Here is a 56,655-nt window from a genome sequence, read left to right on the forward strand (position 1 = left end):
GTGAGGTTACCACCTCCACTGCTTTAATCTGGTCGGCCGGAATTTGCTTGAGGGCTTCGGCCAGGTTGCCCGCCAGCATGGCTGAGGGCTTGTTGTTGATAAGCACCCGCAAATTAGACGAGCCGCGGAGCTGCACGTTGCCATCCACATCCACATTTAGCAGCGGCGTTTTGCGAAACACATCAGCGGCGTTGCCACCCGCATTGGTAGCATCCTGCTCGGCGTTGTACACAATCCGGTCGGGCTTGGTTTCCACCAGGGCCCGCTGGCCGGTTACCGTCACTTCGCCCAGCTTCTGCGCCGAGGGCGTGAGTTTGATAACGCCCAGCGACATTGGCTCGGTGCCCACCGTTAAGGGGCCAACTTTGTTGGCGTAGCCTACAAAGCTGATTTGCAGCCGGTACGTGCCAGCCGGTACGTCTTTCATCTCGAACTTGCCTTGCGCATCGCAGGTGGTGCCCGTTACGGGCGTAGTACCGGTAGCGGGCAGCAGCGTGACGGTAGCATACTCCACGGGCTTTTGAGTGGTACCATCAACCACGGTACCGAAAAAACGGCTGGTGCCTTTCCTGGAAGACTTAACCGGAACGGGAGGGGAGGTTTGCGCCTGGGCGACGGACACACCAAGCACGGCTGCAAGCAGCAGAATAGAAGTTTGCTTCATATAGGAATGGGAGGGATAAGCTGCTGAAATAGATGCTACTGTACCAAAGACTCCTCTCACTGGTAATTGGTGGCATAACGATTTAAAAGTAGTGGATAGTGTGAAAAATCTAACTGAAAATTCAATTAATCAAATGCTTTAATTCAACTCCTCGCCTCACTGGCATAACCAATCAATGAAAAAGGTCAGCCACCCTACGCAGGATGGCTGACCTTTTTCAATCCGAGTTGTGAGCTGCACTGGGAGGCGTGCAGCCGTTACAACGTCAAACTCACTGTTTCACCAACTCACTAGCTCGCTTATTGCTGGCCTTGGCCGCTGCTCTCGCCCTGCTTGGTGTCGTCGTTCTGGATACTGCGGCGGCGCTTCTGGGGCTGGGCCGACACTTTGCCGAAGCGGTAGCCGAAAGCCAACCGTACGCCCCGTTGGTAAATGTAGTTGTTGCTTTCCTGCCGGAACTGCTCGGTGTCGAGAATAGTGTTCAGGTTGCGGGTGGCACTCAGGAAGTTGTCGGCGTTGAGGGTCAGGTCGGCCTTGTCTTTGAGCAGGTTTTTGCGCAAGCCTATCGAGTAGAACGTCCAGGCTGCTTGCTTGCCCTGGAGCTGGATGCGGGGCGAGTTCAGGCCGCCGAAGCCCTGCAAGCTCAGGCCCTTCTCGAATTTGTAGCTGGTGTTCACATTCACATTGTACATCACGCCGCCGTTGGAGTAGGCCGCCGTGTTTACCGCGCCGTCGCCGAAGCTCAGGGCCGGGCTTTTCAATGATACGTAGTACACGTTCACGTTGCTGCTCAAATCCCACTTCGGCACCGGCTTCACCGAACCAAACAAGCTAATGCCGTAGGTGGCGTTGCGCCCGATATTGGCAAAAGTCTGGTTGTTGATGCCATCCTGGATGAAGCGCACGCTCTCAATGGCGTTGCCGGTGCGCCGCACGTACGCCGACATGTTCAGCACCGAGCCTTTGACGAAGGTGGTGTAGTTCAGCTCGTAGCTGTCGGTCAGTTCGCGCTCCAAATCGGGGTTGCCGTAGCTGACGTTGAGTGTGTCGGAGGTGTTGCGGAACGGGTTGAGGTAGAAAATCTGGGGCCGCTGAATCCGTTTCGAGTACGCCAGGCGCAACGTTTGGCCGGGCTTTTTGGGGTTGTTCGGCTGGAAGCTCATACTCAGGTTGGGCAGCACGTTGGTATAGTCCTGCTTCACGCCCGAGTTGTCGCTCTGCCGCGGCTCGAAGTTGCCCCGAACGCGCGTGTTTTCCACCCGCGCCCCCAGCTTAAAGCTCAGCTTCTTACTAGCCGAAAACCCGTAGGTGCCGTACGCCGATACTACATCCTGGTTGTAATCGAAGAGGTTGGAGCGGGCCGGGTTGAAGTTCAGCGGCAGCTGGTCGTACACATCATAGTCGCTGCTCACGCGGCGCAGAATGGCTTTGGCACCAGTTTCCAGCAAGGCGGTTTCCGAAAACGGGTGGGCGTAGTCGGTCTGGATGGTGGTTTCCAGGTTACGGGCCAAGTTGTTGCTCTGCTCCCGGTACTGCACCGCTCCCGATTCGTCGCGGCCGGCGTACTGGTTGAGGGCGTAATCCTGCACGTTGCGGTTGCGGGTGTGCTGGGCCAGCACGCTCCACTCACGCCGTTTCTGCTCGAACGTGCGGGTGTAGGAGCCACTCAAATCGTAGCTCTGGGTCCGGAATTTCCGGTCGGTGGCGCGCGTAAACTGGTTGGCGGCTACGGCCGGAAACAGCACGTCGTTGAACTGCTGGTAGTCGCCGGAGTTGCGGAACAAGCTGCCCTGGATGCCCAGCGTGAGGTTGTGGTATTGGGCCGGGTCGTAGTCGAGGCCCAGCCGCCCAAAGCCGCCGCCGCCCAGCGTGTTGCCGTCGCCATCCTGCTGTAGGGCCAGCGTTTCGGTGCCGTCGGGGTTCTTCAGGGAGCGGGTCAGGTCGTTGCGGTTGGGGCTATAGAATGCAAAGCCGCTCGCCGAACTGTTGATGCCCACCTTGCCCTTGCGGTAGTTGAGCGAGGCGTTGCCGTTGGAGCTGCGCGTGCCACCAGCCAGCCCCACGCTGCCGTTCACGCCTTCCAGGTTGTTCTTCTTCAGAATGATGTTGATGATGCCGCCCGTGCCTTCGGCGTCGTACTTGGCCGAGGGTGTGGTAATCACCTCCACGCTCTTAATCTGGTCGGCCGGAATCTGCTTCATGGCATCGGCCACCGAGCTGGCCACAATGCCCGAGGGCTTGTTGTTGATGAGCACCCGCACGTTGGAGGTACCGCGCAGCTCCACGTTGCCGTCGGGGTCCACGTTCACCAGCGGCACTTTGCGCAGCACATCGGCCGCCGTACCACCCGAGTTGGTGATGTCCTTCTCGGCGTTATAAACAATCCGGTCGGGCTTGGTTTCGATGACGTCCCGCTCCCCGGTTACGGTCACTTCGCCCAGCTTTTGCGCCGTGGAAGTGAGCGTGACGTTGCCCAGGTCGGTGGAGCCGTCGGTGATGGTGACGGTTTCGGTGCGGGTGCCGTAGCCCAGGAAGCTGATTTGCACCCGGTAGGAGCCGGCAGCCAGCCCTTTCAGCACGAATTTACCCCGCTCGTCGCAGGCGGTGCCATCAATAGGCGTGTCACTGGCGGCGGGCAGCAGCGCCACCGTGGCAAACTGCACCGGCTTTTTGGTGGCGGCATCCAGTACCGTGCCCGTTAGGCGGCCAGCCCCTTTGGGAGCAGCGGGCAGCGCCAGCCGCGGTGCCGCGGGAGCCGCACCGGGGGCAGCCGCTGGCCGAGTGCCGGCGGGTACGCTACCCGCTGGTGGTGCGGTTTGCGCAGTAGCCGTGGTAAGAGAGCCAGTCAGTAAGCCGGCAAGGCCTAGCGAGGTAAGTAATAATCTGCTCATCGAAAGAAAAGAAATAGAGAAGGCGGGAGAAGGAAAGGCGCTGTCAGCAGGCGAGTAATCGGCCAAGTGCCAAGCGCATTACAGACGCTGACTGGAAAAGTCAGGTGCAACTTGGTTGGGCGCTCCGTGCCGGCATTGGGTGGGGTAGCCGGGGCAGAGGCGGGGCGAACAGGGTGGAGCAGGTAAACTGTGCGCTACGGCGGTGAAAAGCCCGGTCGCACGACCGTATACCTATTAAATAGACATTACTAGATGTTTTGAAAACGACTAAGGACACGGCCGCCTCGCGCAATGTTGCAGCCTGAAGCTGGCCGGTTACTGCTTGAGTGCGGTAATCGTTACAAGCCAAGGGCGAAAACCTGTAAATTAGTTGGTGACGTTGCGCCGGTACAGCAGTAAGTAACCCACCACGAGCACACCCGCAAACCAACCCAGGCTGTACCACTCGTGCTTGGCCAGTGCGTGCGCCACTTCCAGGCTGCCTTTGCCCATCTTCATGGAAACCGCCGTGAAAAACGGGGCCGCGTACGGAATCTTGTTGGCGTGTTCCCATTGCATCAGCGCAATAACCGATACCACGGCCCCCATGCCCACGCCCACCGGCACCACAAAGGAGCGCCAATACAAGCTCACGATGTACTGCACCGCCAGCAGACCCAGCGTAGCCACGTAAGTCCGGAGCAGCATCCAGGCCACGGCTGGCAGCGGAATAGAATAGGTTTGGAATCCGAGCTTGGGCTTCAGCACGCCCAGTAGCACTCCGGCGCCCAGCACCAAGCCGGCAAAAAGCAGCAGCGCCACCGCATTCAGAACCAGGATAAGTAGCAGCTTCGAGCCAAATACAGCGCCGCGCCCGACCGGTTGGGCATACAGGTGTTTCCAGGCGGTAGCCTTGGTTTCGATGTGCACGACCAGGCTGGTCAGCAGCACCACAAAGAGCGGCAGCAACAAGGTGCCCGCCGTTTGCCAGGCCGTGCTGATAAAGCGCGGCCACGGCGTACCACCCGCTTTCAAAATAATGTAGCCTTTGAAAAAGAAGATGCAGAACGTGAGCAGGACCGGCAGCGCCCCACTAACCAGCGTGAGCCGTAAGGCGGCGGTGCGGCGCAGCTTCAGCACGTCGGCGGCCAGGGTGCGCCGGAGCTGAGTGAACGGGGCCGGAGCAGCCGGCAGCGTCAGGAAAGTGTCAGAAGTCAGCGTGGATTCCATAATTCAGGATAGAAAGGGTAAGGGGGATTATTTCACCAGCTCGGGCTTGGCCTCGGTGAGGTGCAGGAAGGTATCCTCCAGGCTGGGCTGCTCCAGGCGCAGGCCGTAGAGCGGCTGGCCCGCGGCTACCAGGGCGGCGGCTACTTCGGCGGTGTGCTGGTTGGATACCCACTGCAGCCAGAGCGTGCCGGGCGCGGTTGCCACGGCATCGGTAAGCAGGCGCGGCAGCAGGTTGCGGCAGGTGTCGGCGCTGGCGGTTTCCAGCACCAGCCGCGCCCGGCCGGTTTGCAGCTGCTGCAACTCCCGCAAGCTGCCCTGAAACACCAAACTGCCCAACTGAATCACGCCGACGTGGGTAGCCACCTTCTCGATTTCGCCGATGAGGTGGCTGCTGACCACAATGGTTTTGCCGTGCTGCTCACGCAACTCGCGCAGCAGTTCCCGCATTTCAATAATGCCGTTGGGGTCGAGGCCGTTGGTGGGTTCGTCGAGCAGCAGCAGGTCGGGGTCGGAGAGCAAAGCAATGGCCAGGCCCAGCCGCTGCCGCATGCCCAGCGAGTATTCGCGGGCTGGCCGGTGGGCGTTATCAGAGAGGCCGACCAGCGCCAGCACCTCGGCGGTGCGGCTGGCGGCTACGCCGCGCAGGCGGCGGGTGGCTTCCACGTTTTCGCGGCCCGTGAGGTGGTCGTAAAGCGAAGGGTTTTCGATGAGTGCGCCCACCCGGTTCAGCAAAGCCACCCGGTGCTGGGCTAAGTTGTGCCCGAACAAATGCACCGAACCCGCCGCCGGGCGCAACAGCCCCAGCAACAGCCGCATGGTAGTGCTTTTGCCGGCTCCGTTCGGCCCCAGGAAACCATAGATGCTGCCTGGCTCTACGAGCAAGTTCACATCGTGCAGGATGGGGCGCTTCCCGAAGCGGAAGGAGAGACTGCGGGTTTCGAGTAGAGGAGTGGTTGACATAACGATAGTGGGAGAAAGAAGACGGAAGCAAACGTAAGGGAGCCGGCTATATCGGCGGAGCGCTATTCAACCAACCTGCCCAACTGCGGTGGCAAAGCCCGGTTTTCACCGTTGAACCGCCCTGCTTATCGGTCCTAGCGGCCAGATGGCAACCGCAGGTCTGTTGGCGGCGCAAATGGGCGTGCTCGGTGGTGGAAAAGCCGGGTTGGTTGAAGTAATATCCTGCGGCAATCCACAACCTGGACTACTGTACCCACTCATAATGCGCGTTTCTGCCCCCGCTGATTGATTTCGTAGCCGCGCCCATTTTCCAGCCACAGGCCCGCAACGTAGCCCTGCCGAAACTGCTCGGCATGTGGCAAATCAATAGCCAGCACACGGCCTTGGTACAGCGGGGTAATCCGGTCAACCAAAGTGTGGCCCAGCACTAGGCGCGTTGCCTGAAACTGGCGCAGAATGCCGGTCAATTCGGGTGCCGTTATTTGTTGCTGCACCAGCCCCCGGTACCACATCGGCCCCTCTCGCCCAAACAACAGCTCCACCGTGCCGCCTTGTTGCAGGGTGGATAAGCGGTTTTCGCCTAAGTGGCGCCGGACGGTTTGGTTGATGGTTTCCAACGACAGCCCTGCCCGCGCCACGGCCGGGCTAATGCCGCCGTGCAGCAATAGGGTGGTGCCTAGCTGCTCTACCACGTTTTTGGTGCGCAGCCAGCGGCCCAGCTCGGTGTCGGGGCCGTAGAGCTGGGGTAGTGGGGTGCGTAGAGCCTGGGCCACGGCTTTGTATTTGTAGCGCACATCGTCTTGGTCGCCGCGCAGGTTCATGTCTTCGTGGTTGCCCAGGAGATAGTGCACCTGCCCGCCCGCCTGCGCTGCTTCTTGCTCCAGCTTGTAAATCAGCCACAGGCACTCTGTAACGTACAGCCCCCGGTCGAAAAAGTCGCCGACCAGCACTAAATGGCCGGTGCCAAACTGCCACTGCAAGGCCGTATCTACCACGCCCGCCCCGCGCAGCAGCGCCCGAAACGCCGGGAAATCACCTTCTATATCCGAAACGGCCAGTAGGCGCGTGGGCATGGCGTAGCGCGTAGGAGGCACAGTCAGGCGCGGTTGCAACTGGAAGGAAAACGTGTCGTGGGTGGCGGCTACGGTGCAGCGGAACCGCCGGCACAGCCGTTGCTGGGTCGGTACACTGTCGTTGCTAACTACCAACGAGGTATCCTGCTGCCGGATGTGCTGGTCTATCACGTAGCCATTGCGGTAACTCAGATAGGGGCCATCGGAAGTCAGGCGAGAGGTGTCGGCGCCGCGGTAGTTATGCTCTAGGGAGCCATAGGGTGTTTTCAGGCGCAATTCTCCGGCCCAGATGTTCCAGGCCAGGTAGGCGCCCGCCAGCAAAAGCAGACTGGTGGTAGCGAGTAAAACGCGTTTGAGGGTACGCAGAAGCATAGGCTGTAGTGCATAAAGTGGAAAGAAACGAGCAGCAAACTGTCGGCTTCCGCAAAATCCGCCTTGTGTCATTCAACCAACCCCTGAGTTGGCCCCCGCAACAGACCTTTCAGCCGGTTGAAAGCCGGTGGCGGAACCTTTGCACTATGCGCCACCCGTTAGCGGCCCGGTGCAGACCGTTGGCGGCGCACACAACCAGGTTCATTGAAAACTAGACCCCAACGGATAGCAAATGCTGTATTTTCAGGCATGGAAGTATCGTCTGTACTAGCCGTTGGGGGCACTAATAAGGAAGCAGCGGCTGATCCGGCAAGAGGTTGGAAGCACCGGCTGCAAACCGTACGGCGCCTCGACTGGTGGCCTCGCTCCGAAGAAGCCGCGGTGCCTATGTGGGTGCATGGGCTATTTTGGGGCCTGCTGCTGTTCTTTGATGGTCTGATTATCTTTTTCGATTACACTAACCCTAAAAACCAACAGCCCTTAGAGTACCTGCTGCTGCGCGCCGTCTTTACAGATGTGCTGTCGGCCATCCTGTTCTATACCAATTGGATGGTGCTGATTCCGCGCACTTTGAGCCGCGGCCGGCTATGGCCCTACGTGGCGGGGGTGTTGCTCTTGGTACTGGCCTATATCCCGTTGCGGTTTGGGGTGTCCTGGATGGTAAAAGGCGCGGCCGAAGACGTGCACGATAAGCAACGGGCCCTCAGCATGCTAGTGCCTTATGGCGTGATGGGCTTAATGGCTATTTTCCTTAGCTCGGCGCTACGCATCACCGGCGACTACCTGCGGGGGCAGCGCAACCGCCGCGAAATGGAGCGTCAGCAGCTGCTTATCGAGCTGGCCATGCTGAAAACCCAGATCAACCCACACTTTCTGTTCAACACGCTCAACAACATCTACTCCCTCACCAGCCGCAAATCCGACAAGGCTCCGGAAGCCGTGCTGCGCCTCTCGGAAATTATGCGCTACCTGCTCTACGAAAGCAGCACCGACACCGTGCCGCTCAGCCGCGAGCTAGCCCACCTGCGCAGCTTCCTGGACTTGCAGCGCCTCCGGTTGTCGGCCACGGCCCAGGAGGCCATTCAGCTAACCGTAACGGGCGCGCCCGCCGACTGTGCCTACCCCATTGCGCCGCTGCTGCTGCTGCCACTAGTGGAAAACGCCTTCAAGCACGGCGACTTGGCCGCCCGCCCCGTGGCCGTGCACATCACGCTGGATTTAGCGGCCGATGGCCAGCTACGGTTTTCGGTGCTCAACCACGTTGCTGCCGCCGATGCCGAGCGGGAACTGCCTAATCAGCCCGGTGGCGTCGGCCTCGTGAACTTGCGCCGCCGCCTGGCGCTGCTCTACCCCGGCCGCCATACCCTGGAAGTGCAAACTCCCCCCGGCCAGCACTTGGTTACGCTGATTTTAGGGTAGGAGGGTGAGGGGGTAGGAGTTAATGTGCTTGAAAGTCTATTACCTCCATGCCTTCATATCCTCCTACCTTCATGACCCTCCTACCCTTAAAATATATCTATGACGTGCGTTATTCTCGACGATGAGCCGCTGGCCCTGGATTTATTGGCCGACTATTGCGCGCAGGTGCCCGGTTTGAAGCTGCTGGGCCAGTTTGATGAGGCGCTGGTGGGCTTGGCTTTCCTGCAAGACAACCCCGTGGATGTAGTATTCCTCGATATTCACATGCCGCGCCTCACGGGCTTGCAGCTGGCGCAGCTACTACCGCAGCCCGGCCCGCGCATCATCTTCACCACCGCCTACGACCAGTACGCCGTGCGCAGCTACGAGCTAAACGCCACTGATTACCTGCTGAAGCCGGTAGCTTTCGAGCGGTTCGTGCAGGCCGTGCAGAAGGTCCGGCAACAGCTGGCGCCGGCTGCTACTCCTGCTGTTCCTGCTGCGCCCCCGGTTGCGGAGGTGTACCCAACCACACCCGACGCCATGTTCGTGAAGAACGAGCACCGCTTGCAGCGCGTCGCCTTCGACGACATTCTCTACATCGAGGGCATGAAAGAGTACCTCATGATTTACACCACTACCGGTAAGGTGCTCACGTTGCAGTCGTTCCGCAGGGTGGAAGAGGTGCTGCCGCCCGAGCGGTTTGCGCGCATCCACAAATCCTTTCTGGTATCTATGAGCCGCATCGAGCACGTGGAGCGGGGCAAAGTGCAGGTGGCCGGCCGCCTGCTGCCCATCGGCGACACCTACCGCGAGTCGTTTGCCGCCCTCATTCGGACTTGGCAGCAGCTCTAACAGTGCCAAAGCCTTGTGCTGCTGTGCTACCGGCGCCAGCAAACGAGTAGGGTAAAATAACACCAGCCACTCCTTTTGCAAGAAGTGGCTGGGTACAGGTTGCAATGGTGTGCGGGAACAGTGCTATTATTTGTAATCCAAGTGCTAAATTAAATGAAATTATTTAACTGCTAGCTTCTTGGCAATTTCGGAGGTATGGCGGCCCTGGTAACGGGCACCTTCCAATTCGTTGGCACTTGGCTGCCGCTCACCCTGGCCACCGGCCACGGTGCTGGCACCGTAGGGCGTGCCACCCGTTACTTCCTCGTGGCCCATCTGGCCCTGCCAAGCGTAGGGCAACCCTACAATCACGAAGCCGTGGTGCAGCAACTCGGTATGGAACGCGCGGAGCGTGGTTTCCTGGCCGCCGTGCTGGGTGGCGGTGCTCACGAAGGCGCTGCCTACTTTGCCTACCAAGGCGCCTTTGGCCCATAGTCCGCCGGTGCTGTCCATGAAAGCCTGCATCTGGCCGCACAGGTTGCCGTAGCGCGTAGGCGTGCCAAACACAATGTTGTCGTACTCCACCAGCTCGTCGGGGTTAGCCACCGGAATGTGCTCGAAGGCCTTCTGCGCACCGGTTGCGCCGGTTTTGTCGAGTACCTCCTGGGGCAGCGTTTCGGGCACGCGCTTAATCACCACTTCGTTGCCTTCCACTTCGCGGGCGCCTTCGGCAATGGCTTCTGCCAGCTTGTACACGTGGCCGTAGGTGGAGTAAAAAAGGATTAGGGTCTTCATGAAAGGGAGGGTTAGATGAGAGAAAGGAAATCAACTGCCTGTTGGAAACGCAGCCAAGCTAATCATATTGAGCGGTTATACGATGCAAACATATGTAGGTACATTTTATGGCAAATATATTTCGTAAAATAAATATTCTCTAGGCTGAAAAGCTTGTACCAACCACCCGCAATAAAAAAGTGGCGCCGTGCCACTACCGCATGCAACCGTAGCCGGCAGGTGCGGGCTCTAGTAGTTGTAGCCGGCTTTATAGGAGGCCGGCGCTGGTATTTTGTTTAGTTAGCTTGCGGCCTATGCAACTTATATACGTTCAACGCGCAGCACCCCAACCGGATATTCGGTTTGAGGGCGCACACGGTACCGGCTTCGGAAGCCGGGTGGCGCAATGAGTGCGCTTTCGTCTTTGGCACTGCGGCCCTCCAACGGGTTGCGGGGGCTGCTAGCCGGTGCGTCTGCATCGTCGTCATCGTCGACTGAGGCTTTCACTTCGCCTGTTCCTACCGTGCGCCAACTCACGCCGCCTTCCCAGCTAAGCGAGGCCGAACTAATTGATGGTTGCTTAGCCGGCAGCCGGCTGATGCAGAAGTATTTATACGAGCGGTTCTCGGGCCGGATGATGGCTGTGTGCCTGCGCTACGCCCAAACCACCTTCGAGGCCGAAGACGTGTTGCAGGAAGGCTTTATCACCGTGTTCCGTAACTTAGGCAGCTTCCGCCGCGAATGTCCGCTGGAGTTTTGGATCCGTCGTATTATGGTAAACGCCGCCTTGCGCCAGCACCGCCGCAATGCGCCGCTGGTAGCCGTAAGCGAGGGCGAATACCCGGAAGAGCTTGCCGGCGAGGAATTTACGCTGGCGAATTACGGTTTCGAGGATCTGCTGGCTATTGTGCAAGAGCTGGCCCCGCGCTACCGGATGGTGTTCAACCTGTTCGCCATCGAAGGCTACGGCCACAAAGAAATTGGGGAGATGCTGGGCATCTCCGAAGGCACCAGTAAATCACAGTACTCCCGGGCACGGGCAATTTTGAAGTCGAAAATCGAGCGTCTCGACGCACAATCCAAGCATGGCCACTTCCGCACCTAATCCTACTCCCGACCCACGGCCTACCGGCGACCTGGAGCATCTGTTTCGGCAGAAGTTTGCAGAAGCCGAAGTGACGCCGCGTGCCGGTCTCTGGGAGCAACTCGACCACGAGCTGCTTGTTGAGCAAAACAATACCTACCGGCGCAAGCTGGCCTGGCACCGCTGGGTGGCCGCGGCCTGCCTGTTGCTGTTCTTCAGCGCAAGCGGCTGGGCCATCCTGCACAAATGGCAGGATACCACCTCTGGCCTGGCCGGCCGCAGTGCCAGCACTACGGATGTCCGCACCGGTATAGCAGCCAACGGCCAATCCGGTGCCACCACAGCAGCTCCCAACGCCGATGCTCTTTCTGGCGCCGAAAGCCGCCTATCTGCTGGCAGCACTTCGGCAGACACCAACAGCGGACTGCTGGCCTCAGAGGGGGAATACGCCGCTACTGATGCCGCCCGCTCAGCCGCAACCACCACATACGGAGCCTATGCCGCCCAGGTAGCTGCTGCCAGCCAAGCTACGGCAGGCGCCAGCCGCCGCAACCAGTCGCGTGTGGTGCGCGCTTATCAAAACGAGGATGGAGCCGCCGAATCGGTATTCGCCGCCAGCCGCTACTCGAACTCGTCTGCCAGCCTGGCGGCTCAATTGGGCATTGGCTATGCCACCGAAAGCAATGCGGGCCTGCTGGGCTGGAACGGGCTGGCACCGCGCTTTGCCAACCTGCGTGGCGGCTGGCTGGGTGCCCGCCCCGATACGCTCAAGGCCTCGTTGCTGGCCGTGCCGCAGCCGGGTGCCCTGGCCGCCGTTAAAGATGAAACCCAACCGCCCGCCAAGCAGTGGCGCCGGTTGCGCCTAGGCGCTAGCTACGCCGCCGCGGCTTACAACCCCAACATCAATTTCTCGCACAGCGACGGCCGCGTGCAGGCTGATGCCGTAACCAACGCCCTGCGCAACTACTACCAGGACGACGCCGAAACCGAATACCGCCGCAACCTGAAGGCCAGCCTCAGCCAGCGCGTAGCCGTTACGGCCGCGTACGCCCTCAACAAGCACTGGACGCTGGTTTCCGGCGTGGAAGCCGCCGAGCAGCACGCTACTTCCGCCACCAGCTACGGCTTTATTGATGGCCGCCAAGTGAGCCGCCAGGTTGCCGATTTGTTTGTCAACCGTGGTAATAGCAACGGCTTCAGTCCGTTGCTGGCGGCAGTAGCCCCAGCACCTGCCCGCAAAACCTCGTACCGCTACCGGACTATGGCCGTGCCAGTGGAAATTCGCTATGGCTCCGCTAAGCCGGGTACTTCGCTCTACGCCAAAGTGGGGGCAGCCGTCGGGTTGCTGCTCGGCACTCGCTCGGAGTTGGAAGGCTCTCCCGAGGCTACCCGGCTGTACTCCCTCACCTCTTCCGATTCGCCGTATCGGCAGGTGCAAACCTCGGTGCGGGGTGGCGCCGGGGTGCGCTATCAGCCTGCGGCGGCTAGCTGGAGCTTGGCGTTGGGTACTACCACCGAAGTCGGCCTGACCACGCTCAATGCCAATCCCAGTCAGCGCGCCCTCAACCAGGCCCGCCCGTACAGCATTGGCATCGAGGCTAGCGTGGATTTTGGTAGCGCGAAACCCGCTGCCTCCATGCCATAATGAATGACAGTTTCTTGCCTTTTTCTAGTGTATGCTTCGAATTTTTACCTGCTTGATCGTTGGGCTCTCCTCACTGTTCGTTACGGCGTGTAGCTCCGTAGCCGACGATGACGTAAGCCCCGCCTGCATCAGCAATTTTACGGATACGCTCATTGCCCAACTCCTGGCTCAGCCCAAGCAGAACCCAGTTGCCGAAATCACGCAGTACACCTACCAAGGCCAAACGGTGTACCTCGTAACAGGGGGCAGCACAGCCGGCGCGGCGGGCACCACGCTCAACTACCTGTTCGATACCTGCGGCAACATACTCTGTGCGGCCACGGGTGGCCCCAACGGCCAGGGCGACGGCCGCTGCCCTGGCTTTCAGACCAACGCCACCAACCCGGTTTTGGTCTGGCGTGACCCACGCTAAAGAGCAGCTATAGTAGTTGCTAGTATCCGCCCTGATTTGTACGAACTATGAAAACGCTACTTTTTCTTTTGACCTGCTGGGTGATGCTCGGGTTGGTGCAGTGCAAGGAAGACGCCGACGTAGGTCCGGAGCGGTGTTCGGGCCTCATCCAGGCGAAAATCGAGGAACTGCAACGCAAGCCCAAGCAGAACCCCGCCGCCCGCATCTACGAGTACCAGTACGAAGGCCGCACCGTGTACACCATTTCCGCCGACTGCTGTGACCAGTTCAATTCGGTGTACGACGAATGCCTGAACCCCATTTGTGCGCCCAGCGGTGGTATCACGGGCCGCGGCGACGGCAAGTGCCCCGACTTCGCAGCCAAAGCCGCCAATGAGCGGCTCATCTGGCTCGACCCTCGGTAATACTTTATTGAAAACAGAATACACCTGTTTACCTTAATTCCTTTTTGATGATGAAAACGCTACTTTCTCTCGCAGCACTCTGGATGATAGTAGGGGTAGCTTCTTGCCAGAAGGCAGACGTTGAGCCAGAGCCAGAGCCGCAGATTTGTTGGCAGGACTGTTCCGACGGTACCTACGTGGCCGGGGACGTATTGGTGGGTATGCGCGAAGCCAGCACCTTGCCGCAGACGTTTCAACTGTTCAATAGCAACAGCCTCATCGTCAAATCGGTGATGGGGCCGCTGTATATTTCCAGCCTGCCCGCCGACAGCATTGATTATGTGGTGCGGGAGCTGAACCGCAAGCCCTACATCAACTCCGGGGCCTGGAAAGCCGTGAAAGATGGCAATGTGTACCTGCACTACCAGACGCACGCCCTCACCGTTATTCCGCGCCTGCTGGACATGACCGTGGCCAACCAGCAGGACTGGGCCGCCACCGTGCAACGCCTGCAATTGCAGGAGCAGCCCACCATGGTAAAGTCGTGCCACCTGAACGTGCCGCTGTGCAGCGAGAAGTATTGGGTGAGCCAGCTGCAACCGAATCCGCTGGTGAAGTGGGTGGAGCTGAACAAGATTGTCCGCATCCAGCCCGGTGGCTAAAGTAGTGTCATTCCGACACAGGAGGAATCTGAGTGAAGTCGCCTGCTGATTTCACTCAGATTCCTCCTATATCAGAATAACAGTTTCGCTGCCAGTGTCGTGTCGTTTCAAAAACCTCTCTTGCCGGAGAGGTTTTTTTGTTTGCCAGGAAACCTCCACTTTGCTAATGCAGTTATCAAAGGCTGACCTTTTTGTTTACCCGGTCAGGCAGCTACTCTACCGCACATGAACTATCAGCTTACCTCGGAATTTAAACCTACCGGCGACCAGCCCACCGCCATTAAGCAGCTGGTGGAAGGCGTGAACAATGGTGAGCCAGCCCAGGTGCTACTCGGGGCTACGGGTACCGGCAAAACCTTCACCATGGCCAACGTTATTGCCGAAACCGGCAAGCCGGCCTTGGTGCTCTGCCACAACAAAACCCTGGCCGCACAGCTCTACGGCGAGTTCAAGCAGTTCTTCCCCAACAACGCCGTCGAGTACTACATCAGCTACTACGACTACTACCAGCCCGAGGCCTACATTGCCAGCACCGACGTGTTCATCGAGAAAGACTTGGCCATCAACCAGGAAATCGAGAAGCTGCGGCTGCATACTACCTCCACGCTGCTCAGCGGCCGCCGCGACGTAATTGTTATTGCCTCGGTGTCGTGCATTTACGGTATCGGCAACCCCGAGGAGTTCAGCAAAAACGTGATTTACCTGGCCCCCGGCCTGCGGTATTCGCGCAATAATCTGCTCTACCAGTTCGTGCAGATTCTGTACTCGCGCACCGAAATGGAGTTCACCCGCGGCTCATTCCGGGTGAAGGGCGACACCGTGGACATCTTCCCGGCCTATGCCGACTATGCGTATCGTATTTTCTTCTTCGGCGACGAAATCGAGGCCATTCATAAGATTGACCCGGTGAGCGGCAAAAAGCTGGCCGACGAAAAATCGGTGACGCTGTATCCGGCTCAGCTGTTCGTGACCGGCAAGGACACCCTCAACCAGGCCATCAAGGAAATCCAGTTCGACATGGTGCAGCAGCACGCCTACTTCGAGAAGGAGGGGCGCGACGCCGAAGCCAAGCGCATCATGGAGCGCACCGAGTTCGACCTGGAAATGATTCGGGAGTTGGGCTACTGCTCGGGCATCGAGAACTACTCGCGCTATTTCGACGGCCGCAACCCCGGCACCCGCCCGTTCTGCCTGCTCGATTACTTCCCCGAAGACTACCTGCTGGTAGTGGACGAAAGCCACGCCACTATGCCCCAAATCCGGGCCATGTGGGGCGGCGACCGAAGCCGCAAAACGGCCCTGATTGAGTACGGCTTCCGGCTGCCCTCGGCCCTGGATAACCGCCCGCTCACGTTCAACGAGTTCGAAAGCATGTACCACCAAGCCGTGTTCGTATCGGCAACGCCCGCCGACTATGAGCTAACCCAAGCCAACGGCGTGGTAGTAGAGCAGATTATCCGGCCCACCGGCTTGCTGGACCCGGAAATTGACATTCGGCCTAGTGTGAATCAGATTGACGACTTGCTGGACGAAGTGGACAACCGCGTGAAGCAAGGCGACCGGGTACTGGTAACCACGCTTACCAAGCGTATGGCCGAAGAGCTTCAGAAGTACATGGAGCGCCTGGGCATCAAATCCAGCTACGTGCACTCCGACGTGAAAACCCTGGACCGGGTGGAGATTCTGCGGCAGCTGCGCCTCGGCGAAATCGATGTGCTGATTGGCGTGAACCTGCTGCGTGAGGGCCTGGATTTGCCGGAAGTGAGTTTGGTGGCCATTCTGGATGCCGACAAGGAAGGGTTCCTGCGCGACCAGCGCAGCTTGATTCAGACGATGGGCCGCGCCGCCCGTAACGACCGGGGCAAGGTGATTATGTACGCCGACCGGATGACGGGCTCCATGCAACGCGCCATCGACGAAACCAACCGCCGCCGCGCCACCCAGCTGGCCTACAACCAGGAGCACGGCATCACGCCGCGCACCGTGCGCAAGTCGCGCGAGGCCATTATGGAGCAAACCTCCCTGTCCGACTACCGCATTGCCGAGCCACAAGCCTACGTCGGCCCCGACACGGATATGGCCTTGGCCATTGCCGCCGAGCCGGTGGTAGCCATGATGAGCAAAGTGGATTTGGAAAAGCTCATCAAGCAAACCGAAAAGCAGATGGAAGCCGCCGCCAAGGACCTCGACTTCCTCACCGCTGCCAAGCTCCGTGACGAGCTGGCCGCTCTCAAGCAAGTGCTCAAAACCAAACGCGACTAAATGCGTCAGCTCAGCATGACGGCTGCTTTGGTTTACTATACACCCGGACCAAAATGCTCCTGAAAAAGCTGCTGGTATATATGCTGCCTGTTGTTCTGTTCAGCTGTTCGGCTAAGCCGAACAACAGTCCAGCTATTTTAGTAGCCGCTTTTGATTCAGGGCCTGGTGCGGCAGTGCTAACATTCCGGCAGGATAAAAGCTGCGAATGGCTTTCTGGCATAGCCTCTAATCCTCAGGAAGGAACATATCAGACTAAGGACAGCTTGGTTGAAATCGAAGGTATCAGCTTGGGTGGCGCTTTGAAATCGAAGCACTTCCTTATCACGAATAGAAATCCTAGTAATAAGGATTCACGCGACCTAATTCTGCTGCAAGTTGATAAACAACGGAATAGTGTGGATAAGCGCTTTATTTTTAGGGTGACTGTCGATAAAAGGTAATTTATGATGTGCACAAGTGGCTTTTCAAAAAGTTGGGCGAAAGCACTGATTCATATTCATAAGTACAAATCTACCATGCGGCGCCAGGCGGCTGGGTTGTGTGCTTCCTTTTCCCAGACGTACAGCTGATGCGTGATGTCCTTACTGCCCAGCTGCTCGCTCAGGAATAGGTTGTCTTGCAGAAAAGCATCTTCCATGCCAATGGCCAGCGTGATTTCCAGGCGCCGCAGCTGGGTGAGGTAAAAGTCGTCGGCGAGGTTAGGGATGAAGCGGTTGGGCGTGTTCAGGTACACGTTTTCGTCGATGTAGCCCTGAAATAAATCCTGGAAAGTGGCCATGCCCTGGGTGAGGTCGTAGCGGCCGCTCATGCCCACTACTTTGCCAAACAAATTGGGGTGCCGGAACGAGAGGTTGATGGCATGGTAGGCGCCCATGCTACAACCCGCCGCAATCAGAAACGGGTTGGGATTGGTGGCTGCACTCAGCGGCAATACCTCCTCCAGAATGTAGTGCTGGTACTGCAAGTGGCGGCAGATTCGCTCGGCCGGGAGCTTGTCGAAGGCATACAGGCTTTCGGCATCGACACTATCCACGCAGTACACTTGCAGCAGTCCGGCTTCAATTTTGGGTTGCAGGGCCTGCATCACGCCCCAGTTCTCGTAGTCGTAGAACCGGGCTTTGCGGGTGGGGAAGAACAGGACGCGGGCTCCGGTTTCCCCGAAAACCAGCAGCTCCATCCGTCTATTCAGGGCGGCACTATCCCAGGCGTAGTATTCGCGGCGCATCAGCAAATCTTTCAGTTGGCACTAAAAAAACAGGCGGCACTGTGCTACTGGTGGGGGTAGGAATGAGGGCGAAGAATGTGCTTCAGGTGGATGCTGATTTCCTGTTGCCATAAGGCATAGCCTTGGGCTGACAGGTGCAGGCCATCGGGCTCGAACAGTGCGGGCTGCGGGTTGCCTCGCTCATCGAGCATCGGGTAATACAGGTCGAGGAAGGAGAGGGGCGGGCCTTGGTGGGTTACCAGCCGGTTGATGCAGTCGTTGGCGTACTCGATGCTGCCGCGCAGGTGCAGCCGCGCTACGCTTAGCTTGATGGAAATGAAGCACACCGGAATGTTGCCCAGGCTGCTGCGGATAGCGGCTACCAGGTTTTCGTAGAAAAGCACCACCTCTTCGGGCGTGCGGCCGTCGCCCAGGTCGTTGTCGCCGGCATAGAGCACCACCATAGCGGGCCGATGCCGGGGCACTACCCGCTTGAAAAACCACGCGCAAGCCGCCAAAGTAGAGCCCCCGAAGCCCAGGTTGATGGCCTGAATTTGGGGGAAGCTGCGTTCTAGTTCTCGCCAAAGCGTGAAGCTGGAACTGCCATAAAACACCACCTTGGGTAGGGTGGTATCAGTCACTTCCCGAGCTTCCAGCTGCCTAATTTCCTCCTGATACCACTGCATTGCTTGCCAATAGAAAGCGCCGGGCGCGTGAGCGAATAGGATTCAGCCTCAAGGTAGTTGCCAGCGGCTTAGAATTCCCGCCACAACGGGCACGGCAAGCAAAGGTCGGTGGAAAGAGCGGCCCGGCGTTTACGGTAATGTTAGGAATTGCCGGGCTTTTGGCTAGGTCACGACGGCTGATAGTCGAGGGCCAGAATCCGGTCTTTGTACTCGGTAGGCAGCAGCCCTATTTTGGCCCACTTGTTCACGGCCAGGTGCTGGGTGCGGCGGTAGAACGGGAGTAGCAGTGGCAGCCAGGTGCGGTGCCCCAGCTTCAGCAGCTTCCGAACGGGGGCCGGTACCACCAAGCGCTGCGCCTGGAGCAGCAAGCTGTAGCGCAAGGCCCCCAAGTGCCGCCGATACTGGCGGTACAGGTCGGTGGTGTAGTGGCTATGGATTAGGTTTTGGTCGAGGTGCTGCTGGCGCACTACCAGCCAAGCGGCGTGCGAGGCAGGCAAATCGGGCACGCCCATTCGCTGACCTACCTGGCAAAACACCTGAAACACTTCCTCTTTCTCGGGGAGACTAAGCGGCCGCTCCAAGGCTTCAAACGCCCGGATGGAGTAGTCAATCAACAGAAACAGCACGTCGCGGTAGGCCCAGGCCGGAATGGCCATGCCGCGCTTGGCTTCCACGGCCCCATGAATGGCGGCAATGGTATCAATGGCCCGCTCGGCGGCAACGCGCTCAGCAAACACAATCTGGCGGGCGTAATCCACGGTGGAGAAAAGCCGCGCCAAGGGGTCGGCGGGGAGCTTGCCAGTGAAGTACAGCCAGTCAACGGCCTTGTTCAACGCAAACTCGGCGGCGGCGCCGGCAAAGATGAACAGTACCGTATCGGCCTTGCCCCAGATTTCCCGTACCACCGACCTTTGGGCCACAAAATATTCCATAGAGCTTGAAAACACTAGAACGAATACAAAAGTGCTAAAAGTACTTTGAATTACAAAGTATAAAATGTGTTGTTCTGTGCTTTCGTGCTGGTAGGGCGCCACTCCCCCGGCCCCTCTTCAAATAAGGCGAGGAAGTACCAGGCGGCAAAAAAGGAGCCCTAGGAGCTTAGAAGCTGTTTAAGTTAGCCGAAAAGGTCGCCACGGCGGTGTAGAGACGCATACTTGCGTCTCATCGTTGAACGACATGAGGTGTAGAGACGCATACGACAAGACGCAAGTATGCATCTCTACACGTTCCTACTTAACTTAAACAGCTTCTTAGCGAAATATCTCCCGCTTCGTTGAATTGATTACTTGCCCAGTGGAGATGCTTCGGCCAGCTCAGCCTGACGTTCCTTTTGCTTACTGTGTGCACTCCCTAGGATGATGAATTGATAAAGCACTTTACACGCTTCAGCACTTGACCTGAAACAAAAAGAGGCAGCCGATTGGCTGCCTCTTTTTGTGGTAATAGCTCTGTGGCGGTTGCTACTGCAAAGTGCCTCAGGGCTTCAAGCCAGCTTTAGTGGTTGATGAGCAGGCGCTTGGTTACCACTTTGCCATTGGTGATGAGCTGGCAGGTATACACGCCATTCGCCCACGAGCCAGCGTCCAGCGAAACTTGGTAGAGGCGGCTGGCCTCTACGGTGCCGTTGTAGAGCGTAGCTACCAGTACCCCCAGCTGGTTGTACACTTTCACCTGCGCCGTGCCGGCCTGGGTAGGCTGGAACGATACAGTGGTTTGCTCGGATACCGGGTTCGGGTAAGCATTCAGCTGCGGCTCCCCGAAGGCGCCTTTCGTCTTGCTGCTGGCGGTGCTGGCATTGGTGCAGGTACCATCGGCCAGCACGTTTACCGTCACGGTTTGGGTGGTTACGTTGCCCGATCCATCTACGCAGCGCAGGGTTACGGCATTGGCGCCCACGTTGGCGCACGTGAAGGTGCGGGGGCTAATCGTCATCGAAACAATACCGCAGTTGTCGGTGCTGCCGTAGTCGATGTCGGCGGCTTCGATGGTACGCGTGCCGTTGGCCAGCGTCACGGCAAAGCCCGCAGCCCGCACGGTGGGCGCCGTATTATCCACTATCAGTACCGTTACGGTTTCAGTGGCTACGTTGCCGGTGCTGTCGGTTACGGTGATGGTTACGTTGTTGGGCCCGATGTTGGCGCAAGTGAATTTGCTGGGGCTGATGCTCATGGAGGCAATGCCGCTGCCTACGTCGTAGCTACCATAATCCACGTCGGCGGCCTCAATAGTGCGGGTGCCGTCAGCTTCCAGTGCCGTTAGGAAACCGGCGGCCAGGATGGTAGGCGGCGCGGTGTCTAGTTTCATGCCGTCGCCGAGGTAGAAGCCGGTGTGAGGCGGCTGGTTGTACGACACGTTCTGCCAGGCAATGCTCATGCGGTAGTGCGAGTCGTGCATAAGCGTGTTCATGCGGTACTGCGTAGGAATGGTGGTCGTGAAGATCATCAGCTCTTCGTTGTTGGTATTGCGCCAGATAACTTCTTCGCGCCAGTCGCCAAACAGGTCGGCGCTGAGGTTAGGCGTGGCTTTGGTGCCGTTGTTGGATGCGCCATTCAGGCCTGCTACGCTCAGCATGGTGTTGAGGCGGCTGTTCTGCCAGTCCCACTTGCTGATGGTAACGTTATCCAACGATTCGCGCAGCAGGTCGCCATCCCACCACACCGCAAAATTGATGTGGCTGGGTCGGGCAGTGGAAATCTGGGTGCCATTGGCAGCGTACAAGCCACCGCGGCTGCTCCACGATTCCGAGCCCAACGTGCGCGGGTCGAGGTCCATGGTCATGCCGCGCCCAACGTCGCCTTGGTTGGGACCGGGCGCACCCCAGATCAGGGTGCCGGTGCGCGCGTCGCGGAAGTCGTTGGGAGCCGAGCCGTACTGGCTTTGGGTTTCGTGTACCGAGAAAACCTCCAGGCCGGGGCGGGCCGGGTCGAAGTCGGATACGTGCATGGCGTCGCCGTGGCCACGGCCCGTCGAGTACATGCCTTTGCCGTCGTCGTCGATGGCGCAGGAGCCGTACACAATTTCGTCTTTGCCATCATCGTCCACGTCGGCCACGCTCAGGTTGTGGTTGCCTTGGCCGCGGAAAGCCCGGTAAGCGGGCGTATTGGGGTCGTCGCTATCGAAAATCCAGCGCTGGGTGAGTTGCCCGTTCTTGAAGTCCCAGGCCACCAGCACCGTGCGGGTGTAGTAGCCGCGGCACATCACCAAGCTGGGGTGCACACCATCCAGATATGCCACCGCCGCCAAGAACCGGTCCACGCGGTTGCCGTAGTTGTCGCCCCAGATGGCGTTAAGCTGAGCCGGGGTCGGATTGTCGCCAATGGCGGGGTCGGGGTGGCGCTGCGGCAGGTAACGCACGCTCGGGTAAGCAGCACCGGTCATACCGTTGAACACCGTCAGGTACTCGGGGCCACGCAGGATGTAGCCGCCCGTGTTGCGGTGGTCGGCGTTGGCATCACCCAGCACCTGGCCGGTCCCATCCACCGTGGCATCGGCCGTTTTGCAGGCTACCTCGGCCTTACCGTCCCCGTCGAGGTCGAACACCATGAACTGCGTGTAGTGCGCGCCAGCCCGGATGTTGCGGCCCAAATCAATGCGCCACAGGCGGGTGCCGTCCAGCTTGTACGCATCCAGGTACACGTTGCCAGTGTAGCCCGACAGGGAGTTGTCTTGCTGGTTGGATGGGTCCCACTTTACAATGATTTCGTACTGACCGTCGCCATCTAAGTCGCCCACCGAACAGTCGCCGGGGCTGTAGGTGTACGCGCCGCCAACCGGGGTAACGCCGGCCGCGGGCCGCTGCAAAGGCAGGCGCATGTACTGCTGCGGCCATACCGTGGCTGCTTCCGGCGCGGCCCCTCCATTGGATACCGGTACGCCATTCTGCACGGGCGTTACATAGTAGCTGGTGCCGGGCGTAGCATCGGGGCTTTCATCCACGAAGTTGGTGCTGGCCGTAAGGGGCGTGGGGTTGAGCTTGGTAGCCGTGCCGCCCGCCGATTTGCGGTACAGGTCGAAACCCACGTTGGGGGCATCAGTAGCCAGCAGCCGCCAGCTCACGAACACCTTGCCGTTGCCCTGGTCCACGGCTACCACGCCACGGCCCAGCGTTTCCATTTGGCGTACCGATGGGGTAGTGTTTTGGGCCAGCGTGGCAGCCGGAGCGCCCAACGAGGCCGCCAGCAGGCCTGCCGCCGCCAGCTTGCTGGCCCCAGATCCGAAGCGGCGTCGGAGGTAGGCCTGGCAGCCCGACAAGGATTGGTAAAAAGTTTTCTTCATAACGGTGGGGTTATTGCCAGTGAAGGCGGTGGAAAAAGGCCCGCAGGCCCAGGAATTCTTGGCAGTGGAAACAGGAATAGAAGAAGTGAACCAAGCGTGCTACACGACTGGCCTTGCGCCGTAAAGTCACCGGGGTTGGTGCCAGCTTAAGCTGAGCGAGCAGTTTGCCTTGCATGGCGTCCAAATCGACCAGCAAGCCGGTAGGATCGGCTTCCTGCGCCAACAATTGCGCGTACTGCTGCATCCAGCTTATGGCTAAGCCAGCATGGGTCAGCTGAGTTAGCCAGGCGCGTACGGCATAAGCTTCGGTTGGCGAAGACTGCCTCCGTACGTAGCGCAGATAAGCCTCGAAAGTCACAAGGTTGGCCATGAGGAGCGAAGGCATGAACCCCTTCTATTCTAAACGACACTTGACGTTGCCATTACCCTTAGTGCAGGTCGAAACTTTTTCTTGTTAAGAAGTAGGTCTTTTCGATATTGTATTGATTGTTAGTTGGTTGTATGATAAGATATAAGTGATGCTACTTGATTCAGGGCACCTTAAGCATCAGGCCTGCACGCTAAAAACCAGTGCGAACATTAACTGATAAGGCCGCTGAAGCAAGGCTTAGGATTTTTCCTGAATCCTGAAAAGTAAGTAATTACTATCCGCTGATTTTAGAGGGCAACCAGCCATGAGAGTACAGGAATGTAAGGACAAGAAGGGGCCAGTACATTAGGTGCAAGATGATTTTCAACCACTTGAAAGTCTGCTAATTGTCGAGCTCCCCTCTACCTCTTGCATTACTGCCATGAAGCTTACTAGCAATGCTTTAGAGAAATCCGCTTCTGCTCGCCAGCCGGACAGTTGCCAGTTGTTCAAGCATTTGTTTCAGCTACACGCGCCAGGGATATACCGCTTGGCGTACACTCATTTGCATTCACGCGCTGAGGCCCAGGAAATTGTGCAGGAGTGCTTCCTGAAATTCTGGGAGAAGCGCCGCGAGGTAAGTTCTGATGCCGCCGCTATTAAGGGTTACCTCTATACCTCTGCTTACCACGCCATCCTGAATCAGGTGCGGCGCCAGCACAATTGGGTGTACCAGGATTATCCCCCGCACCTTACCGTGGAGCAGGAGCCGCCAACTGCTGAGTTGGAATACCAGGAGCTTACCCTGTGCTACACGCACGCAGTTGCCCAGCTACCCACCAAACGGCGGGAAATATTTTCAATGAGCCGGCAAGAAGGCTTGTCGAACGCCACGATTGCGCAGAAATTGAACATTTCTATTAAAACCGTAGAGGCCCAAATAACTCAGTCGCTCAAGTTCCTGCGCACCTGTTTTCAAGCACACGGCGCTACCGTGACGCTCCTGCTGCTGGTGTTACAGTAGCCAAGCCAAGTAAGCTTAGGCGGAATAGCCGCATTGCGGTGCAAAAACCGATAGTACGACTCTCACCGCTGCGCGGCTCAGAAAAAAGACAGGAATGATGGTATTTTGATAAGAGCCTTCACCTCGGCTTATCAAGCAGATGCATACTTTTTGTAGCACACCTGAGCAGCCCTACTGCGCCTTACTTAATCATCTGCAAGCATTATAGAAGTGCCACGGCGTCAACCCAAAACGTATTACATAACGCGGAATGCCGCGCTGATTTCGATAATGCCGCCTCCAAGCTAGCAGTCGAATTGAGTGCCTAAACTGCTTCAGCTATTGCGCTATACCGCACGTATTGGCTTGTAGGATTTCAAAATAAAAACGCCACTTAACATTGCTGCTAAATGGCGTCTTCATTCTGAGCGAGAAACGAGGCTCGAACTCGCGACCCTCAGCTTGGGAAGCTGATGCTCTACCAACTGAGCTACTCTCGCGGGGTTTGGTGAAACAAAAGTACGCGCTGAAAATCAAATTACAACCTATACTGGTTTTGAAGAGGCTGCGAGTACCCAACGGGAATTCAACAGGCCGTTTGTGGGTTTCAACCCAACGGGATTTGTACTCCGTATGCTTTATTCACCAATTCGGTTTCTATGGCTCCGCTTCCTCCTGTTACGCGCCGTTTGGTAGGGCGCTTGAACATGCTGGCTGGCTTTATGCTGCTAGTAGCACTGATACTGCGTATCTATGTTACGTATTATGCTTATCAACAGGCAGGTATTGCCGCGCTGCTCAATCGGGAGCTAGTCGTTAGCCTGTTGTTGCTGGTGGGTGGAGTGTTGTTATTGCGGCTAGGATGGAGCATGGCCCGGCGAAGCAGAGTGTAGCTGGCCGACCCGGAAGTGGTGGCCGCCGGATTTCCGGGCTTGCGTAACTTTGGCCTCTATGTCGTCACCACTTGTTATTTCTGTTGCCCGCCGCAACGCGGCCACGGCCGCGCAACTGGCTGCCCTGGGGCGCCAAACCTTTCAAGATACTTTTGCCGCCGATAACAGCCCGGAAGATATGGCGGCTTACTTGGCGGCTACTTTCTCTGAAGAAAAGCAGCTAGCCGAATTAGAAGATAAAGACACCGTGTTTCTGCTGGCTCGTATGCAGCAGGAGCTAGTGGGGTACGCCAAGCTGAATTTTAATTCAACATTGGGCGTGGAACCTGGCAAGAAACCTGATGTGCGAATGGAAATTGCGCGGCTGTACGTGCGCGAAGATTGGGTCGGGACGGGCTTAGGGGCGTCGCTGATGCGGCGCATTATCGAGGAAGCGCGGCAGCAAGCCTGCCGCTCGGTGGTGCTGGGAGTGTGGGAAAAGAACCAGCGGGCCATTGCTTTTTATCAGCGTTTTGGCTTTAAGGTAATCGGGCAGCACGAGTTTTCATTGGGCTCGGATAAGCAAAACGACCTGATCATGCGTAAGGGCCTATAAAAGTGAAGTTACGCTTCTGCTTTACCTTTATGCCTTACTCTGTTGTCTGCGTGAGAAATACCAACCCCGTCTGGATGTCGTTGTGGTGCCGTCGGGCGGCGTGGTGGCCGGCCTGCGCGTGGCTGCTGACCGCCTGTGCGCTCGATGCGGAAAAGAAGGTGCCGGCAGCATTGCCCACTGGGCATTATGAAGGCCAGGTTAGCTACCAGGGCACAGAACTGCGGACAATATTGGATTTGCGCGAAGCCCGCCCTGGCCAATTAGAAGCCGATGTGCACTTCCCAGACGTACCCGACCTGGACTTCTCCGCCGCCAACTTAATTTATACGGAACCCCAACTGCGTTTCGACGAAGGGCTGCCAACAGGTGGCATTGATATTACAGCCGTGCAGGAAGGCGACTTTCTGCGCGGCGTATTTACCCTGGACAGTGTGCGGGCCGACTTTGTGTGGGTGCGGCGCGGGCAACCCGAAGCCCGTGCCTACCAACAGAAGCAACTCGCCGCGCAGCCCCGGCTAGGCGCCCCGGCCCTTACTTTGCTAGTGCCAAACGACACGATCAGCCAGCATAGTGCCGTAGCATTGTTTACCGATGCCACTCACCAAGGAACTGCCACTGCCCGCGCAGTTCAATTAACTGACCAAGGCTTTGTAACCACAGTGGTTACGGTGGCGCCAACTGCTTTTCCTGATTCTGCCACGCTCCGGACGGCCGCTGCCGTGCTGCTGGCGCTACGCCGGGCCCCCACCACCGATACTACGCGCATTGGGCTATGGGTGAGCGGCAGTATTGCGGCGGCAGTAGCGCCCGCAGCCACGTTGCCGAAGCCCGCGGCGGCATTTGTGGTATTGGAAAACGTACCTATAGCCTCCAGCGAAGAGGCGAAGCCTTTTCAGGTGCTGGCCCGCCAGCGGATACCGGTGCTGGCGCTGTACGCCGCAGCCGACACGTCCTTCAGTATGGCAACTAGTACCACTCGGCTGCGCACGGCTCTGGGTGTCCGGCGTAGTACACTCCGCACTTTCCCGAAAGCTGATGCCAACTTCCGGGTGCCGGGCAGCCTGAATTCAGATGGTAAGTGGACCTGGCCTCAGCCGGCTTCGGGCTACGTGGAGGCCATCCGGCAGTGGCGGAAGTAACGGCTGGCTAATCGTAGCCGCCGCAGCCTACAGAACCAGCAGCCCCTTCTCGCGCAGCAGCAGCCACGCCGGCGACTCCAGGAACCGCTCGAATGACTGGTTAGCAGGGAAGGAGCGGGCTACGTCTTTTAGTAACAGCTTGGTATCGTAATCCTGGGTCAGGCCAGCCAGCAGCTGTTGCAGCCACGGCCCTAGTGCACTCGGCACGGTTACCTCGAAATCTTCGGCTTGCTCGTAAAAGGTCAGGACGGCGCGGGGGCCTTTTTTGCCGGGTTCCTGCCGCAGCTCGGGCGCGTTGCCCAGCCAGAACAGCCGCTGATTTTGCTTGGCGAAATCGGGTTTGCCGGGTTCCTGCAACGCCTGCTCGATGAGGTGGCGCGGAACCGTCGTTTTCGGCACCCGGAAATCAAACCAAAAGCTCAGCGGCTCCTGCAAGGCCACGCCGTGCAGGTAGTTGTAGAGCGCCTTGGCCAGCCCCGGCCCGAACTGCTCGTGGTCGGTGCCGGTGGGGTCGTCGTGCCACAGGTCGTTCCAGGCAAAAGGGCCGGGCTCGGGGCCCACGGCTACCACCTGGTACTTTGCGGGGTTCTTGCCCACGGGCGAGTGCGCCGTCATCGAGAAGCGGTGCCAGTAGCCGCTTTGCACGATGCCGGCCGCAAACAGCTGCCGCACCACTTCCAGGCTATCCACGGTTTCCTGGGCGGTTTCAGTCGGGAAGCCGTACATCAGGTAGGCGTGCACCATGATGCCGGCCTGCGTGAAACCGTCCGTCACGCGGGCCACCTGCCCAATCGTGACGCCCTTTTCCATCAAAGCCAGCAGCCGGTCCGACGCCACCTCCAGCCCCCCCGATACCGCAATGCAGCCCGAAGCCGCCAGCAGCCGGCACAGGTCGGGTGTGAAGGTTTTCTCGAAGCGGATGTTGCCCCACCACGTAATACTCACGCGCCGCTTGAGTAGTTCGATGGCCAGGTCGCGCAGGGCCAATGGCGGCGCGGCTTCGTCCACGAAGTGAAAGCCGGTCTGGCCGGTTTGAGCAATGATTTGCTCGATACGGTCTACCAGCAGCGTGGCCGGCGCTGTTTCGTAGCGCGCAATGTAGTCCAGCGTGACGTCGCAGAACGAGCAGCGCTTCCAGTAGCAGCCGTGCGCCACCGTGAGCTTGTTCCAGCGCCCGTCGCTCCAGAGGCGGTGCATGGGGTTCAGCACCTCAATCACCGACAGATACTCGCTCAACAGCAAATCCGAATAATCGGGCGTGCCTACCTCCGGGTGCGGAATATTAGGATGCGGGTGATTAATGTATTCCACTTCACCGGCCGCATTGCGCAGGAACGTACGCTGAAAAGTCTGAGTTGCCGGTTGTGAGTTGCCGGCTGTGAGTTGATGGTTATAAGATGTTGGCTGAAATAATAAGAAGGCAGGGTTGCCGGCTAACGATAATTCCGTAGTCAGCTGGTCACTGGCAACCGGCAACTGGCAACTGATATGCTCCAACAAACGCAGCCACGGACCTTCGCCATCATCCAGCGTCAGGTAGTCGATGTAATCGAAAAAGCGGGGCTCCCGAATCTGGCGCAGCTCGGTGTTGGGGTAGCCGCCGCCCATCAGCGTTTTGGCGTTCGGGCTGACTTCCTTGATGCGGCCGGCCAGCCGAAGCGCCCCGTACAGGTTGCCCGGAAACGGTACCGTAAACCCCACCACGTCGGGCTGCACCCGCGCCACTAGCTCATCGGCCAGCTCCAGTAGCATAGTGTCCAGCAGGTTAGGCGGCGCGAGCAGGGCCTCATGCATGGCGTCAAACGTGGTGGCCGACATGCCCAGCTTTTCGGCGTAGCGCGAAAAGCCGAACTGCGGCCCCACGGTTTCCTTGATTAAGTCGCCGAGGTCTTCCAGATACAATGTGGCGAGGTGGCGGGCCTGGTCGGTGAGGCCCATGCTACCGAAGGCCGTTTCCAGGTCGGCCACGTTGTCGAAGCGGCCGGCTTCGGGCAGAAACCGGCTGTGGCAGATGCGCGGCGCCAGCGTGTTGTCCTTGTTTTGCAGGAAGCGGATAACCGGCTCGATGGTGCTGAGGTAGCTGCGCTGGAGCCGCAGCATCCGGCGGGCGTTGTCGCTGAGCTTGAAGCTGCCCGCTTCAATGGCCGCAAACACCCGGCGCAGCCCCGCCTGCGAAAACAGTTTTAGTACCAGTTCCAGCCCCAAATCTACCTGCGTAACCCGAGTGTAGCCGCGCCCTCCCAGAAAGCCTTTCAGGTAGGCAGTGGCCGGATACGGCGTATTCAGCTGCGTAAGCGGCGGGGTAACAAGCAGGATGCGAAGGTCAGACACGGTAGCAACAACAAACGAGGCGGACCGCAAAGATACGGCTCGATGAAACGCCAAGCGGCCTACTGTCGTTCCGTTCTACTGCCCCATCTTCATCAACGAGGGGTTCAGTCGCAAATACACCTGCGCCGAAACGGGCGTAGAGCCATAGTAGGCCTTAATATCGGCATCGGGCCGGTATACGGTGGCCTGGGCGCCCAGCGTAAGGTCGGTGCGGGCTAGCTGGGCCACGCGGTAGTTGGCGCCCAGCGTAAGAGCGTGCACGTTGTAGTTGAGGTGGCCCGTATCGGGCGCGTTGCGCGGAATTTGCAGCTCCTCGTCGGATTTCTGCACAAACTCGTAGCGGCCGTACACGGCGGGCTTGCCAAGCTGCACATTGGTTTCGGCTAGTACCGAGTGCGAAGCCGGGTCGGTGTGGCCGTCGGCTACGTGCTGGTTCATGCCCCATATCAGCGCCGAGGTGATGTAGCGGTAGTCGCCCCACACGTTGCTTTGGATGATGGAAGCCGTGGTGCGCTTCACGTCTTCGTCGATGTGCAGCTCCTCAGGGCTCTTGATGAATGCGCGGCTGACCTGCAAGGCCAGACTAGGGGTGGGGTTCCAGTTCAGGCGGCCCGCCCACGAGTCGGCGCGGGGCTTGTCGAAGCCGTAGCGGTGCTCGTTGGGCTCCCGGCCCGTGAAGTTAGAGCCTTCCAGCTTGAACTGCTTATAGCGCAACCCCAGCGTGGCTACCCCAAACGTAATATGCGTAGCGTCCTGCCAATGGTGGCCCAGCGCGGCATCGGGGTTGGGCATGGCCGAAATCCGGTGCATGAAAGCCACTGGCCCAATGGCCGGCTCACCAGGGTAGCCGAGGTAAGCAGTCAGGTCAACATCTTCGTTGAAAGCGTGCGTGTAGGCCACGCTCAGCGCCGAAAACAGGTCGTGGGGGTGCTGGCGGTCTACCAGGGGCTGGCCTTTGTACGCTTCCCCGCTTTGGAACAGCAGCGGGTAGCCGTTGCCGCTTTCCGTGAGGGGGTCCAAGGAAAGCATGGCCGTCAGGTTCAGTAACCCTTTCTCGCCAATCGGGCGCTGGGCCATGGTCATAAACCAGTTGGGGGCGCCAAACGCCCCGCCGCCCCGCTGGCCGGCGTCGCGCCCCAGGTTCTGGCGGGAGTAGCGCACGTTCACAGCCCCGTGGTTCATCACCATCCACGGCCCGTGGTGGCTCATCCACATGTACATGGGCGTGTTGTCGGGGTTCCAGGCAGTGCCCGAGCCGTTGCGGTTCATGGGCAGGTTGCGCGAGTAGGCGTGGCTCATGTTCATGCCCATACCCTCATGGCCCATAGCACCGTGGTTCATGCCCGCGTGGTTCATGTGCGCGTGGCTGGTATCAGCAGGCGCCATACCGGGCATCTGGTGGCCTTGGTGCTGACTGTGGTTCATGGGGGCGGCGCGCCGCGTGGTGTCGGCTGCCGCTGGTTTGGTAGCCGGCATCTGGTGCCCTTCGTGCTGGCTGTAAGCAAGCGTGCTAGCCAATGGCAGCAGGCTGGCCAGGAAAAATGCGTGTTTGAGAGGTGCCATAAAAAAGCCGGGGTATTGAAAGAAGAATCTTCTCTCAATACCCCGGCGGGCACTATCAGGTTATACAGAATCCGGCTGGTGTACGTGCGAAACTCGGTGGTTCAGCTTCCGCGCTGCTTTACGCCAACTGGTCCAGCGACAGGCGCTTAGGCATCAGGTCGCGGCGAAACTCGCTAACCGAGCGGCCAGTAACCTGCCGGAATTGGTTGCTGAGGTGCTGGCCGCTGCTATAGCGCATTTGGTCGGCAATTTCGCTTAGCGTCATTTCATTGTAGCTCAGCATTTCCTTCACCTGCTCGATTTTCAACCGAATCAGGTATTTCTCGATGGTAAGGTTGGCCGTGCGCGAAAACACCTTGCTCAGGTGCGAGTACGTGGCCGCAAACCGGTCGGTGAGGAAAGCCGAGGTGGTAAGGGGCATACGGGCCGTACGCAGGTGCTCCAGGTATTCGGCCAGCGCGGCTTTAATCTGTTCGGTCATTTGCTCGGCCCGGCCCATGAGTACGTCAAAACCAGCTTCACGCAAGATGGGAGCCACGGCAGCCGGATCGGCAGGAGTATCCTTGTCGAGTTGGGCGTGGCCCAGCGTTACCTCGGTGGGGTGGTAACCAGCTTGTTCGAGTAGGGAGCGGACGGCTTCCACGCAACGTGGACAAACCATATTCTTGATATGAAGCAGCGTTGTTTTCACGGGTTACAAGGTTATTTATTCAAACCAGTTACAGTACGCGTAGGCTTCCGAACAGTTGCCGCCGCCGGGGCCGAACGGGGTTTCCGAGCAGGCTGAACAGTTTCTGCCGCCCAGCTCTTGCCAAACCAGTGAGCGGCCGCCCAGCTTACAAAGGGCACAACTCCCAGAAATGTTACTGCCAACAGCCAGAAAAATACGAAAAAACCGCCAACCAGCCGGCTGAAAAATTCATCCTCGAACCCAAACAGAAAGCTGATTAAAGCAAAAGCCAGCCCCAGGCTTACGGCTGCCAGAATCCCGGCCCGGCGCAGCAGCGGCTGGTAGTTGAAAGAAGCAACACGACGACTCATACAAAACGGGTATATGGCCGCAAATATACCGCTTCCGGCGTAGGCTCGCTGCGGTGGTGCTTGGTGGCGAGCCGTAACGATGCGCTTCCTTTACCGTATCAGGTAAGGCTATTTTGCCCTGTACTCTGCCAACCTCTCTTTCCCTGCCATGAAATATTCCACGCTGCCCCGCTTGCTGGTTGCTACTGCTTTGCTTGCAACTCCCGCGCTTACCTCCTGCAATACCGGTAATAAATCCGGTGACACCAACGTAGAACAAGACGCCGCCAAAGACAACGATGCCGACGCCATGCAGCCCACCGGCACCGGCGGCGACGAAGCTACCTCGGGCATGAACAATGATACCAGCACCGCCCCCAGCAACCGCGAAGTGTACGAAGGCGCCGCCGACCGGGTAGACCGCAACAACGACGGCATGACTGACAAGTAAACGACGGCGTAAGTTACCACCAACAGAAAGGGCCGGCCTCCGCACAGGAAGCCGGCCCTTTTTCGGTGCAATTCAATGCTCAGACTCTAATAAAACACGAAGCCGTTCGGGCCGATGTTAACGTTGAAAGAGTCGATGGCCGCGCCCGTGTTCCGGTAGCGGACCACTTTGCCGGCCGTACTGAACGAAGGGGCCAAGCCAGTGTAAATGGTGTTGTCCTGCGGGTCGATGCCGAGGCCGTAGATGTTGCGCCGCCGGAAGACGGGCGTAGCGGGCAGGTCGTTGTCGTTGATGCTCAGCCGGTACACGCCGCCTTGGAAGGTGTAGTACAGCTGGTCGCGGCTGCCGTTGATGCTTAGGCGGCCCGGCTGGCTCTGGTTGGTACTGAAAATACGAGTGCTGGCCGTGAGGCTACCCGGCGTAAAGCTTGAGAGGCTGCCCTTGCTGGTGAGAGTGTAATCAATGTTGTAGCTGGCATCGTACACCACCCGGCCGCTGCTCAGCACCCATACGCGGTTGTTGCGGTCTAGGACCAAGCTGTTCGGCGCGTCGCCCACGGTAATAGTGCCTTCTACAGCGTCGGTTTCGGTGTTGATGACCGTGACGGTGCTGCCCCCATTGTTGGTTACGTACAGTCGGTTGCCTACCACTAACAACCGTTCGGGCTGCTTTCCTACCGCAATGGTTTTGCTTACGGTATTGGTTTTGAGGTTGATAACCGATACCTGCCCCGCCGCTGCTGCGTACGATATGGTTTCGGTAACGTAGCCTTTCTCACTGGAAGCCGCGGCAAAGTAACGCGGCAGCTTGAGCCCGGTAATGGTAGCCAACGACCGGAACGTGCGCAGGTTCACCACTTCCAGCTTGTTGCTATTATTGACCACGATGTAGCCGGTGCTGTCCCGCACGGCCATGTTCTGGGCCACGTCGCCAAGCGGCCGGTTGTTGGCGGCATTAAACAACGAGCGGTTCACCAGGGCGTTGGTAGCCTTACTGAACGAGCTGATTTCGGCGTTGGTTTGCAGGAAACTGCCTTCGTTTACCACAAATACAGTTTTGGTTTCTACTATCGGCTCGGCGGGCTCTACATCTGGGTCAGGGTCGCAGGCCAGCAAGCTGAACGCAGCAGCGGCACCCAGTACCAGCCGGGCCGGCACACTCGAAAAGGCGGAAAATGATTTCATTGGAACTAGAAAAATGGAAAAGTGAAGACGAAGAAAAAGCTGGCTAGCGCCAGGCCAGGCGCACGCTCAGCGCCATCGAGCGGGGCGGCATGGCCCGGTTCAGGTAGCTTTGGTAATCGAGGTTGGTGAGGTTGAAGCCCTGCACCAGCCCCACCAGCTTCCAGGTGGGAGTAAGTACCAGTGTGCGGCCCACGGAAGCATTAACCAGAAAGTAAGAAGGCAGGAAGTTCAGCCCCGAGGCATCGGTGTAGCGGTAGCCCGTGAAGGTGCACGACGTGGTAGCTTGCCAGTCGTGCCACTGGTGGTCGGTGGTGAAAGCCGCGGTGTGCAGCGGTACATAGGGTAGCTGCCGGCCGACGGGGTCGGTGTCGTTGAGGGTGCCTTGTACCTTCTCAGATTGGGTGTAGGCATACGCCAGGCGCGAAGTCAGCTGGTAGGCACCCGGCTTCCAGGTAAGTTGGGTGCTCGCCTCCAGGCCTTGGGCCCGCACCTTGCGCAAGTTGCTCGGCGCCCAAACGCCGGTAGTGCCGGGCAGCCATTGCACCCAGTCATCAACCAACTGCCGATACGCCGTCAGCTCGGTTTGCAGCATAAGGTGGGCTGGCGTTTTCCGGACGGTGTGTACTAGCCCCGCTTCGTAGCCGAAGCCGCTTTCGGGGAGCAGGTTGGGGTTGCCGCCGGGGCGCCAGTATCGTTCGTTGAGGGTAGGGGCCCGGTAGCTGCGTGAGGCGTTGCCTTTCAGCTGCACCGTTTGGGTGGCGGTTTCCAGGAGCTGCCATTCCGCGCCAAGGGTAGGCGTAAGGGGCGGGCGTCGGCCCGGCAGCAGCGCCTGGCGCAGGTTCAGGGACAAGTGCAGCCGGGAAGTAGGGTCGAAGCGCAGCAGGCCGTAGCCGGCGTACCGGTTTTCGGTGAGTGCCAAAGGACCGTAGCCATCTACCCGCGCCGCAAAGTGCTGCGCTTCGGCCCCCAACCGCACCGAAAAGGTAGAGGCTACGTTCCAGGTGTGCTCGGCTTGCGCCTGCGTGGTGTGCACCTCTGATTCGCTGAGGCCGTTGGAGTCGTCGCGGTAGTTCAGCACGTCCTCGAACCACGCCGCCCGCACCGCCCACTCGTGCCGCACGCCTACCAGGCGGTAGCCGGCCGTGAGGCGGCGGCTCTGGTCCCGCTCCTGGGCATTGCTGCTGGCCGCTCCAATGGCAGGCTGAAGTTGGCGGTCGGTGTCGGTGAGCCAGAGGGCCGCCGTTAGCTCGCCGCGCTGCCCTACGCGCAGGGTGAAATCCTGGGCTACGCTGGCTTGCCACAACCTAGCGTATTCCTGCCGCCGCCGCACAGTGCCTCCTAATTCGGGTGAGCTATAGTGAAAGTTGTTGTCAGCCTGGCGGTAGGAAAGGCTTGTGCGCAACGCTAGCTTCTGGTTGCTGAAGCTGCCTTCCAAGCTACCCGCCCGCAGTCCAAAGCTGCCCCCGTCTATCTGTGCCGTTGCGCGCAGCCCCGCGCCCCACCGCACCGGCGACGACAGTAGCAGCGTGCCGCCCACCGCCCCCGAGCCGTAGAGGCTAGCCGCCGGACCCGGCTGCACATCAATCTGCGTGTTGCCGCTCACGGGCAGCAACGAAAAATCCGTTTGGCCCAGCGTGGGCAGCATGATGTTGAAGCCATTCCAGAGCACCGCCGTGTGCTGTGCCGACGTGCCCCGCATGGTGATGGTGCTGAGCTGCCCAGGACCGTAGTTCTTCAAATAAAGCGGCGTGCGGGCAGATAATACATCGGTGAGCGAGCCAGTCCGGTAAGGAGCCAGCGCCGCCGAATCCAGGGTAAGCACACGGCTGCCTACCGCGAAGCGGCTAAGCTTAACACCCTCTACCCGAACGTTGGGTAGCTGCTGCACCGAGTCGATGACCGAGGGCGACTGAGCCCAAGCGGAAGTACCGCTCAGCAGTAGTAGAAAAGAATACAAGCCGCGTAGCTGGCTGGCCTTCCGAAGAAAGACGAGTTGGCGCTGCGCGTAGAAAGGTATCATCGGAACCAAATTTTCGGTTTAGGAAAATTCAGTTCAAAACTTCCATCGTGGGTTTCCTCCGAAAAAGAACACCACGCCGAAGCCGAGGCCGAAAACAGGAAAACCAGCCGCCCGAAAGCAGCCACTGCATTCATTCTCCGCCCTTCCTCCGAAGGCGCTGAACATTAGGAAATGCAAAGGCAGGTCTCCTGGCTTGCTTCCGGCGCGCCGCCTTCCCGTCTCTCGGGCCGGTACCTGCCAGCTACGGCAGAGCTACCAACCTTCAGCGAAACAGTGGCAGCAGAGGCGCGCCAAACTCGTGAAGCGTACAGTTGCGGGGACAGCTCCGGAATTCAACCGGATTCCCTTTTCAGCCTCGCTCCGCAATTAGAGTCCGGCCACCTTTACGGCCGCAAAGATAGAAGGTAGATTCCGGTTTCGAGTTGTCGGTTTCCGGCGGAGCCCGTATGGACGAATAGGACGCGCCGTAGCTCATCGGTATAGCCGCTGCATTGCCTCCCAAACCGAACCTATTTTTATGAAACTCCCCGCCGCTTTCTACCAGCGCCCCGACCCCGTTCAAATTGCCCGTGACCTGCTAGGCAAGCACGTATTTTCCTGCCTCGATGGCCAGCTAACGGGCGGACGCATTGTGGAAACGGAAGCCTACGCTCACCTTGGCGACCAGTCGATGGACATGCACCTGAAGCGGCGCGGCACGCACGGGCACGCCCTGCGGGAAATAGGAGGCCGGGCGTATCTGTACCAAGTGTATCAGCGCCACACGCTCTTCAACATCAGCACCAACGCCGCCGACAAAACCGATACTGTGCTTATCCGCGCCATTGAACCTTTGGTAGGCCTAGAGGTGATGCTGGAGCGGCGCGGACTGACGGAAGCCTCGCCTAAACTCACGGCTGGCCCCGGTGTGCTTACCCAGGCACTTGGCCTCACGCCCGCCCTCACCGGCACCGATTTGCAGGGCGATACCCTCTGGATAGAAGACTACGGCGAAGAAGTGCCAGAAGAACAGGTCCGCCGCAGTGCCCGCGTGGGGTTGGCGTACGCCGGCGCCGAAGCTGCCAATCTGCCGTGGCGCTTCCGGATTATCAATAACAAGTGGACCAGCCCCGCGAAGTGAGTTGGTGAGATAGTGAAATAGTGAGTTCGATGTTCGATTCGCGCAGTTAGCACCGCCGAAATATCAAACTCACTATGAAGCTGTTTAGGAAGTCGACTGAACGTCATGCTGAGCTTGTCGAAGCATCTCTACCACTTCGTTGAACGGCTTGGATGAAGCGGTAGAGATGCTTCGACAAGCTCAGCATGACGTGCTTTTAGGAACTTGCACAACTTCCTAAACAGATTCTATCTCACTATCTCACCAACTCACAGCTTCTCGCACACCAATATCATCAGCTTGCCTTCCAGGTTGGTGGTGGCAAATAGGTAGATGCTGCCGCCTTCCCGGATGCCGGTGCGGTGCCGGAACTCGGCTACGGTGTCGGGAAAGTTGCGGGTCGTGACGTGGGCACGGGCTTCGGGGCCAAGGTGGGCTTTCAGGGCCGGCGCATCATAGCGCTCCACGGCCAGAATCCGGAAGATGCGGCCCGGAAAGCTGGGGCGCAGCACGTCGGAGGTGTAGAGGTGGCTGTGCTGGTGCAGCTTTAGCAGCTCGAAGGCAGTGCCAACGCTCCGGAACCCACCGGCTTTCAATACCGCCACGTTAGGCTCATACAGATAACCTTGCGGCTCGGCGTAGCGCGAAACCGCCCGCGCCTCCCGCGCCCGGTTCAGCCGGAACTCCTGTTGCTCACCGGTGCGCAGTAGGTTCACGGTGTGCCGCTCCGGGTCAACGGCTGGTTCGGGGCCCAGCTCGTACAGCACTTCCTTGCACTCGTTGTCGACGGCTACCACCCACACCTGCCGCACCTGCCGCAGCTCCTGCAACGCCTGCTCGATATCCAGCATGGGCGAGGTTTTGAGCAACACCCGGCGGCCTTTGTGCAACAACAGCGGCAACAAACGCAACACATCCGGCTCGCAGTCCTGAAGCCGGAAAATCTTGCGGGCAGCCGTGTCGCGCCGGGCCGGGTCCAGATAAATCCAGTCAAACGTATCGGGCGTGTTGCGCAGAAAGTTCACGGCGTCGGCCGTGTGGTAGTGCACGTTGCTAACGCCTAAGTGCGTCAGGTTGAAGCGCACAACATCGGCCAGGGCCGCATTGCGCTCCACGTAATGCACCTCCGGAATCTGCTCAGCAAAGTGCGCCACATCCACCCCAAAGCCGCCAGTTAGGTCCACGAGGCGCTGGCCGGTCACCAGAGAAGCCTTGAAAGCGGCCGTACGAGCGGACGAAGCTTGCTCCACCGACAAAGCGGGCGGGAAGATAAGGTCGGGATTATCGGCCCAGGCTGGTACCTTAAGGCGGGCCTTTTGGCGGGCCTGAATCTGGCGTACCAGCTCCGGAATAGGCAGGCTGGGGTAGCGGCGGGCTTGCAAGGCCAGTTGAGCGGGGTCGTCGTACAGATGCTTGGCAACGTACCGACGCGCCGCTTCGGGCAACGGAAATTCCATGAACTACTCCTACGAACAAAAAAAAGCGCGGTTCACCTAGGTGTGGTTGCCGCGGCTACAGAAATGCGCTGGCTAAGCCAGCATCATCGAGCAGCTACACTGCCAAGTAAACGATTCTACAGCAAGGAAGAGTGCCTTCTTCTATAATATTATGCGTTGCTGTCAGTTGAAATGCACGCAAACGGGCGAATATATGCCGTGTAAAGCACGTATTCGCCCGTTTATACTGAATGGCTAAGGTTAGCGGATCTGCCAGCGGAATGCCAGCTGAGGCTGCCCGGTTGGTGCAGCCACGCCGATGCCACTAGGAGCTAGCCGCTGCAAGATGCTGCCCGTCCGGTGGGCGGCTGGTTGGCCGGCATTATAGGCATTCACGGCCCGCTCGAAATGCTCGTTGGTATGGCGCGTGATAAATACATTGGACAGCAAGCTTACCCCGATTATACCCAGCGTCACCTTCTGCGGATTGCTGAAGTAGCGTTGGTTGCCGTCGCCGCTGAGTACCTGCGCCCCGTAGGTTGCTACGCCGCCCACAAATACCAGCCGCTCCCCCAGAAACAGCCACTTCTGCCGCCGGTACTGGTTCAGATTTTCCAGTGCTTCAGAGTTATCCTTCAAATAAGGACGCAGCCGCTGCCCGAAAAACCCGGCGTTCTGATAGTCGTCATCAGTGGGTTCGTCCTTGGTAGCAAAGTAAAAATTCTTCTGTACTCCATTCAGGCCCCGGTTCTGGTCTTCCGGGCTGAGCTTGATGGTCGTAACAGTTTGTTGGGCCAGTAACGAATGGCTGCTTAGTAGCGCAAGAGCACTAAAGCAAGCAAGGAAGGAGCGGTGTGCGAGGCGAGCAGGTAGAACGGAGTAGCGCATAATAGTACAAATGTAAGGAGCTGCAAAACAAGAAACTAGGCCTTTGTGTAGTAAAAAAATTCTAAAAATAGCCCAACAAAATATCCAGCTTATACGTTCTGGGCGCAGTACTAATATTTTCTCCTTCTCATTATAGGTGCCATGAAAATCTTCTCGACCCCGTCCCGTCGCACTTTCTTATTAGCCGCTATTCCAGCCGCTCTGGTTTTTGGAAGCTGCGGCAACAATGACGACGATGATAACTCGACGCCTGCGCCTGAGCTAGGCAAGGTGCAGTTGTCTCACGCTGCTGCTGCCGCTAATGTTCAGATTACAGCTTTCGTTAATGATGTGCAGGTCAGTCAACTAGCTTATGGTCAAGGAAGTGCGTATTTGAACGTGAGTGCTGGTGCACCCACATTGCGTATCAATAATGGCAGCCAGACAATCGTTTCGCAGAATCTGGCTATTACCAAGGACCAGAATTATTCTGTTTTCGTGTATTCGCCAACAAGCGCCATTGGTAGTACCCCAGCGTTGTTATCTGTTCCTGATGATCTGACTGCCCCCGCAGCAAACCAGGTGAAAGTACGGGTAGTGCATTTGGCCGTAAACGCGCCTACGCCAGTTCGGCTTAGTGTCCCATCTGTTATTCCGGGCGGTGCTCCTACCGACCTAACCTCTGACGTGGCGTTTGGTGCAGCGTCTAGCTTCGTAGCGCTTAATGCCGGGCCACTCAATCTAAGCATTACGGCCGCTGGTACACCGCGCACCCAGGTGCTGGCTGTAGGTGACGGCTCCGGCACCGGGACTGGTACTAAAACGTTCGAAGCGGGTAAGATTTATACCGTTCTGGTTCGAGGCATTAGTGGCGCTGGAGTACCAGCAGCCCAGCAAGCCCAGGCAGTCATTATTCAAAACAACTAACGGTCAGTTTTACAAACCAGCAAAGCCTACCCGACGACCGGGTAGGCTTTGCTGGTTTATATAGCCAGAATAACAAATTGGCTATCTTTGTAGTTGACTCGCAAAAAACTTCCTATATCATGGTTGAGACCAAGACTACGGCTTACGTTCCGTACAAAGTGAAAGATATGAGCCTCGCGGAGTGGGGCCGTAAGGAAATCCGTCTGGCCGAAGCTGAAATGCCCGGCCTAATGGCGTTGCGCGAGGAGTTTGGCACTTCCCAGCCGCTGAAAGGCGCACGCATTGCCGGCTGCCTGCACATGACCATTCAAACGGCCGTGCTCATCGAAACCCTGATTGCGCTGGGCGCCGAGGTTACGTGGTCGTCGTGCAACATTTTCTCTACGCAGGACCATGCCGCCGCCGCTATTGCCGCCGCTGGTATTCCGGTGTATGCTTGGAAAGGCATGAACGAAGAAGAGTTCAACTGGTGCATCGAGCAGACGCTGTTTTTCGGCGAGAAGCGTGAGCCCCTGAACATGATTCTCGACGATGGTGGCGACCTGACCAACATGGTGCTGAACCAGTTCCCTGAACTGGCTGCCGGTATCAAAGGTCTGTCGGAGGAAACCACCACGGGTGTGCTGCGCCTGCTGGACCGGGTGAAAAACGGCACCCTGCCGATGCCGGCCTTCAACGTAAACGACTCGGTTACCAAATCGAAGTTTGACAACAAGTACGGCTGCAAAGAGTCGGCCGTGGATGCAATCCGCCGCGCCACCGACGTAATGATGGCCGGTAAAGTAGCAGTGGTAGCCGGCTACGGCGACGTAGGAAAAGGCACGGCCGCTAGCTTGGCTGGTGCCGGTGCCCGCGTTATCGTAACCGAAATCGACCCTATCTGCGCTCTGCAAGCCGCCATGGATGGCTTCGAAGTGAAGAAAATGGAAAACGCCATTCCACGCGCCGACATTGTAATTACCACCACTGGTAACTGCGACATTATCCGCGAAGAGCATTTCCGCGCCCTGAAGGACAAAGCCATTGTCTGCAACATCGGTCACTTCGACGATGAAATTGACATGGCGTGGCTCAACAAAAACTACGGCCACACCAAAGACACGGTGAAGCCGCAGGTTGACCTCTACAACATCGACGGCAAAGAGGTTATCATTTTGGCTGAAGGCCGCCTTGTGAACCTGGGCTGCGCCACCGGCCACCCCTCGTTTGTAATGTCAAACTCGTTCACCAACCAGACTCTAGCGCAGCTGGAGCTGTGGCAGAACGCCGATAAATACGAAAACCAGGTGTACACGCTGCCCAAGCACCTCGACGAGAAAGTGGCGCGCCTGCACCTCGCCAAAATAGGGGTGGAGTTGGATGAACTGACGCCGAAGCAGGCCGACTACATCAAAGTGCCCGTAGCAGGACCGTTCAAATCGGATCTGTACCGCTACTAAACCACGGATTCGTTCTTACTACGATGTCAATAAAAAGGGCTGCCAGTTTTGGCAGCCCTTTTTATATTATGTTTTTCAAGTAGTTAACCTATTGAAGCCGTAACCCCCAACTGCTCACGCACTGCTGGGGCCACCACCTGCCCGAACAGCTCGGTGGACCGCAGTACAGCTTCGTGAGGCATGCCCTCCAGCATCAACTGGCCAATAAAGCGGGTGTTGCCAAACAGACCGTGCAGGTACACCAGCTTCGCAGTAATTTCCTGGGGAGTGCCCACAAACAGCGGCCCCTGCGGCCCCCGGAGGTAGTCGAACTGCTGCCGCGACATAGGCGGCCAGCCTCGCTCCCGGCCAATGCGGTTCATGACCAGGGAGTAGGCCGGGAAGAACTCGTCGGCAGCTTGCTTGGAATTCTCGGCTATATGGAAGTGGCAATTTATGCACAGCGGCAGCGCATCGGGATGGCCCGCCTGCTGAGCGGCCCGGCGGTGCAGGTCAGCAAACGACACGTATTGCGCTGGTGCTCCACCCAGAATGGCAATAGTGAGCCCCAAACCCAACGAGCCCGCCCGGGCCGCCGAAGCGGGCGTACCGCCCACGCCAATCCAGATGGGCAGCTTGGGCTGCACGGGGCGCGGGTATACGCCTTTGCTGGCAATAGCCGCCCGATGCTTGCCCTGCCAGGTTACAATTTCCTGCTCGTTTAGTTGCAGCAGCAAGGCCAGTTTCTCGGCAAACAGCGCATCGTAATCCTGCAAATCCTGCCCGAACAGCGGGAATGACTCGATAAAGGAGCCCCGACCGGCAATAATTTCGGCCCGGCCGTTGGAAATCAGGTCGAGGGTGGCGAAGTTCTGAAACGTGCGCACCGGGTCGGTGGAGCTGAGCACCGTAACGGCGCTGGTAAGCCGTACCCGGCTGCTCACGGCCGCCACGGCCGCCAGTACCATTTCCGGCGACGACACCACGTAATCGGCCCGGTGATGCTCGCCAATGGCTACTACGTCCAGGCTGGCTTCGTCGGCGCGGCGGCCTAGGGCTACCAGTTCTTGGGTGCGTTGGGCCGCGGCTGTGTCGCCACCGGCTACGTGGGCGGGGGCTATTTCACCGAATGAGCTAATGCCAAGTTCCATATAATCTTAATTCAGGTAGGTACATGATTTTGCTTGCGTAACGCGGCTGTTCACCAGTTTGTTTACACTACTCTCCAACTATAAACCACGGAACACCTAGCCGACCCGGTGACTGATACACCTGCACGGAGTCGCCGGGCATGGTGTGGTCATAAGTTGCTTCCGTAACTGTTACGTCTTCGGGAGCGGTTCTTGGGCCCCAAGAGCCTACTTCGAGGTAGTAAGTAGTGGTTTTACCGGAGGAAGTGTGCTTTTTTAACACGTTCACAGTGTATACCCGCGAAGGTGATTCATCAAAAACGCAGTTGAACGCCACTACCGCACCGTAGCCATACGCTAAGGCGCAAAAGAATACCATAGCTATGGCGCCCCACCGGCTATTCGGCATGCTGATAAAGCGCCGGTTGCCGTACATCAGCAGCCCGCCAAACAATACCGCCACAGCAGCAGCCAGCTGCCAAGCCATCAGGTAATCTAGCAACTCGAAATCAAGCAGCACCCGTAACAGCAGTCCGAGCGAAGGAATGAATAGCGCGGGGCTCAAAGATGGATAAGCGCTGTCTTTCCGTTCGTCGGCCCGGATGAGCCCCTGGTACCACAAGAGCGCCACTACTGCCACAGCCGGTAGGGCGAGTCCCGCCTGTACGGCTACGTCGTAGGGTTTGGGGTAGAAGAAAAGCCACGCAGCTGTAGCCCAAGCCATGCCATTCAGCACCCGCGCTACCTGGCGGGCCTGCGCTAGTTTTTCTTCCCTCTCGGGTACGGAGCGGCCCAACGTTTCATCCTGTAGAATGTCTTGCGCTTCCTGCTCCTGCTGCACGTCCAAATCCGGAAACCGATCAGCTAGCCAGAACTTAATATCCTCGTACCCTTCACTGGTGTAGCCTATCCGAATAGATGGATAGGCTTTAGACACCGGGATAATATGCGTGTATTTATCGTCGGTGCGGTACCCGCGGATAGCCTGCAACGGAATTTCCTTGTGCCGCAAAGCCCCTTCGTAGCGGATGCTTTGCTCGCTGAATATATGCCGCCCCTTGTAGGTCTCGTACACGCAGTAGCAAAAAAATAGGGCAAAGCTCCAAGTTGCTGCTATCAGCAAAGCGGTTGTGCCGTCCCAGCTTCTCTCGGTAAGCCAAAAAGGAGAAGAAAAAAACAGTGCTATCAGTGGAGGCGAAAAAACGTAGATAAAGATGCGCCATCCCTTTGCAGTGCCGTAGCTATATGTGGTGTTGGTAGTTGTGGAAAGAGGCATCCAAAAAAAGGTGAAAGATGTAGATAGGAAACCAGATACAGCCTTAAAGCTAAAACCCCAAACGACAACGACCAACCGAAGCGGCTGGTCGTTGGTGGGTGTAAAATGTAGGTAGTGGCTCTTATAAGAAAGTGGCCCCCGTTAGCTGTTCGCTCAGTTGCCAGAGTTGCTGGGCATTTTCGAGCGTGTTATAGCCTGATTTCACCGCTTCCGGCCGTTTCTTCACAAAGTATCCGCCACTGATGTTGGCTACTTCCGGAGCTGTAGCCAGGTAGATGCTGGTCTGGGCGCCTTCTTCCGAAGACGTCATAAACGGCGCCGCCACTTTATAAAACGCCCTAGTAAACCAGTTAGAGCTTTGGCCGAAGCTGCTGGCTACCACGCCGGGGTGCAGGCTGTTGGTGGTAACGGTGGTGATGCCGCGCTGCCGTAGCCGCCGGGCCAGCTCCTGCGTGAACATGATGTTGTAGAGTTTGGAGTTGGCGTAGGCCCGCATGGGCGAATAGCTGCCGGCTACCTCCAACGTCTTGAAATCGGGTTTGGCAAACTGGTAGGCCATGGAAGCTACGTTGACAATCCGGGCCGTGGGGCTCTGCTGTAGCTTATCCAGCAGCAGGTTGGTGAGCAGAAGAGGCCCCAGGTGGTTGGTAGCCAGCGTCAGCTCATAGCCGTCGGCGGATACCTGCCGCTCGTCGCCAAGCACCAGCCCAGCGTTGTTTACCAGCACATCCAGGTGGCCGTAGCGCTGCCGGAACTCCTCGGCTGCCCGCCGCACCTGCCCCAGGTCCGACAGGTCGCAGAGTAGTACATCTACCCGGCGGCCGGGCTGGGCTAACTGCTGAATCTCACGGCGGGTGCGGGCGGCCTTATCGGCGTTGCGGGCTAGCAGCACTACGTGAAAACCTTGCTGGGCCAGCGCCCGGGCCGTAACAGTGCCAATGCCGGCTGTGGCCCCCGTGACGAGGGCAATTTTTTCGGAGGATTGAGTCATATACAAAAGCAGAGTAGCTGGGCTGTATACGGGAAAGTTCTCCGCTCAACCAAGTAGAGCACGGGTTTATACCAGCTTCGGAGGCTATGGCGGCTTATCGTACAACATGTAGCCAGTGACTACACATTGCCGACTTTCAGGCAAATGCTATCCGTATTATGTATGAGCCGGCATTTCGCGGTAGCTGGGGTGTAGGGTGGTCTGAGCTGTATGCATAGCCAGTTACCGCAGTATATACCTGCTTGAATTAGCCTGGTAAGCAAAAGGTAACCCGGCCGCACAAAACCCCGATATTTGCCCGCGTTATGCCTCAGGTTCTGCTGTCCGTCGTCATTATTACCTTCAACGAAGAAGCCACTATTGCCCGCTGCCTCGAAGCCGCCCGGCCCATCGCCGATGAGTTGCTGGTAGTGGACAGCTTCTCGACGGACCGTACCGTGGACATCTGCCGCCAGCTCGGTGCTCAGGTAATGCAGCACGCTTTCGAAGGCTACGTGGAGCAGAAAAACTACGCCACCGCTCAGGCGCGCCACCACCATGTGCTGCAACTTGACGCCGATGAAGTGCTGACCGACGAGCTGCGCCAGAGTATTGAGGCGGCTAAAGCCAACTGGCAGCATGCCGGCTACACCCTGGCCCGCCTCACCAACTACTGCGGCAGCTGGGTGCGGCACGGCGGCTGGTACCCCGACCGGAAACTACGCCTCTACGACCGGCGGCTGGGGGCGTGGCAGGGCCTGCTGCTGCACGAGCGGTACGAGGTGCAGCCCGGCCAGACTATTGGTGTGTTGGCGGGGGATGCGCAGCATTACTCTTACAGTTCCGTTGAGCAGCACGTTAATCAGCTCAACCGGTTCACCAGCATTGCCGCCGATGAGCTGTGGCTGCGTGGCAAGCGGCAGGTTACAGTATTTCATTTGCTACTCAAGCCGTGGTGGAAATTCGTGCACGGCTATTTTTTCCGGCTTGGCTTTCTTGATGGGTTTGCCGGCCTGTGCATTGCTACCATTTCGGCCTGGGGAGTGTTCTTGAAATTTGCCAAGCTGAAAACCCGCAAACGCCTGGCCCAATGATGCATCAGGTAGCCTGCTTCATGGTATCCGCTAACCACTTTGCCGCATGAAAACCTTTCTCGTAAGCCGGACCGATGCTATTGGCGACGTAGTGCTTACGCTGCCGGTATGTGGCCGCCTGAAGCAGCTGTTTCCGGAGTGCCGCGTGGTGCTGATTGGCCGCACCTACACCCAAGCCGTAGCTACTGCCTGTCCGTGGGTGGATGATTTTCTGAATTTCGATGAGCTAAGCGCCTTGCCCGCACCCGCGCAAGTGAAACAGTTGCAAGCCCAACAGGCCGATGCCATCCTGCACGTATTTCCTAATAAGCTACTCGCCAAGCTGGCGTATAAAGCCCGCATTCCGCTCCGCATTGGTACCCGCAACCGGCTGTTTCACTGGCTCACCTGCAACCGGCTGGTAGCTCTTAGCCGCCGGCACTCCCCATTGCACGAAGCCCAGCTAAACTTACAGCTACTCGCCCCTTTGCACCCCGAAGCCGTATTGCCTCTCACGGAGGTTGCTAAGCTGGTTGAATTACGCTCTCCTGAACCGTTGGCCTCGCAATGGCAACAACTACTAGCTCAGCGTCAGCCAGCGCAACTCAACGTGGTGCTGCATCCGCGCAGCCGAGGCAGCGCCCGGGAGTGGGGACTACCGCATTTCGGGACGCTGGCACGGTTGCTGCACACAGCGGGTCATCGGGTATTCGTAACGGGAACCTCGACAGAAGGAGAGGAGTTACGTGAATGGCTGGCCGAGCACCGCTCATTTCTAGCCGCCGACCTTACAGGCCACCTCACGCTGCCGCAACTAGTAGCTTTTCTGAGCGAAGCCGACGGTATTGTAGCAGGTAGTACCGGCCCTCTGCACGTAACTGCTGCCTTAGGGCGTTACGCAGTAGGAATCTATCCACCCATCCGGCCTATGCACCCGGGCCGCTGGGCACCGCTAGGTCCGCACGCCGACTACCTCGTATTCAACCGGCCCGATTGCCAAGATTGTCGTCAGCAACCCGCGGCATGTACCTGTATCAAAGAGTTAGCCCCCATGCAGGTGCTGCACCGGGTTCTTGCGTGGAAACCAATGCCTAACTTGCCGGGCCAAGCTTAGGCTCCTGTTGTCTTCTATGACCGAAGTACTTGTTGCACCTTTTTCTCTGCGTCAGCTCTACCAAGGTGGGCGCTTATCTCAATACCTGCTGCTGTTAGCCTGTGCTGCTGCAGTTGTCGGACTGTTTGCGTCTCGTGCGTTGGTGGCCTTGAGCCCGATAGTGGGATTAGTGGCCGCGTGTACACAGCCCAACCTCCGGGCCAGCCTAAAGCAGTGGTTTCATTTGCGTACGGTAGTGTGCATTGCGCTGCTATACGTGTTTCTGGTAATCAGCGGCACCTATACCACGCAGTACGCAGTGTGGCAGCACGAAATCTACCGTAAGCTGCCGCTGCTGATAGTGCCGCTGGCTTTTGCCGTGGCCGTGCCCCTCACCGAGCGCCAAAAATATGGCATTGGGTTGCTCTATGTAGTATTAGCTACCTCGCTGGCCATCAGTACGCTAGGTCGGTATCTGCTAGATCCGGAAGAAGCCAACCGCCTAATTAGCATTGGGCAGAATGTGCCAGCTATTACGGGCATCTTTCATATTCATTTCAGCATAATGCTGGCGTTGGCGTTTTTCTTCGCTCTGCTGTTGCGCCGTAACCCGTTGGCTACACCTTCGGTCCGCTGGGTGCTACTGGGTTGCGCTACGCTCATGTTTATCATTATGCACGTTCTGGCCTATCGAACCGGGCTGATGGTACTCTACGCTATGTTGTTGTTTGATGCGGTTATCCTCATCATGTTGCAGCGGCGCTTTGTGCTAGGCGTGCTCGTGCTAGTGGCTATGGTAGGTTTGCCTCTGGGCGCCTACCTCACGCTGGAGCCCATTCAGGGCCGGGTGGCCGTTACGCTTGAAGACATCGATCAGTATCAATCAGGCCGTAATATCAACGATTATTCCCTGGCCAAGCGGTTTGCAGCTTGGGAGACGGCTACCATTATTGCGCGGGAACACCCCTGGCTCGGGGTAGGCATGGCCGACGTTGATGCGGCGATGCTCGGGCAGTACAGTTACCACAATTTCGGCCTGAAGCCCAAGAACTGGGTTATGACTCACAATCAGTACCTGGAGTACTTGGTTGGCGGCGGCGCAGTAGGGTTGCTGCTATGGCTGTTAGTATTGTTCGGACCTTTTTTGCAACCTGCGCTGCGTCAAAATCCGTACGTGATACATTTCCTACTCATGATGAGTGTTGCTAATCTGGTTGATTCGTTGCTGCAAATGCAAATCGGCTTCAACTTGTTTGTATTTCTCTACGGATTTATTGTAGTGAGTGCAGAAAGGGCAGCACGCTCCCCAGCCAACGTGGCTACTTGAACGGGATAGTATAAGATGTACATTTGTCTACAAGGCGGTTCACATACCTCCGCCGCTATTTGCTGAGCCTCTATGAGCGACTCTCCCGACCGGGTTCCGAAGTTAAGTAAGGAAGAAAAGGACCGACGGTTCCAGGCCGAACTTATGCCTGTAATCGACTCTCTGTACAATTTTGCCTTCCGCCTGACACTGGACGAAGACGATGCCAATGACCTCGTCCAGGAGACCTATTTGAAGGCTTATCGGTTCTTCGAGTACTTCGAACAGGGAACCAACGCCAAAGCATGGCTGTTCCGCATCCTGAAAAACTCGTTCATCAACGACTTTCGGAAAAAGAGCAAGCAGCCTGCCAAGGTCGACTACAGCGAAATTGAAGGCTACTATAATTCGGAAGACGTCGAGTCCGACAGTGACGTGGGTGGTTCCTCGTCTGATATGCGGCAGCAAGCCGTGCGTGACCTCATCGGCGACGAAGTGGCCAGCGCACTCAACTCGCTGCCCGTGGATTTTCGCACCGTCATCATTCTCTGCGACCTAGAAGGGTTTACGTACGAGGAAATGGCGAAGGTGCTGGACATCCCTATCGGAACGGTCCGCTCGCGCCTCCACCGGGCTCGTAATTTCTTGAAGGACAAGTTGGAAAAATATGCGCAATCAATGGGCTACGGTGGCTTGAATGAAAGCGCAGATGCCAACCAAGAAGACGACTCCACCGACTAATTAATATCAATCATGGAAAACACCTCTACAAAGCAAACCAATTCTGCCACGCACCAGGTTATTAGCCCTGCTGCTGACTGTGACCGTGTGAATATGATACTCGACCAGCTTGTAGTGGGCCACGAGCCCACCGTGGAAGACGAAGAGTATATCGTTAGCCACTCCGAAGATTGCTCGCCCTGCTTCGAGGACATCACCAAACAGCAAGCTTTTATTGGCTTTCTGACCTCCTATGTAGGCCGTAAAGGAGCACCAACTACCCTGCCACAAACAATTTTGTCGCGTTTACAAGTGGAAATGGCCTAATTTTGCCCGATGCAGGGCAAAATTATTGTATTCTCGGCTCCTTCTGGTGCTGGCAAAACGACCATAGTTCATCGATTGCTGGATCGAATTCCAGAGTTGAACTTCTCCATTTCCGCGTGTACGCGTGACCGTCGGGGGCGCGCTGAGGCCAACGGCAAGGACTACTACTTCATTTCCGTGCAGGAATTCCAGGAGAAAATCCGGGAAGACGCCTTCGTGGAATGGGAAGAAGTATATGAAGGTGCATTTTACGGCACGCTCAAATCAGAAATTGAGCGCATCTGGGAAAGCGGCAAGCACGCTATTCTTGATGTAGATGTGAAAGGTGGCCTGAGTATCAAAGAGTTCTACAAAGACCGGGCATTAGCTGTTTTCGTGCGCCCTCCATCCTTGGAAGTGCTAGAAGGCCGGCTCCGCCAGCGCGCTACCGACTCCGCATCCAGTATTTCCGCTCGTTTATATAAAGCCAACTTCGAACTTACATTCGAAGACCGGTTTGATGTAACAGTGGTAAACGACGACCTGGATGAGGCTTCTGCTGCTGCTGAAAAGCTAGTGCGTGACTTTATCACCGTTGAGCCAGCCGTGCTGTGAGTTCGTCTGAGCAGAAAAGGGTAGGGCTACTTTTCGGTTCTTTCAACCCTATTCACATCGGGCACCTTATCCTGGCGCAGCACATGGTCACGCACACCGATTTAGCGGAAGTGTGGTTTGTGGTTTCGCCACAAAGCCCGTATAAGGTTGGGCAGCAGTTGCTACCCGAGCAAGACCGACTAGCATTGGTGGAGGCCGCTATTGCAGATAATCCGCAACTGCGTACCTCTAGCGTAGAATTTCAACTGCCCAGGCCGAATTATACGGTTGCTACTCTCGATGAGCTAGGTCGGCAGTATCCGCAGTACCAGTTCGTGTTGCTGATGGGAGGCGACAATTTGGCTGGATTAGCTGGATGGAAAGACACAGCGCGTATTCAGCAGGAGTTCGATATGTATGTGTATCCCCGGCCGGGTTACGAAATGCCAGTTGAAGCAGCTAACAACCCGCGCTTGCGCATCGTTGAAGCGCCTCCGCTAGATATATCGGCTACTTTCATCCGCGAAAGTTTGCATGCAGGTAAGTCTATCCGGTATTTGGTGCCAGAAGCAGTAGAGCAGCAGATTGAGGCCAACAGGTATTGGGCTTCCCAGTAGCTAAGCCGGCTGTTATCCATGATAAAAGAAAAGCCGCTCCAATAAGTTGGAGCGGCTTTTCTTTTATCATGGCCGAGAAATCAGATAGTCATGATTTCCGATTCCTTCTTGCTCATCAGGTCATCAATTTTACTGATATAGCTGTCAGTTGCCTTCTGAACTTTAGCTTCGGCGTCTTTAATGGCGTCTTCGGCTGCCCCATCCTTTAGCAGCTTACGCAACGAGTCATTTACATCTTTACGGATGCCCCGGATGCGTACTTTGCCAGTTTCCGTTTCGTTCTTCACTTGCTTCACCAACTCACGGCGGCGTTCTTCCGTCATGGGCGGGATGTTGAGGCGGACACCCTCTGCATCAGAAACAGGGTTCAAGCCTAAATCACTGTTTTTGATAGCCTTGGCTACTTCTGCTATCATGTTCTTTTCCCATGGTTTAATAAGCAGCGAGCGGGCATCAGGAGTTGCGATGTTGGCAATCTGAGCAATAGGCGTTGGAGTGCCGTAGTAATCTACGCGCAATGAATCAAGCATGGCAGGGGAGGCCTTGCCAGCGCGAATACGGCTCAGCTCCGAGCCTGTATGTTGCAGCGACTTGCCCATTGATTCTTCGGCTTCGCTCAGATAAAACTGAATTTCTTCGTCCATTTTTTGAAAGAGTTAAAAATTGTGTGCTAAAGGATGATGTCAGCTACCCGAATGCAACAAGCGCAGCGGCTGCCTCCACCCTTTGCTCGCAGTTAGGCTTTTCCGGTTGGGGTATCAAGGCTAGGCTGTAGGCTGCTGTGCTTGCTGTCCAAAATAGCAGCATTGTTGCTGCCAGTCATGGTTACGAGGGTTCCTACGGTTTCGCCATCAATAAGGCGCTGTAAGTTACCTTCCTTGTTCATATCAAAAACGATGATGGGCAGGTTGTTCTCCTTGCACAGCGTAAAGGCCGTCATGTCCATTACGTTCAGGTTTTTCTCCATCACCTCCTCAAAGGTAATCTCTGGATAACGCGTAGCCGAAGGGTCTTTTTCAGGGTCGGCGGTGTAAATACCATCTACGCGAGTACCTTTCAACACAACATCTGCTTCTATTTCGATAGCCCGCAACGAAGCTGCCGAATCAGTTGTGAAGTATGGGGAGCCGATACCCGCCCCAAAAATTACAACCCGGCCCTTCTCCAAATGGCGCACGGCCCGCCGCCGGATATATGGCTCACAAACCCGCTGAATAGTAAGGCCCGACAGCAGCCGAGTGCTTACTTCCAGCTTTTCCAGAGCGCTCTGCAAAGCCATTGAGTTGATAACTGTTGCCAGCATCCCCATATAGTCGCCCTGCACTCGGTCGAGGCCCAGCGCAGAGGCCTGCACTCCCCGGAAAATATTGCCGCCCCCAATCACAACTGCCACTTGTGTACCCGTAGCGGCCGCCGATTTGATTTCCTCGGCGTATTGCATGAGCCGCGTAGCATCAATGCCATACTGTTGCTGACCCATCAGGGCTTCGCCGCTTAGCTTGAGCAGAATTCGTTTGTATTTCAAAATACGAAGGGTTAGGTAGGAAATCAGGGGTGAAATTTCACAGAAAAAGTTGATTCTGCCCGTGTAGCAGTATCCTTAGCTGAACTGGATGAGAACTTGGCCTTTGGTTACGTTGTCGCGGAGCCCAACCTTAATGGCCGCTATAGTGCCATCAGCGGGAGCCTTCAGAATATTCTCCATTTTCATGGCTTCCAACACTAGCAGCGCGTCACCTTTCTGAATTACTTGGCCCGGCTCCACCCGAACTGCCACAATAAGGCCCGGCATAGGGGCTTTCAATTCGTTCACCTTGTTAGCGCTGGCAGCACTCATGCCTAGCTTACTAAGCAACAGGTCGAAACGGTCTTGCACTTGCAGGTTCACCAACTGACCGTTCAGCTTCAGTTGAAATGCCTTGTTAACATAGTCCGCCTCTATTACTTCTGCTACTACCGACTGGTTGTTATACACCACATGAAACTTGCCTTCACCCAATACGGTGATGTCCCAATCAAACAACTCGTTATTGACAGTTATCGGCCCGTTTGGGCGGTAATCAACGTTCCATGTTTGAGTGGAATTGGTACTGACCTGTAGCATAAGCAGAAGGAACGGAGCAGGGTGAAAAGGGCTTAAAGATAGTCCAAATCTCAAATAATTTCGGAACTTGAGGTCCCATACACTCTCTGCATTTTCGCATGAAATATTCGCTTCTCGGCGTTCTGGGCCTAGTCCTTGTGTGTCAGTTGGAAGCAACGGCTCAGACAGTTAAGTCAGGTAAATCAACGACCAGCAAAGCCGCCACTCACAAGAAAACGTCGGCAGGCAGCGAACCAGTTTCCACTTCGCCTGCTCCCGCCACTATAGTTGTGCCTTCCTGGCTGCCGCCAACCAATCCGGTGCAGCCCGCCGCCACCATCGTACACGATTTACTGGATACCAAGCTCGATGTGCGTTTCGACTGGGGCCGGCAGTGGCTGCTTGGCACTGCTACACTTACCCTGCGTCCGCACTTCTATCCTCAAAACCAATTGGTGCTCGATGCCAAAGGGTTTGAGGTGAAAACCGTGCGTTTGGTAACTGGTACCAAGGAAAAGAACCTCAATTTCGCTTACGATAAGAAAAAGCTGACCGTCACTTTAGATAGGCAGTACAGCCGTACCGAGCCTTATCAGGTGCGCATTCAATACACTGCCAAACCCAATGAATTAGAGGCGGGAGGTAGTGCCGCCATTACCGGGGACAAAGGCCTGTACTTTATCAACCCATTAGGCACCGACAAAACCAAGCCGCGCCAGGTTTGGACTCAGGGCGAGACAGAGGGAAGCTCCTGCTGGTTTCCAACCATCGATAAGCCCAACCAGCGCATGACGCAGGAAATCAGCCTGACAGTGGAAGCAAACCTAAAAACGCTATCCAATGGCTTACTGATTGCTTCAAAGAAAAACAACGACGGTACCCGCACCGATACATGGAAGCAAAGCCTGCCTCATGCTCCCTACTTGGCTATGCTAGCTGCTGGCGATTTTGCTGTGGTAAGCGACTCGTGGCGAGGCAAGGCGGTTGATTACTATGTTGATCCACAGTTTGCCGGTACGGCTAAAGCAGTTTTCGGTAATACTCCCGAAATGCTGACTTTCTTCTCGCAGAAGCTGGGAGTTGACTTCCCATGGGAAAAGTACAGCCAAGTGGCCGTGCACGACTTTGTATCGGGGGCTATGGAGAATACCACTGCCGTTACGTTCGAGCAAAGCATTGTGCAGTTCACCGCCCGCGAATTGCCCGATGTTGGCTACGACCCCGAATCTACCGTAGCGCACGAACTGTTCCACCATTGGTTCGGCGACTACGTTACAACGGAATCATGGGCAAACCTGCCCCTCAACGAGTCATTCGCTGATTACTCAGAACTGCTATGGGCTGAGTATAAATATGGGGCCGACGCCGCCGCCTTGGTACAACAGGAAAAAATGAACCGCTACCTGGAGGAAGCCCAGAGCAAGCGTGAACCCCTAATCCGTTACCAGTATGCGCAAAACGAAGACATGTTTGACCGGCACTCTTATGACAAGGGTGGCCGGGTACTCCACATGCTGCGCAAATACGTCGGTGACGACGCTTTCTTTACTGCCCTGAACCGGTATCTAACGCAGAATAAACTCTCTTCTACCGAAGTAGCTAAGCTTCGCATAGCCTTTGAGGAAACAACTGGTGAGGATTTGATGTGGTTTTTCGACCAATGGTTCTTGCACCGCGGGCATCCTGAACTTAAGGTAACACACAGTTACATCGGTAATCAGGTGAATCTGCATGTTCAGCAACTCCAAGATTCCACCTTCACGCCCATTTACCGCCTACCTGTTACGGTTACCACCTGGGTCAACAATCAGCCGACCGACCACCGTATTGTTGTCACTAAAGCCGATCAAACGTTTCGCTTGATGGTAAATCAACGTCCTAGCCTCGTTAAATTCGACAGCGAGGCGCAACTCTTAGCACAGATAGAAGAAGAGCGTAGCCAAGATGAACTACTCTACCAATTCAGTCACGCTCGCAATTATTTGCAGAAATACGAAGCCATCGACCTGCTCAGAACTAAAAACTCCGACCTAGCAGTAAGCGCAATGCTCCGTAACGCTCTGGATGATAAATTCTGGGCAGTGCGTCAGGCAGCAGTGCAGGCCTTACGACGCTATAAGGGAGCAGAAGGCAATGCAGTACGCAGAGAGTTACAGCGAGTAGCTGCATCCGATAAAAACAACCAAGTCCGGGCTACCGCAATAGCCACCTTGTCAGCTTTCAACAACGAGGATTACGGTTCAATCTACACTGCAGCACTATCTGATAGTTCTTATCGGATAGTAAGTGCTGCAATACAAGCATTAGCTAAAGCTCCGACCCCCGACTCGCGTGACCGTATCAACGCATTGCAAGCAACGAAAAGCCATGAAGTGCTGAATGCATTGTCAGCATATTACTCACTTAACGGTAATTCGATAGAGCAGTATCAATGGTTTCTGCGTCGCTTACCCGACGTAAGCGAGGTTGATTTATACCAGTCTTACTTGCCCAACTTTGCTACATTCATGCTTCGTATCCCAGTGGTTGAACGAGACAAGGGCGTGCAGAAGCTCGAAAGTCTAGCGCGTACCAGCCCACGCAACTACGTACGGCTAGGAGCCTACCGTGGCCTGAATATCTTGGCACCCAGTATGCCCATGCTAAAAGCAACTATGCAGGATATCCGTAATAAAGAGAAAGACGAGCAAGTGAAGGCCTATTACGCGCTTATGCAGTAGCAACCTAAAAAATATTTCATAGCCCTACCTAGCGCTCATAACTAGCTTTCGAATAAGTAATCAGTGAGTTAGCATAAGTATAGTAGAGGATCTAAATCGGCCAATTCAAAAAAAGTGCAGCGTTTTTGAACTGTGTGCTTGACTTACATCAGAAAGCCGCTAATTTTGCAACTCAATTTAACAACCTAGCCAGCTAAGGCAGATTGTTAAAGAGAAAGTATTCGAAGTAAATGGCTTTGAATAAATGCTTGGGGGGGTTCCAGAGCGGCCAAATGGGACAGACTGTAACTCTGTTAGCGTAAGCTTTCGAAGGTTCGAATCCTTCTCCCCCCACAAGCAAACAACTGAGTAGGGAAAGGCCGAAAACTAATTTGGTTATTCTTTAATCAGTTGGTATGTATGCGGGAGTAGCTCAGTTGGTAGAGCGGCAGCCTTCCAAGCTGCAGGTCGCGGGTTCGAACCTCGTCTCCCGCTCTGTGCAACAAATGGTGAGCAGTTATAAACTGTGCGGCATTCGTTGTAGCTTTGCAAAAAAAAATAACAAGCCGTTTTAGCTCAGTGGTAGAGCACTTCCTTGGTAAGGAAGAGGTCATGGGTTCAAATCCCATAAATGGCTCAGAATTACGAGTGCCACCAAAACAGTTATTCTGCTTTGATTGGATCTATCAGACAAGTAAAGCGACGTGCAATCCTTATTTAACGGAGCTGCGTTTCGCTTTCTTGCAGTATAGCCGAGTCGCGTTTTTCCGCCCCCTTTACTTTAAAAGTTCTTTTTAATCTCATTACAATGGCCAAAGAAAATTTTGATCGTTCCAAGCCGCACGTGAACATCGGTACGATCGGGCACGTCGACCACGGCAAAACCACCCTGACCGCTGCTATCACCACGGTACTGGCGAACAAAGGTTTGGCCGCTAAGCGTGACTTCTCGTCGATCGACAACGCTCCTGAAGAGAAAGAGCGTGGTATCACGATCAACACGGCTCACGTTGAGTACGCTACCGAAAACCGTCACTATGCTCACGTTGACTGCCCTGGTCACGCTGACTATGTGAAGAACATGGTAACTGGTGCTGCTCAGATGGACGGTGCTATCCTTGTAGTAGCTGCCACCGACGGCCCAATGCCCCAGACTCGTGAGCACATCCTGCTCGCTCGTCAGGTAGGTGTTCCTCAACTCGTTGTGTTCATGAACAAAGTGGACATGGTGGATGACCCAGAACTGCTCGAATTGGTAGAGATGGAAATCCGTGAGTTGCTTTCTTTCTATGACTTCGATGGCGACAACATTCCAGTTATCCAGGGTTCTGCTCTAGGTGGCTTGAACGGTGATGCCAACTGGGTTCCTAAGATCGAGGAATTGATGGACGCTGTTGACAGCTTCATTCCAATCCCTGCTCGTTTGACCGACCTGCCCTTCCTGATGCCAGTAGAGGACGTATTCTCTATCACGGGTCGTGGTACTGTTGCTACCGGTCGTATCGAGCGTGGTATCATCAACTCTGGTGAGCAAGTTGATATCTTGGGTATGGGCGCTGCCGCCGGCCTGAAGTCGACCGTAACTGGTGTTGAGATGTTCCGCAAGATCCTTGACCGTGGTGAAGCTGGTGACAACGTAGGTCTGTTGCTCCGTGGTATTGAAAAAGAAGCCATCCGCCGTGGTATGGTTATCTGCAAGCCCGGC

General features: G+C 57.0%; 51 protein-coding genes, 4 tRNA genes and 1 riboswitch (2 of these 56 only partly in view). Of the genes, 29 read left to right on the forward strand and 26 right to left on the reverse strand.

Features of this window, described 5'->3' with window-relative positions; all coding sequences use genetic code 11:
• The 5 genes from J0X19_RS03935 to J0X19_RS03955 form a co-directional block, all read right to left on the reverse strand.
• Window positions 1–664: the start of a TonB-dependent receptor domain-containing protein gene (locus J0X19_RS03935; protein WP_206981451.1), read on the reverse strand. Its footprint begins 1,841 nt before the window's first position; the window shows 664 of its 2,505 coding nt (coding positions 1–664); the start codon lies at window positions 662–664; the stop codon falls past the left edge of the window.
• A 299-nt stretch (window positions 665–963) separates the two neighbouring features.
• Window positions 964–3,555, reverse strand: a complete 2,592-nt coding sequence (locus tag J0X19_RS03940; protein WP_206981453.1) for an outer membrane beta-barrel family protein — start codon at window positions 3,553–3,555, stop codon at window positions 964–966.
• A 366-nt stretch (window positions 3,556–3,921) separates the two neighbouring features.
• Window positions 3,922–4,764 carry an ABC transporter permease gene (locus tag J0X19_RS03945; RefSeq protein WP_206981455.1) on the reverse strand — a complete coding sequence of 281 codons (843 nt, stop codon included), beginning with the start codon at window positions 4,762–4,764 and terminating at the stop codon, window positions 3,922–3,924.
• Window positions 4,765–4,791: 27 nt separating this feature from the next.
• Window positions 4,792–5,724, reverse strand: a complete 933-nt coding sequence (locus J0X19_RS03950; RefSeq protein ID WP_206981464.1) for an ABC transporter ATP-binding protein — start codon at window positions 5,722–5,724, stop codon at window positions 4,792–4,794.
• 257 nt (window positions 5,725–5,981) lie between these two features.
• Window positions 5,982–7,169, reverse strand: a complete 1,188-nt coding sequence (locus J0X19_RS03955; protein ID WP_206981465.1) for a metallophosphoesterase — start codon at window positions 7,167–7,169, stop codon at window positions 5,982–5,984.
• A 249-nt stretch (window positions 7,170–7,418) separates the two neighbouring features.
• Here J0X19_RS03955 and J0X19_RS03960 point away from each other — a divergent pair, with 249 nt between their 5' ends.
• Window positions 7,419–8,588, forward strand: coding sequence for a sensor histidine kinase (locus J0X19_RS03960; protein WP_206981467.1), 1,170 nt, complete (start codon window positions 7,419–7,421; stop codon window positions 8,586–8,588).
• Between the two features lie 99 nt (window positions 8,589–8,687).
• Window positions 8,688–9,422, forward strand: a complete 735-nt coding sequence (locus tag J0X19_RS03965; RefSeq protein ID WP_206981469.1) for a LytR/AlgR family response regulator transcription factor — start codon at window positions 8,688–8,690, stop codon at window positions 9,420–9,422.
• A 159-nt stretch (window positions 9,423–9,581) separates the two neighbouring features.
• Here J0X19_RS03965 and wrbA read toward each other — a convergent pair whose 3' ends face one another.
• Window positions 9,582–10,196: an NAD(P)H:quinone oxidoreductase gene (wrbA, locus tag J0X19_RS03970; protein WP_206981471.1), complete on the reverse strand. Its 615-nt coding sequence runs from the start codon at window positions 10,194–10,196 to the stop codon at window positions 9,582–9,584.
• Between the two features lie 385 nt (window positions 10,197–10,581).
• On the opposite strand from wrbA, the gene J0X19_RS03975 reads away from it, so the two are divergent.
• The 7 genes from J0X19_RS03975 to J0X19_RS04005 all read left to right on the forward strand — a co-directional run bounded on the left by J0X19_RS03975 (window position 10,582) and on the right by J0X19_RS04005 (window position 17,063).
• Entirely contained in the window at window positions 10,582–11,280 is a 699-nt protein-coding gene (locus J0X19_RS03975; protein ID WP_206981473.1) for an RNA polymerase sigma factor, read from the forward strand.
• Window positions 11,261–12,904, forward strand: a complete 1,644-nt coding sequence (locus J0X19_RS03980; protein ID WP_206981482.1) for a hypothetical protein — start codon at window positions 11,261–11,263, stop codon at window positions 12,902–12,904. Before J0X19_RS03975 ends, J0X19_RS03980 begins: the two co-directional genes overlap by 20 nt.
• A gap of 31 nt (window positions 12,905–12,935) precedes the next feature.
• Window positions 12,936–13,316, forward strand: a complete 381-nt coding sequence (locus tag J0X19_RS03985; protein WP_206981484.1) for a DUF6970 domain-containing protein — start codon at window positions 12,936–12,938, stop codon at window positions 13,314–13,316.
• A gap of 47 nt (window positions 13,317–13,363) precedes the next feature.
• Window positions 13,364–13,720, forward strand: a complete 357-nt coding sequence (locus tag J0X19_RS03990) for a DUF6970 domain-containing protein (RefSeq protein ID WP_242581960.1) — start codon at window positions 13,364–13,366, stop codon at window positions 13,718–13,720.
• 47 nt (window positions 13,721–13,767) lie between these two features.
• On the forward strand, window positions 13,768–14,361 hold the full coding sequence (locus tag J0X19_RS03995; RefSeq protein WP_206981486.1) for a hypothetical protein: 594 nt from the start codon (window positions 13,768–13,770) through the stop codon (window positions 14,359–14,361).
• Between the two features lie 225 nt (window positions 14,362–14,586).
• Complete coding sequence (gene uvrB, locus J0X19_RS04000) at window positions 14,587–16,623, forward strand: excinuclease ABC subunit UvrB (protein WP_206981488.1); 2,037 nt, start codon at window positions 14,587–14,589, stop codon at window positions 16,621–16,623.
• Window positions 16,624–16,676: 53 nt separating this feature from the next.
• Window positions 16,677–17,063, forward strand: a complete 387-nt coding sequence (locus J0X19_RS04005) for a hypothetical protein (RefSeq protein ID WP_206981489.1) — start codon at window positions 16,677–16,679, stop codon at window positions 17,061–17,063.
• Window positions 17,064–17,119: 56 nt separating this feature from the next.
• Here J0X19_RS04005 and J0X19_RS04010 read toward each other — a convergent pair whose 3' ends face one another.
• The 5 genes from J0X19_RS04010 to J0X19_RS04030 form a co-directional block, all read right to left on the reverse strand.
• A complete protein-coding gene (locus J0X19_RS04010; protein WP_206981491.1) occupies window positions 17,120–17,848 on the reverse strand; it encodes an esterase family protein in 729 nt (242 codons plus the stop codon).
• Between the two features lie 44 nt (window positions 17,849–17,892).
• The gene (locus tag J0X19_RS04015) at window positions 17,893–18,468 is read right to left on the reverse strand and encodes a GDSL-type esterase/lipase family protein (RefSeq protein ID WP_317194747.1); all 576 of its coding nucleotides are present in this window, start codon (window positions 18,466–18,468) and stop codon (window positions 17,893–17,895) included.
• 212 nt (window positions 18,469–18,680) lie between these two features.
• Window positions 18,681–19,445 (reverse strand): oxygenase MpaB family protein, encoded by a 765-nt coding sequence (locus tag J0X19_RS04020; protein WP_206981495.1) that lies wholly within the window; start codon window positions 19,443–19,445, stop codon window positions 18,681–18,683.
• A gap of 562 nt (window positions 19,446–20,007) precedes the next feature.
• The gene (locus tag J0X19_RS04025) at window positions 20,008–22,788 is read right to left on the reverse strand and encodes a rhamnogalacturonan lyase family protein (RefSeq protein ID WP_206981504.1); all 2,781 of its coding nucleotides are present in this window, start codon (window positions 22,786–22,788) and stop codon (window positions 20,008–20,010) included.
• 10 nt (window positions 22,789–22,798) lie between these two features.
• The gene (locus J0X19_RS04030) at window positions 22,799–23,158 is read right to left on the reverse strand and encodes a hypothetical protein (protein WP_206981506.1); all 360 of its coding nucleotides are present in this window, start codon (window positions 23,156–23,158) and stop codon (window positions 22,799–22,801) included.
• A 421-nt stretch (window positions 23,159–23,579) separates the two neighbouring features.
• Between J0X19_RS04030 and J0X19_RS04035 the strand changes: the two genes are divergently transcribed.
• Window positions 23,580–24,161 (forward strand): RNA polymerase sigma-70 factor, encoded by a 582-nt coding sequence (locus tag J0X19_RS04035; protein ID WP_206981509.1) that lies wholly within the window; start codon window positions 23,580–23,582, stop codon window positions 24,159–24,161.
• 406 nt (window positions 24,162–24,567) lie between these two features.
• On the opposite strand, the gene J0X19_RS04040 is transcribed toward J0X19_RS04035, so the two are convergent.
• Window positions 24,568–24,640: transfer RNA gene (locus J0X19_RS04040), tRNA-Gly, on the reverse strand.
• Between the two features lie 159 nt (window positions 24,641–24,799).
• Between J0X19_RS04040 and J0X19_RS04045 the strand changes: the two genes are divergently transcribed.
• From J0X19_RS04045 to J0X19_RS04055, 3 genes are read left to right on the forward strand one after another with little or no spacing between them, the layout of a single operon-like run.
• Window positions 24,800–25,033: a hypothetical protein gene (locus tag J0X19_RS04045; protein WP_206981510.1), complete on the forward strand. Its 234-nt coding sequence runs from the start codon at window positions 24,800–24,802 to the stop codon at window positions 25,031–25,033.
• Between the two features lie 58 nt (window positions 25,034–25,091).
• The gene (locus J0X19_RS04050) at window positions 25,092–25,628 is read left to right on the forward strand and encodes a GNAT family N-acetyltransferase (RefSeq protein WP_206981511.1); all 537 of its coding nucleotides are present in this window, start codon (window positions 25,092–25,094) and stop codon (window positions 25,626–25,628) included.
• 29 nt (window positions 25,629–25,657) lie between these two features.
• Window positions 25,658–26,767: a hypothetical protein gene (locus J0X19_RS04055; RefSeq protein WP_206981512.1), complete on the forward strand. Its 1,110-nt coding sequence runs from the start codon at window positions 25,658–25,660 to the stop codon at window positions 26,765–26,767.
• A 27-nt stretch (window positions 26,768–26,794) separates the two neighbouring features.
• On the opposite strand, the gene J0X19_RS04060 is transcribed toward J0X19_RS04055, so the two are convergent.
• From J0X19_RS04060 to J0X19_RS04075, 4 genes are all read right to left on the reverse strand, one after another.
• Window positions 26,795–29,098, reverse strand: coding sequence for a B12-binding domain-containing radical SAM protein (locus J0X19_RS04060; protein WP_317194748.1), 2,304 nt, complete (start codon window positions 29,096–29,098; stop codon window positions 26,795–26,797).
• A 75-nt stretch (window positions 29,099–29,173) separates the two neighbouring features.
• Window positions 29,174–30,661, reverse strand: coding sequence for a hypothetical protein (locus tag J0X19_RS04065; RefSeq protein WP_206981515.1), 1,488 nt, complete (start codon window positions 30,659–30,661; stop codon window positions 29,174–29,176).
• Window positions 30,662–30,779: 118 nt separating this feature from the next.
• Complete coding sequence (locus J0X19_RS04070) at window positions 30,780–31,322, reverse strand: helix-turn-helix domain-containing protein (protein WP_033369493.1); 543 nt, start codon at window positions 31,320–31,322, stop codon at window positions 30,780–30,782.
• A 41-nt stretch (window positions 31,323–31,363) separates the two neighbouring features.
• Window positions 31,364–31,702, reverse strand: coding sequence for a DUF502 domain-containing protein (locus tag J0X19_RS04075; RefSeq protein WP_206981520.1), 339 nt, complete (start codon window positions 31,700–31,702; stop codon window positions 31,364–31,366).
• 148 nt (window positions 31,703–31,850) lie between these two features.
• Between J0X19_RS04075 and J0X19_RS04080 the strand changes: the two genes are divergently transcribed.
• A complete protein-coding gene (locus J0X19_RS04080) occupies window positions 31,851–32,132 on the forward strand; it encodes a hypothetical protein (RefSeq protein ID WP_206981523.1) in 282 nt (93 codons plus the stop codon).
• Between the two features lie 86 nt (window positions 32,133–32,218).
• Here J0X19_RS04080 and J0X19_RS04085 read toward each other — a convergent pair whose 3' ends face one another.
• Complete coding sequence (locus J0X19_RS04085; RefSeq protein ID WP_206981525.1) at window positions 32,219–33,316, reverse strand: DUF5074 domain-containing protein; 1,098 nt, start codon at window positions 33,314–33,316, stop codon at window positions 32,219–32,221.
• Window positions 33,317–33,359: 43 nt separating this feature from the next.
• Complete coding sequence (locus J0X19_RS04090; protein ID WP_206981527.1) at window positions 33,360–35,336, reverse strand: TonB-dependent receptor; 1,977 nt, start codon at window positions 35,334–35,336, stop codon at window positions 33,360–33,362.
• Window positions 35,337–35,497: 161 nt separating this feature from the next.
• A riboswitch (cobalamin riboswitch) is annotated at window positions 35,498–35,736 on the reverse strand.
• A gap of 117 nt (window positions 35,737–35,853) precedes the next feature.
• On the opposite strand from J0X19_RS04090, the gene J0X19_RS04095 reads away from it, so the two are divergent.
• The gene (locus J0X19_RS04095; protein WP_206981529.1) at window positions 35,854–36,456 is read left to right on the forward strand and encodes a DNA-3-methyladenine glycosylase; all 603 of its coding nucleotides are present in this window, start codon (window positions 35,854–35,856) and stop codon (window positions 36,454–36,456) included.
• 248 nt (window positions 36,457–36,704) lie between these two features.
• Here J0X19_RS04095 and J0X19_RS04100 read toward each other — a convergent pair whose 3' ends face one another.
• The gene (locus J0X19_RS04100; RefSeq protein ID WP_206981531.1) at window positions 36,705–37,892 is read right to left on the reverse strand and encodes a class I SAM-dependent methyltransferase; all 1,188 of its coding nucleotides are present in this window, start codon (window positions 37,890–37,892) and stop codon (window positions 36,705–36,707) included.
• Between the two features lie 240 nt (window positions 37,893–38,132).
• Complete coding sequence (locus J0X19_RS04105) at window positions 38,133–38,759, reverse strand: hypothetical protein (RefSeq protein WP_206981539.1); 627 nt, start codon at window positions 38,757–38,759, stop codon at window positions 38,133–38,135.
• A gap of 141 nt (window positions 38,760–38,900) precedes the next feature.
• Here J0X19_RS04105 and J0X19_RS04110 point away from each other — a divergent pair, with 141 nt between their 5' ends.
• Together J0X19_RS04110 and ahcY are read left to right on the forward strand one after the other, a co-directional pair.
• Window positions 38,901–39,665 (forward strand): DUF4397 domain-containing protein, encoded by a 765-nt coding sequence (locus tag J0X19_RS04110; RefSeq protein WP_206981541.1) that lies wholly within the window; start codon window positions 38,901–38,903, stop codon window positions 39,663–39,665.
• Window positions 39,666–39,784: 119 nt separating this feature from the next.
• Window positions 39,785–41,104, forward strand: coding sequence for an adenosylhomocysteinase (gene ahcY, locus J0X19_RS04115; protein ID WP_206981543.1), 1,320 nt, complete (start codon window positions 39,785–39,787; stop codon window positions 41,102–41,104).
• Window positions 41,105–41,187: 83 nt separating this feature from the next.
• On the opposite strand, the gene J0X19_RS04120 is transcribed toward ahcY, so the two are convergent.
• The 3 genes from J0X19_RS04120 to J0X19_RS04130 all read right to left on the reverse strand — a co-directional run bounded on the left by J0X19_RS04120 (window position 41,188) and on the right by J0X19_RS04130 (window position 44,480).
• On the reverse strand, window positions 41,188–42,234 hold the full coding sequence (locus J0X19_RS04120) for an LLM class flavin-dependent oxidoreductase (protein WP_206981545.1): 1,047 nt from the start codon (window positions 42,232–42,234) through the stop codon (window positions 41,188–41,190).
• 67 nt (window positions 42,235–42,301) lie between these two features.
• Window positions 42,302–43,288, reverse strand: a complete 987-nt coding sequence (locus tag J0X19_RS04125; RefSeq protein ID WP_206981547.1) for a hypothetical protein — start codon at window positions 43,286–43,288, stop codon at window positions 42,302–42,304.
• Window positions 43,289–43,610: 322 nt separating this feature from the next.
• Window positions 43,611–44,480: an SDR family NAD(P)-dependent oxidoreductase gene (locus tag J0X19_RS04130; protein WP_206981548.1), complete on the reverse strand. Its 870-nt coding sequence runs from the start codon at window positions 44,478–44,480 to the stop codon at window positions 43,611–43,613.
• Between the two features lie 305 nt (window positions 44,481–44,785).
• On the opposite strand from J0X19_RS04130, the gene J0X19_RS04135 reads away from it, so the two are divergent.
• The 7 genes from J0X19_RS04135 (at window position 44,786) to nadD (ending at window position 50,168) form a co-directional block, all read left to right on the forward strand.
• Complete coding sequence (locus J0X19_RS04135) at window positions 44,786–45,553, forward strand: glycosyltransferase family 2 protein (protein WP_206981549.1); 768 nt, start codon at window positions 44,786–44,788, stop codon at window positions 45,551–45,553.
• Window positions 45,554–45,599: 46 nt separating this feature from the next.
• Window positions 45,600–46,646, forward strand: a complete 1,047-nt coding sequence (locus tag J0X19_RS04140) for a glycosyltransferase family 9 protein (protein WP_206981550.1) — start codon at window positions 45,600–45,602, stop codon at window positions 46,644–46,646.
• 16 nt (window positions 46,647–46,662) lie between these two features.
• Window positions 46,663–47,952: an O-antigen ligase family protein gene (locus J0X19_RS04145; protein WP_206981551.1), complete on the forward strand. Its 1,290-nt coding sequence runs from the start codon at window positions 46,663–46,665 to the stop codon at window positions 47,950–47,952.
• Between the two features lie 72 nt (window positions 47,953–48,024).
• A complete protein-coding gene (locus tag J0X19_RS04150; protein WP_206981552.1) occupies window positions 48,025–48,672 on the forward strand; it encodes a sigma-70 family RNA polymerase sigma factor in 648 nt (215 codons plus the stop codon).
• A gap of 12 nt (window positions 48,673–48,684) precedes the next feature.
• Window positions 48,685–48,978 (forward strand): hypothetical protein, encoded by a 294-nt coding sequence (locus J0X19_RS04155; protein WP_206981553.1) that lies wholly within the window; start codon window positions 48,685–48,687, stop codon window positions 48,976–48,978.
• A 9-nt stretch (window positions 48,979–48,987) separates the two neighbouring features.
• Window positions 48,988–49,572: a guanylate kinase gene (gmk, locus tag J0X19_RS04160; RefSeq protein WP_206981555.1), complete on the forward strand. Its 585-nt coding sequence runs from the start codon at window positions 48,988–48,990 to the stop codon at window positions 49,570–49,572.
• Entirely contained in the window at window positions 49,569–50,168 is a 600-nt protein-coding gene (gene nadD / locus J0X19_RS04165; RefSeq protein ID WP_206981556.1) for a nicotinate (nicotinamide) nucleotide adenylyltransferase, read from the forward strand. Before gmk ends, nadD begins: the two co-directional genes overlap by 4 nt.
• Before the next feature lie 80 nt (window positions 50,169–50,248).
• Here nadD and frr read toward each other — a convergent pair whose 3' ends face one another.
• The 3 genes from frr to J0X19_RS04180 form a co-directional block, all read right to left on the reverse strand.
• The gene (frr, locus tag J0X19_RS04170; RefSeq protein ID WP_206981559.1) at window positions 50,249–50,812 is read right to left on the reverse strand and encodes a ribosome recycling factor; all 564 of its coding nucleotides are present in this window, start codon (window positions 50,810–50,812) and stop codon (window positions 50,249–50,251) included.
• Between the two features lie 92 nt (window positions 50,813–50,904).
• Window positions 50,905–51,693, reverse strand: a complete 789-nt coding sequence (gene pyrH, locus J0X19_RS04175) for a UMP kinase (protein ID WP_206981562.1) — start codon at window positions 51,691–51,693, stop codon at window positions 50,905–50,907.
• 75 nt (window positions 51,694–51,768) lie between these two features.
• Window positions 51,769–52,272: a biotin/lipoyl-containing protein gene (locus J0X19_RS04180; protein ID WP_206981564.1), complete on the reverse strand. Its 504-nt coding sequence runs from the start codon at window positions 52,270–52,272 to the stop codon at window positions 51,769–51,771.
• Between the two features lie 98 nt (window positions 52,273–52,370).
• Between J0X19_RS04180 and J0X19_RS04185 the strand changes: the two genes are divergently transcribed.
• The 5 genes from J0X19_RS04185 to tuf form a co-directional block, all read left to right on the forward strand.
• Window positions 52,371–54,971 (forward strand): M1 family metallopeptidase, encoded by a 2,601-nt coding sequence (locus J0X19_RS04185; protein ID WP_206981566.1) that lies wholly within the window; start codon window positions 52,371–52,373, stop codon window positions 54,969–54,971.
• A 250-nt stretch (window positions 54,972–55,221) separates the two neighbouring features.
• A tRNA-Tyr gene (locus J0X19_RS04190) sits at window positions 55,222–55,304 on the forward strand.
• Window positions 55,305–55,372: 68 nt separating this feature from the next.
• Window positions 55,373–55,445 (forward strand) — tRNA-Gly (locus J0X19_RS04195).
• A gap of 70 nt (window positions 55,446–55,515) precedes the next feature.
• Window positions 55,516–55,587 (forward strand) — tRNA-Thr (locus J0X19_RS04200).
• 171 nt (window positions 55,588–55,758) lie between these two features.
• On the forward strand, window positions 55,759–56,655 hold the 5' portion of the coding sequence (tuf, locus tag J0X19_RS04205; protein ID WP_206981568.1) for an elongation factor Tu. The gene runs 294 nt beyond the window's last position; 897 of the gene's 1,191 nt are visible here — the first part of the coding sequence; it begins with the start codon at window positions 55,759–55,761; its stop codon lies beyond the right edge, outside the window.

The sequence above is a fragment of the Hymenobacter telluris genome (assembly GCF_017313265.1).
Classification (GTDB): Bacteria; Bacteroidota; Bacteroidia; order Cytophagales; family Hymenobacteraceae; genus Hymenobacter; species Hymenobacter telluris.

Coding starts and splice junctions, on each gene's coding strand:
- J0X19_RS03940 (WP_206981453.1), bottom strand. CDS start 3,555: ATGAGCAGATTATTACTTACCTCGCTAGGCCTTGCCGGCTTACTGACT.
- J0X19_RS03945 (WP_206981455.1), bottom strand. CDS start 4,764: ATGGAATCCACGCTGACTTCTGACACTTTCCTGACGCTGCCGGCTGCT.
- J0X19_RS03950 (WP_206981464.1), bottom strand. CDS start 5,724: ATGTCAACCACTCCTCTACTCGAAACCCGCAGTCTCTCCTTCCGCTTC.
- J0X19_RS03955 (WP_206981465.1), bottom strand. CDS start 7,169: ATGCTTCTGCGTACCCTCAAACGCGTTTTACTCGCTACCACCAGTCTG.
- J0X19_RS03960 (WP_206981467.1), top strand. CDS start 7,419: ATGGAAGTATCGTCTGTACTAGCCGTTGGGGGCACTAATAAGGAAGCA.
- J0X19_RS03965 (WP_206981469.1), top strand. CDS start 8,688: ATGACGTGCGTTATTCTCGACGATGAGCCGCTGGCCCTGGATTTATTG.
- wrbA (WP_206981471.1), bottom strand. CDS start 10,196: ATGAAGACCCTAATCCTTTTTTACTCCACCTACGGCCACGTGTACAAG.
- J0X19_RS03975 (WP_206981473.1), top strand. CDS start 10,582: ATGAGTGCGCTTTCGTCTTTGGCACTGCGGCCCTCCAACGGGTTGCGG.
- J0X19_RS03980 (WP_206981482.1), top strand. CDS start 11,261: ATGGCCACTTCCGCACCTAATCCTACTCCCGACCCACGGCCTACCGGC.
- J0X19_RS03985 (WP_206981484.1), top strand. CDS start 12,936: ATGCTTCGAATTTTTACCTGCTTGATCGTTGGGCTCTCCTCACTGTTC.
- J0X19_RS03990 (WP_242581960.1), top strand. CDS start 13,364: ATGAAAACGCTACTTTTTCTTTTGACCTGCTGGGTGATGCTCGGGTTG.
- J0X19_RS03995 (WP_206981486.1), top strand. CDS start 13,768: ATGATGAAAACGCTACTTTCTCTCGCAGCACTCTGGATGATAGTAGGG.
- uvrB (WP_206981488.1), top strand. CDS start 14,587: ATGAACTATCAGCTTACCTCGGAATTTAAACCTACCGGCGACCAGCCC.
- J0X19_RS04005 (WP_206981489.1), top strand. CDS start 16,677: ATGCTCCTGAAAAAGCTGCTGGTATATATGCTGCCTGTTGTTCTGTTC.
- J0X19_RS04010 (WP_206981491.1), bottom strand. CDS start 17,848: ATGCGCCGCGAATACTACGCCTGGGATAGTGCCGCCCTGAATAGACGG.
- J0X19_RS04020 (WP_206981495.1), bottom strand. CDS start 19,445: ATGGAATATTTTGTGGCCCAAAGGTCGGTGGTACGGGAAATCTGGGGC.
- J0X19_RS04025 (WP_206981504.1), bottom strand. CDS start 22,788: ATGAAGAAAACTTTTTACCAATCCTTGTCGGGCTGCCAGGCCTACCTC.
- J0X19_RS04030 (WP_206981506.1), bottom strand. CDS start 23,158: ATGGCCAACCTTGTGACTTTCGAGGCTTATCTGCGCTACGTACGGAGG.
- J0X19_RS04035 (WP_206981509.1), top strand. CDS start 23,580: ATGAAGCTTACTAGCAATGCTTTAGAGAAATCCGCTTCTGCTCGCCAG.
- J0X19_RS04045 (WP_206981510.1), top strand. CDS start 24,800: ATGGCTCCGCTTCCTCCTGTTACGCGCCGTTTGGTAGGGCGCTTGAAC.
- J0X19_RS04050 (WP_206981511.1), top strand. CDS start 25,092: ATGTCGTCACCACTTGTTATTTCTGTTGCCCGCCGCAACGCGGCCACG.
- J0X19_RS04055 (WP_206981512.1), top strand. CDS start 25,658: ATGCCTTACTCTGTTGTCTGCGTGAGAAATACCAACCCCGTCTGGATG.
- J0X19_RS04065 (WP_206981515.1), bottom strand. CDS start 30,661: ATGGCACCTCTCAAACACGCATTTTTCCTGGCCAGCCTGCTGCCATTG.
- J0X19_RS04070 (WP_033369493.1), bottom strand. CDS start 31,322: ATGGTTTGTCCACGTTGCGTGGAAGCCGTCCGCTCCCTACTCGAACAA.
- J0X19_RS04075 (WP_206981520.1), bottom strand. CDS start 31,702: ATGAGTCGTCGTGTTGCTTCTTTCAACTACCAGCCGCTGCTGCGCCGG.
- J0X19_RS04080 (WP_206981523.1), top strand. CDS start 31,851: ATGAAATATTCCACGCTGCCCCGCTTGCTGGTTGCTACTGCTTTGCTT.
- J0X19_RS04085 (WP_206981525.1), bottom strand. CDS start 33,316: ATGAAATCATTTTCCGCCTTTTCGAGTGTGCCGGCCCGGCTGGTACTG.
- J0X19_RS04090 (WP_206981527.1), bottom strand. CDS start 35,336: ATGATACCTTTCTACGCGCAGCGCCAACTCGTCTTTCTTCGGAAGGCC.
- J0X19_RS04095 (WP_206981529.1), top strand. CDS start 35,854: ATGAAACTCCCCGCCGCTTTCTACCAGCGCCCCGACCCCGTTCAAATT.
- J0X19_RS04100 (WP_206981531.1), bottom strand. CDS start 37,892: ATGGAATTTCCGTTGCCCGAAGCGGCGCGTCGGTACGTTGCCAAGCAT.
- J0X19_RS04105 (WP_206981539.1), bottom strand. CDS start 38,759: ATGCGCTACTCCGTTCTACCTGCTCGCCTCGCACACCGCTCCTTCCTT.
- J0X19_RS04110 (WP_206981541.1), top strand. CDS start 38,901: ATGAAAATCTTCTCGACCCCGTCCCGTCGCACTTTCTTATTAGCCGCT.
- ahcY (WP_206981543.1), top strand. CDS start 39,785: ATGGTTGAGACCAAGACTACGGCTTACGTTCCGTACAAAGTGAAAGAT.
- J0X19_RS04120 (WP_206981545.1), bottom strand. CDS start 42,234: ATGGAACTTGGCATTAGCTCATTCGGTGAAATAGCCCCCGCCCACGTA.
- J0X19_RS04130 (WP_206981548.1), bottom strand. CDS start 44,480: ATGACTCAATCCTCCGAAAAAATTGCCCTCGTCACGGGGGCCACAGCC.
- J0X19_RS04135 (WP_206981549.1), top strand. CDS start 44,786: ATGCCTCAGGTTCTGCTGTCCGTCGTCATTATTACCTTCAACGAAGAA.
- J0X19_RS04140 (WP_206981550.1), top strand. CDS start 45,600: ATGAAAACCTTTCTCGTAAGCCGGACCGATGCTATTGGCGACGTAGTG.
- J0X19_RS04145 (WP_206981551.1), top strand. CDS start 46,663: ATGACCGAAGTACTTGTTGCACCTTTTTCTCTGCGTCAGCTCTACCAA.
- J0X19_RS04150 (WP_206981552.1), top strand. CDS start 48,025: ATGAGCGACTCTCCCGACCGGGTTCCGAAGTTAAGTAAGGAAGAAAAG.
- J0X19_RS04155 (WP_206981553.1), top strand. CDS start 48,685: ATGGAAAACACCTCTACAAAGCAAACCAATTCTGCCACGCACCAGGTT.
- gmk (WP_206981555.1), top strand. CDS start 48,988: ATGCAGGGCAAAATTATTGTATTCTCGGCTCCTTCTGGTGCTGGCAAA.
- frr (WP_206981559.1), bottom strand. CDS start 50,812: ATGGACGAAGAAATTCAGTTTTATCTGAGCGAAGCCGAAGAATCAATG.
- J0X19_RS04180 (WP_206981564.1), bottom strand. CDS start 52,272: ATGCTACAGGTCAGTACCAATTCCACTCAAACATGGAACGTTGATTAC.
- J0X19_RS04185 (WP_206981566.1), top strand. CDS start 52,371: ATGAAATATTCGCTTCTCGGCGTTCTGGGCCTAGTCCTTGTGTGTCAG.